The following is a 57,671-nucleotide window of genomic DNA, read 5'->3' as shown; positions in this document are numbered from 1 at the left end:
AATAATATTGCCGCCGCTCAGTCCGATCGGCGCAAAGCCCGCCAGGCGGATCGCGCAGATACCTGCTCCGCTGTCCTCAATTCCCACCACCCGGCTACGCGCTTCAAACGGAATACCCAGCCCTACCCGGCTGGTCTCCGCATACAGCCAGGGATGCGGCTTAGGCGAAAGCTCGCCCAGGGTGCCCGTCTCCCCCTGCCGCAGCGGAAAGCCGGCGGTGATGATCGCGTCGTAAAACTCCCGCGGATCGCCCAGGCCCAACGTGCGAAACGCAGAGAGAATCTCCGGGTAGGCCTTCTCATAGAGACCGGACGTCACCAGTCCGATCTTGACCCCCCTGCTCTTCAACGTCAGCAAAAAGTCTTTCAGCCCCGGCGTGGGGACAAAGGCATCGGCGCGCCCTCCACCGGCTAGGATCGCCTGCAGTTCGCGGTGCGTGTGCTCAAAGTAGAGTTGGCGGGCCTCTTCCACCGTCCGGCCAGGGCAGTACTTGTCAATCCCGTACTGCAGATGCTCAGATACACTATGGCCAGAGACATAAGGCAGATCGGCGTCCTCCAGTTCAAAGCGCGGGTTGCCGAGCAAACTGGCAAGAGTCATCTGGATGATCCAGATCCAGAAGCCTTCACTACGCACACTGGTGCCGTCCAGGTCCATCAGCACCGCCCGCAATGGTCGTTCGATCGACACCGGATGAACAGGGTAGTAGGCCGGGTAGCCCAGCGCCGAACGCACATAAGCCTGTGTCCTGTCGGCGAAGGCGATGAACTCCACCTTGCCGTCGCCCGTCCGCATAATAGCCTCAACACCATCCTTCCCTACCCGGAAAAAGCCATCGCTACACGCTTGCAGCGGCTCCAGGCCATCATCTGGCGAAAACTCCCCCAGGCCCGGGATCACAATACGCTCGCTCACGGAAAGTCGTTTCCTTCGTCACATCCTGACCAGGCGATTATATGGTCGCACGCCGGGGCCGGTACTGGATCGCCTCAGCCAGGTGCGGCACATCGATCACATCGCTACCGGCCAGATCGGCGATTGTCTGCCCCAGCTTAAGCACACGGTGATAGGCCCGCGCGCTGAGTTGCATCTGGCGCAGTGTCACTTTAATCAGCCCTTCCGCCTCCGGAGTCAGGCGGCAGAACCTGCGGATGTCTCCTGGCCCCATGTCGGCGTTGGCCCGCAGGTGAGGACTTCCGGCAAACCGTCGGCGCTGACGCTCCCGGGCCGCTTCTACCCGCGCCCGGATGCTACTCGACGTCTCCGCCTGCGCCCGGCTGGTCAACTTGTCGTAATCCACCCGGGGTACATCAACATGGATGTCGATGCGATCCAGCAGGGGGCCGGAGATCGTCTGCTGGTAACGGCGAATCTGCCCCGGCGAGCAGGTGCACTGGTGCGACGGATCGCCGTAGTAGCCGCACGGGCAGGGATTCATCGCCGCCACCAGCATGAAGTTGGCCGGGAAGGTCAGCGTACCATTAGCCCGACTGATCGTGACCTTGCGATCCTCCATTGGCTGGCGCATGACCTCCAGCGCCGACCGGCCAAACTCGCCGAACTCATCCAGAAAAAGCACGCCCTGATTGGCCAGCGTCACCTCGCCGGGGCGTGGCAAGCGTCCGCCGCCTACCAGCCCGGCCTGGCTGATGGTGTGGTGTGGGGCGCGGTACGGGCGCGCCCGCAACAGCGGCGAATCGCTCGGCAGCAGATCGGCGACCGAGTAGATGCGCGTAACTTCCAGCGCCTCATCCAGCGTCATCGCCGGCAGGATACCGGGCAGAGCGCGGGCCATGAGAGTTTTGCCTGAGCCGGGTGGGCCGGACATCAGCACATTATGGCTGCCCGCCGCCGCTACTTCCAGCGCCCGCTTGACATGTTCCTGCCCCCTGATCTCGGCGAAGTCCACCAGACCCCGCAACAACGCTGCTTCATCCACCGCCGGGATATCCTCGCGGCGAAAGGCGGGGATCACCTGCAGACCGTACAGATGCTCCAGCAGTTGTCCCAGCGTCCGCACCGGGATGACCTCAATATCCGGGATCAGGGCGGCCTCTGCAGCGTCTGCTTCCGGGACAAAAATCGTGCGCAGTCCCTGTTGCCGCGCCGCGTAGGTGCAGGAGATCACGCCTTTGACATGCCGCACCTCGCCATCCAGCGACAGCTCCCCGATGAACATCGCCATCTCCAGGACGTCAAGCGGAGCCTGGTCGGTTGCCGCCAGCGCGCCAACGGCGATCGGCAGATCGTAGGCCGGGCCATCCTTGGGGATATTCGCCGGCGCCAGATTGACGGTGTAGCGCTTAAGTGGAAAGCGCAGCCCACTGTTCTTGATGGCCGATCGCACCCGCTCCCGGCTCTCTTTGACGGCTGAGCCGGGCAGACCAACGATATTGAACTGCGGAGTACCGGCATTCGGAGAGAAATCAACCTCTACCGTCACCGGAATGCCATCCAGACCAACCACCCCACACGAGATGACTTTCGCCAGCATCCCAGACTCCCGGCCTGAACTGCCCCGCGATTCCTGCACGTCCCACCACGATACCTGAAGAACGTCTTCCGGCACTTCGCGAGGCGGCAGGGCCAGTCAACTGCCCTGGCCCTCACTGCCCCTTAGGCCTCCACTCGCTCCAGAACAGAAAGCCAGACCACCTACAGCGCAGGAGGCTGGTCAAGCGTTGCACCATTGCTGGCGATCACGTCCCGGTACCAGTAAGCCGAATCCTTGAGCGTCCGCTGCTGAGTCTGGTAGTCCACATAGACCAGGCCAAAGCGCTGTTTCATCCCCTCAGCCCACTCAAAGTTGTCCATGATCGACCAGTGGAAGTATCCGTGCAGGGCCACCCCATCCGCTGCTGCCTGGCGCAGCTGAAGCAGATAACGGCGGGTGAAGTCGATACGCTGGGGATCGTGCACCTTACCGTCCAGACTGATCCAGTCAGTGTTGGCCAACCCGTTTTCGGTGATCACGATTGGCAGCCTGTAGCGTTCCCACATAAAGCGCGGTCCCCAGTAAAGAGCCTCCGGCGTCACGGGCCAGTAAAAGGCCGTGATAGGGAACCCCATAGGCAGCGGCAGGACCTCAGGCGCACCGTCCGCACCCTGTCTCACGTATTCACCGTTGTAGACATTCATCCCGTAGAAGTCCAGCGGCTGATGAATGATCTGCATATCGTGCGGGCCGATGCTGGGCATGGCATCCCCGAAGAGTGTCAGAGCGTCAACCGGATACTCCCCGCGCAGCATCGGGTCTGACCACCAGTTGTGATGCCACAGATCGTGACGGCGAAAATCGAAAGTGTACTGCCGCGCCGCCTCAACATCGGCTTCTGCGGCGCTGGCCGGGATGCCAACCTTGCCGACGATCGCCGCCCCCACCTGTGCGCCCGGCACGGTGGCCCGGATGACCTGCGCCGCTTTACCGTGCGCCAGCAGCACGTGATGCGACATCCGCAAGATCTGGTCAAACGCCAGGGTGTCGCCCGGCGCATGACGGCCATCCATGTGCCCGATCACAACAAACACTGCTGGCTCGTTGAGCGTCATCCAGTAGCGGACCCGGTTGCCCAACCGCCTGGTTACCACAGAAGCGTACTCAGCGAACCAGTCAGGCGATTCACTGTTGAGCCAGCCGCCACGGCAATACAACGCATCCGGATAGTCCCAGTGAAAGAGCGTCACATATGGGGCGATCCCGGCACCTAGAAGCTCATCGATCAGGCGATCGTAGAAATCCAGCCCCGGCGCATTAATGCGACCCACCCCATCCGGCAGCACGCGCGGCCAGGAGATCGAGAGCCGATAGGCCTGCAAGCCAATCGCTTTCATCAGCGCGACATCTTCGCGGTAGCGATGATAGTGATCGCAGGCCACATCGCCGGTATGCCCGCCGAACACCTTTCCCCGGCGGTGGGAGAACCTGTCCCATACCGACGGCCCTTTGCCGTCTTCAAAAGCCGCCCCTTCAATCTGGTAGGAGGCTGCCGCCGCTCCCCAGACAAAACCCTCTGGAAATGCCATGATTGCACTCCGTCCTTATCACGAGTCTGCGCCGATCGCCGCCAGCAGCAGCGAACACTACACCAGCCTGTCCTGTGCGATCGAGCGCCTGCCGGTTCAGGAATATCACAGCCTGGCGCGATCGCAGACACATACGCCACTTAATCCAGCGGGATTTCCAGTTCGCGCGGCGCTGGCTGGCGTACATAAGCCATCGTTTCCGCCCGCGCCCTAATCCCTTTGAGTTGCTGGACCGACATCACGAATTCAAGCGGTTCCAGCAACCAGCAGAGCAACTGACCAACCGCGTCGTGCGTCCCGATCCGCAAGCGGAAGAGCAGCCGGGTGCTGCCATCAGACATCCGCTCAAGTAGATACAGCATGGTCACGTCTAGTGGCGCACCCAGCGGGCCAGGCAGGTCAAAACCGCCAACCAACAGCTCGCGGTTGACCTCAACTTCCAGCACCTGCAAACCCATGTCCAGCGCAAGGCCAGGCCGGGGAGGCTGCAGGTCCCGGCGCAGATACGTAGCGCTGGGGATGCCATTGTTCCCCAGCAGGTCAAAGCTGTACCAGCCCGTCCGTTCCCGCCCCATCTGGGCCAACCACGGCCACACTGCCTCTGGCGGGGCATCGATGTTGATCGCCCGCGTGACGATCAGGCCAGGCGACGCAATGCGATCATCACCCGGCAGCCGCCGCTGCGACTCGCCCAGTCGGGTGCCCCAGCGAATCATCTGAGGACGCAAGAACAACAGGTAAAACGTCCCCAGCGCAAAGCCATTCAGCAGCGCCAGGGGCGTGCGCCAGCAAGCATCTTTCCGCCTCATCATGGCTCTTTCCCTCCTTGTTGGGAGTCCTGCCGCCCCTAGACTGGCGGCCAGGGATAATTTGGCCCCCTGCCCGGCAGGACAAACCGCCGTGTCTGCAACAGATGGTGCAACCGCGCCAGCAATGCATCAACCTCACGGGCAGACAGCAAGCCCCCCAGCGTCTGGCGAAGCAATGTCGCCGGGTCGCTTAGCACGGTGTCCAGCGCCTTCAGACTGTCCACAATCGGCTCAGGCAGCGGTTGCCCGGCATAATCCCAGATCACGGTTCGCAACTTGAGCTGATAGTGAAATGACACGCCGTGATCGATTCCCCACAGATGCCCCTGTGAATCCAGCAGGCAATGCCCGCCCTTGCGATCCGCGTTGTTGATCAGGTAGTCAAAAACGGCCATGCGTTGCAGTTGTTCCCCGCATTCCGGCGGCAGGGGCGTAAAGTAGTTGATCTCCGGATCGTGATCAACAAAGAACTGGAGCGATCCCAGGCCGTAAGGCCCGCCGCGCAACACTGTAGGCGGCACAATGGCCCAGTCCAGCGCTTCCGAAACGACATAGGCCGCCACCTCGCGGTAGCACAACGTGCCATCTGGAAAATCCCACAGCGACCTTTCACCGCGCTGGGGTTTGTATACTGCCAGCAAAGCGCGACGCTCATCAGCAACCGTGACCAGATAGGCGTAGTTCGATCCCCACGGCAACACCCCGTGATCATCCTGAATGACACCCTGACTCAGCGTAGCCAGCGCATCCGTCATTGAAAGCGGCTGGGAGGGAATCTCAGGGACAGGCTCTGGCTCAGGTCTATCACTCATGGCTGGCCACAGGCAGCGAACTATCGATCACATCCAGTAATAATGAATGCGGCCATTCTTGGAAGGGTCCGGGCGCCCACGTTCTACCACGGTCTCGGCATACATTGCCAGGGCACGCATCAAGGAACGCCCAACCCAAAAGCGCACCACGCCAGGGCTGCGCCCGGCCTCTTCCTCTTCAGTGGAGATCAGCTCCTGGGTCACCAGGACAATCAGATCGCTAACCTCATCATAACCCAGTCCGATCTCCGCCACCCGGAATTCCGGTTGAATGGGATCGCGAAGTTCCAGGTCAAAGTCCGCCAGATCAATCTCGGTCGCGCCCGGTTGTGGGAAGCGTTCATCCAGTTCGCGGAGCAATTCCTTGATCGCTTCAGCCAGGGCGCTGACCTGCAACTTTTCCACGATCAAAGAAACCAGTCGATCTCCTTTGGCCCCCTGCAGGTAGAACACCCGCTTACCGCGTGGGCCCACTGTCCCCACAGTCAGGAAATCGACCGGTCGCAATTCCAGTTCAAAGCCCGCCATCAAGCGTGTCCTTTCAAGAATGCAGGCGCCATCCTTACAGGAAAGTCCGGCTATCTCACCACAGGATCATGCCGGTTGCCCGGAATCATTGCCCGGCTGTGACGCCGGGGGAACATGGCTGATGTCATTGATACCAGCGACCATTGGCCGACCAAAGCCAAGCTGTACCACCGAGATCGAAGCAGGAGCTACCACAATCCGCTGGAACATATCCAGGTGCATACCCAGGTAGTGTGCCAGGATCAGTCTGATGATGTCACAGTGTGAAACTACCGCAATCAAGCCCCTGGGGTGATGCTCCGCCAGCGCCTCTACCGCGTCCACAGCGCGCGCCTGTGCCCGGCGCATCGTTTCCCCGCCTGGAAATTGCGCGCGGGAAGGTACGTGCTGGATGAGTTGCCACATCTTACGCGATTCCAGATCGGCAATCTGCGCGTTCTGCCAGCGCCCGCAATCCAGCTCGCCCACCGCTTCCACAATCTGAACTACCAGATGGGGATGGTGAGCGGCAATAGCCTCAGCCGTTTCCAGGGTACGCTCCAGCGGGCTGGCGTAAATAGCCTGCAGCGGCCTGTCTTTCAACCGCTCGCCCAGCGCCCTGGCCTGGGCCTGGCCTTCAGCATTCAGGTGAACGCCGGGTGTCCAGGCAGCCAGCTTGCCCGTTTTTACCCAGTCATTCACCGCGTGGCGAATCAGCAGGATTGTCGTCATGATGCCGTCCTTCACCGGGTCGCACCGCCTGGATGATAACACAGAACCGCCGTTGCAGAACGGCGGATCAATCATAGCAACAAAGGCATCTCTAGGGTCAGGAATCGCCGGTTGTTCATCCCCTGTCCGGGGCCAGCCATAGCCGGCGGTAAGTCTCCCATTCCAGCGCGTCGGTAGACCAGTAGGCATAGAGTGCAAGCCCGCGGAAGCGACGCGCTGCTTCACCGCTCTGCACCAGTCCTTGCCGGATTCCCTCAATTGCCGCCGGGATACTTTCCGCAGCCGGATCGTGACCCGGTAGTTCAGCGTCATATGTGGGTATGCCGAACAACAATTGTGTCTCGATTCCCAGCGATTCCAGGGCAGAAAGGTACTGAGTCACCTGAAAGGCCATCCAGGTCTGATAGTCCTCTGGCGTGCTCAACCCGCTGTTATAGGCCATCACAACCAGTTCATCCACCAGAAAAGCAACGCGCTGCTTGTACTCCTGGCTCCAGTGCGCATCAGTGGTGGTATATGGGCCAACGGGGATGCCAGGAGCGCCGGTGTTCCAGTCGGGCGGCACGGCAATCGATAAAACCGCTTCATCGCCGATGGCCTGGCGAACCGCACGCAACAGGTCCAGGAAGTTCTCATCCCCATTCCAGACCGGCTCAACATTCAGGTGCACCGCATCGAAGGCGTATTCGCTCAGCGCCTGCGCGGCAAACGCTGCCACGGTGTCCTGCAGGTCCGTGTCATCAAGCCGGTATTCGGGCACTTCCGCCGGTATCCCGATCCAGGCGTCCAACCGCGCCTCCGGATAAAAGCGCCTGAACTGGTCAACAAACGCCCTGATAGTCGGAAAGGTTGTCGCGCTCCATGTCCCATCGGCCTGCAGCCAGGTTGTCCACACGTAGACAGTGCCAATCCCCTCAGCGCGCAACAACCCAGCCAGTTGCCGAACATCTTCATCTTTCTGAGCAGCCCGTCCCCAGTCGATGCCCAGCCAGATCGCATTACTTCCTGCTGGAGCCGCTGGCCGCAGCACCAGCAGGAAGAACAGCGCCGCCACTGCGGCGCTCCCGATAGCCAGCAGCAGGCCAGCCGCCAGCAGGCAACCAGGACGCTGCACGCGCTCCCCAGCGGGAGGACGTTCCGCCGGAGGCGGCATGCCCTGCCGGTAACGACCGGTGATGTGCCGGGAAGGCTCAGGCATGGCCGTTACCCGCCTGTCAGACGCGCCAGCAGACGCGGCCCCAGGATCAACACGCCGATAATTGCCGCCGAGACTGCCCCCATCAGGACAGCCGCCGCGGCGACATCCTTGCTGACCTTGGCCATCGGATGCATCTCGGCGCTGGCCAGATTCACCGCCGCCTCAATTGCCGCATTGATGAACTCCGCCATCCATTCCAGCGTGATGGTCAATACCAGGATCGCCCATTCCAGCGGCGTCAGGCCCAGCCACAGGCCCGCCAGGACCACCAGCACGCTCGCCGCAGCCTGAATCCGGGTGTTCCGCTGGTAGCGCAACATATGCAACCAGCCAGACAGAGCAAACTTGAAGCTGGCCCAGCGGCTGGGACTGACCATGTAGCTGTAGTCCTGCGGGTTAATCCGCAGGCCCGCTGTGACGTCAGCCATGCTGGGCGGCTCGTGGCTGGCTGCCAGCAGACCGGCAGATCTACCAGGGCTGTGGACCGGCGGAGCGCCGCGCTCAGGCTGTTCCATTATCCTCATCCTCCGCCGGGAAATCGTACAGGGGGGGCATAACGCTCGCCGGTACGCCCAGCATACGCAGGAACGCCTCCTGCCTGGCCCACATGTCAGCCTGATTCTGCGGCGTGTCATGATCATAGCCGAGCAGGTGCAGCATCCCATGCACCGCCAGCAGGACCAGCACATCAGCGATGTCGTGGCCGTCTTCCCGGGCCTGAGCAGCGGTATAGGGAAAAGCCACCACTATATCGCCCAGGTAAGGCCCCTCCTCGCCCGGCTGCTGCAACTCGGTAAGGTCCTCAACAGCGGGGAAAGACAGCACATCGGTTGGTGCGTCTACCCCACGAAAACGCCTGTTCAGCTTGCGCACGCTCTCATCATCGGTGACCAGGAGCGTGACCCCTGTCTGCGGGGGAACCTGATAGTGTTGCAGGGTCAGGGCGATGGCCTCCCGCAACCTGCAGGTTGGTGTTGCTTCTGCATACAGTGCATCCACCCTGACACAGATATCGTACTGATGCTCGATCATGGTTTCACTGTTCCGTTATCTTGCCGGTTATCGGCTCGCTGTGGGCCGGAATGGTCGGCATCCTGCCCCTCGACAACGCTTTGCCCTGGGGCAGCTTCCCACTCGCGCTCACCGGCACCATCCAGTGCGTTCTGGCTACTGGCCGCCGCTGGCGCCAGCGGCCCGCCAGCATAGGCAATCCGCGGATGGAATACACCTTGCAGCGATTCCACAAATACGCGCTGTATCTCGCTCAATTCGGACAGGCTCAGATCGCTGTCATCCAGCTGCCCTTCGGCCACCCGGAGATCAAACATGTAGCGTATGATATCAGCGATCTCCTGCTTGTTCTTGGGCCGCCGGGCGCGGATCGCGCTCTCACAGCTATCGGCCAGCATCAGGATCGCCGTTTCTCTGGAGCGTGGGCGCGGCCCTGGATAGGTAAAGCGGGAACGGTCAATGGCGTTTTCATTGCCGCCCGCCTGTTCCACAGCCAACTGGTAAAAGTACATAGGCCGTGTGGTGCCGTGATGCTCCCGGATAAAATCGCGCACCCGCGCTGGAAGGTCATATTCGCGGGCCAGGGCATCCCCTTCGGTCACATGGTCAATGATGATCCGCGCGCTGCGGTACGGATCGTTCAGCCCTTCATGCGGATTGATCCCATCGACCTGATTCTCAATAAAGAAATGTGGTGCTTTCATTTTGCCCACATCGTGGTAAAGTGCCCCAACCCGCGTCAGCATCGCGTTGGCCCCGATCCGCTCAGCGGCCAGTTCCGCCAGGTTGGCCACCTGCAGACTGTGCTGGTAGGTACCCGGCGCTTCCCGCAACAGGCGCTGCAACAACTTCTGACTGGGCTGGGTCAGTTCAAGCAGGCGCAAACTGGTCGGAATGTTGAAGACACTGCTGATCACATACAATCCCATCAGCGCCAGCACCCCGGAGAGCAGGCCGTTAGCCAGACCAGCCGTCACCAGCGTCAAAGCGCCCAGCGAGTCGCTCGGATAGCCATCAAAGAAGAACATTAACACAACAGCTGCATTCGTCAGTCCGATCAACAGGCCAGAGACAAAATAGCTGTTGAACCGCTCGGTGTTCGCTAGAGTCAGAACGCCGACCAGCCCACCGAGAAGAGTCATCGTCGCCAGCGCAAATGGGCTATTGACCATGAACCCGATCAACACCGCCAGGCTTACTGTCCCGGCGACAGCGACCGATGGGCCAGCCAACGCCGTGAGCATCAAGCCCATCGCCGCCGTGGGAACCAGATAGGGCTGCACAACCCGATCCGGGCCTGCCAGCCGCATCCCCAGCAGTGTCACCAGCAACAGGCCGGCCACCAGACTCAGCATGGTGCTGTCCGTCATCAGCGGGTCATGGAAACGGCTGAGATACAGGCCGAATACCAGCAGCACCATCAGGCTGGTCAACAGGACTCCCAGCAAATCCTGCAGGCGGCGGTCTGGAGAACGCTGTAGCAGGCCCAGCTGGGCTAGCGCCTCCAGGTCCGCCTCCGTGACCAGAGAACCGCCCCGCACCACGATCTGACCGCGCTCAAAGCTACGCACCTCCGGCGTTACCGCATCCGCAGCTACCTGCTTGGCCTGCCGCGTGCGCTCCTCATTGAAGAATGTGTTGGGCCGGATCAATCCCTCGACAATCGCCGAGATCAGCGCGGCTTCATCTTCCCGAAAGCGTACACTCACCAGATTCGGGATGTTCTGTTTGGTGCTACGCAGGGTATCATCCCGGATTTCGGTACGCATCACCCGTTCCAGCACGGTGATGATCTGTTCATCGATCGCATTCCAGCGCGCCGGGTCAAAGGCCAGAATAGCCGCTGCCATCTCATCCGTGAGCGCCAATGTCTCGATAGCCCGCAGGTCCGCCCGCAGCATCTCCGGCGTGGCAAATTCATCAGCGCGGATATCAGCGATGTAGTCAAGCACCTGCCGGGCCAGTTGCACCTGCTGCCGGGCAACACTTGGATCAGGGGGATCGTAGACATCGCGGACGCTATTCATAGCCACCTGGATGCGTTGCTGGGTGAGCACAGCACTTTCGTAGCTGATGCTGAATGGGGCCAGGATATCCTGCGGGGCAACCTGCCCTACCTGCAGGGCAAGGGCTTGCTGCCCGGCAAATAGCGCATCATAGCCCACGATCACCGTGGCCAGCCCGACCGTTACAATTGCCAGCAGCGCCCGGAATACCACCCCGGGTTTTGAAACGCCCTGACCATGCCCGGCGTCATCCGAGTATGGATAAAAGCGTCCCCAGATGGTTCTCATAGTCCCCTGACGATCTCAGGAGCCTACCAGCAGGTCGCGCACGATCTGATTGACCAGACTGCCCTCGGCCTGCCCTTTGAGGCGCGGCATGAGCACCCGCATGACGTTGCCTATATCCTTGGGCGAACTGGCCCCGACCTCGCGGATCGCTGCTCTGGCCAGGTCGGCGATCTCTTCCGTCGAAAGCTGCCGCGGCAGGTACGATTCGAGGATGGCCAGCTCTGCCTGTTCTTCGCTCGCAACATCGAGCCGGCCGGCCTGTTCCGCTTCGGTGATCGATTCGCGTCGCTTCTTGGCCTCGCGCATCAGAACTGCTGCCGCTTCTTCCGCGCTCAATTTCACCTGGCGATCGATCTCCTCCTGCTTGATGGCGTTCAGCGCCATGCGGATCACACTCAGTCGCCGCCGATCCTGGGCGCGCATGGCTTCCTTCAAATCAGCCTGTAACGAAACACGTGGATCGTCCATACTCTCTTGCCCCCTTAGTGGGTCATCATCAGATAATTCATAGCCGGTGTCTGCGCCAGCCCTATCCGGGCGGCCAGGACATCCTCCGACCACCCAGCACATGCAGATGCATGTGAAAAACTGACTGCCCGCCATCCCGGCCTGTGTTCATCACCAGCCGGTACCCCGATCCAGCAATACCCTTCCGCTCAGCCACCAGCCGGGCCACCAGGAACAACTCACCGATCAGCGGCGCTGTTGTCTCATCCAGAGCAGAGGGATCGCTGATATGCGCCCGTGGAATGACCAAGACGTGCACCGGCGCTACAGGATGGATATCCTCAAAAGCCAGGACAGTCTCGCTCTCGAAGAGGCGGGTAGCCGGAAGCCTGCCATCAGCAATCTGGCAGAAGGGACATTCGTGATGCACTAATGTTGACTCCATGATGGTCATGCACCAGCCGGCAGCTCCTCACAGCGAAATGGCACAGCGGGCGTTTCATACGGACCGCACACCAGCAGGTTGTCAAAGTGAATGCGGATTCCCGGTTCCCCAAAACTCCGTGCGCCCAGACCGATCCGCCCCTGGGCAAAAGAACCATCCACCAGCTGACTCACGACCGCATCAGCAGACCAGGAAACCTGACCGCCTTCTTCAGCAGCGGGCACCTGGCACTCACCGGGTGCCAGCGGGTTCCAGATAGTTAGACACAGCGGCACCTGCACATCGTTGATAAAGAACGTGAAGGTATCGCCCTGGCCGATCACCCGGATGTGGTTGATAGCCTGCCCCTGCCGGATAGCGTCGGAAGGCGCCCAATCGCTCAGCTCCTCGTCCACGCCATCCCGGCGGCGAATCACCTGATAATAGCCATCGCCACTGATCATGAAGGCATAGAAGTTGTTGTTGTCCTGATGGCGGAACAGAACCCCAAAGCCGGGGGCTTCAATATCCTCCGGCCCGGCTACCTGCCTGGCCTGCACCGTCAAATCGAAATCGCCGAACATCTCGTCCAGCACCGTGAACGCACCTGCCTGAGCAGCGTCCACCGCAATCTGGAGCGTGGCGTTACCCTCCTGGCTCACTACCTGCGCCGCCAGTTCGCCCTCATAGAGCTGCCAATCCTCATTGTAGGCATCGAAAGTTGTCACGTATAGCAATTGGCCCGCCCGTGGCACCGGGATCGCCCCCGTGCAGGCAGTCAGAATAACGCCCAGCGCCAGTATCAGACCCTTGCGCACCAGCCAACTCCTTTACCGCGTCGGCATCTTCGCCCTCCGGCTGCACCAACACCAGATCGCCGGAGCTGCCCAACGCCGGGGATTCTAGCACGTTGCCGGGCATCGCCCCACCCCGCATCACGGCGTTTGCACCACTGAAAACCGGATGTCACCGGCGTGCTGACCGTTTAACAGCAGTTCCACGCTGTATTCGCCCACCGGCCACCCAGCGTCAGCACGGCGCAGTTCGAAGCCTATCACGTAGACCGTTTCTTCCCCGCCCAGCGCTTGCTCCTGCTGCGTGATCGCCGCCCCCTTATACGACCACTTCGCTGCAACTACACTGTTGGGCGGTGCATCCTCAATGCGTACCGATAGGTAAAATGGTTCTCCGGGTGGGAACATACCTGTTGGCTCCACGGGGTTATAGCGCGCATCCAGAGCGCGGGCCATCGTGGCCTGCAAACGCGTTGCAGCGGGTGCGTCTGGCGGTGCTGCCAGCAGCAGCATCACCGCTATACCCAGGATCACCACAGCTACACACCCAATCCCGCCACGAATCCACAGCTGTTGTCGTGTCATGAGACTCAAGAACCTATCGTTGCCAGAACACGCCGGGCCAGACGATCCCAACCCTGCGGCTCAGGATGCCCGATCAGGCGTGCAAGCGTCTCTACCGCCAGAGCGTCCTGCCCTTGCAGCTGGTAGAGCAGGCCCTGATAGTACAGCGCCCGCGGGCAGTCCGGCTGCAAGCTCATCGCTGTCTGCAAAGCCGCCTCTCCTGTGGTCACCTGGCCCGCCTGAACCAGCGCCCAGCCGTAGGCCGCCTGAAGATCGGCATTCTCTGGCTGACGGGCTACAGCTTCCGCCAGCACTGTCAGCCCGTTGCCGGTCAGATTGTATGCCTCCTCAGCGTAAAAGAATGCCAGGTTGGTGAGGAATTGTGGCTGCCCGGCCCCCAGTTGCGCGGCCCGCGCCAGCCAGTATTCCGCTGAAGCCAGGTCCCCCAGCAGGCGATAGGCCGTCCCGAGTTCGGCGGCAATGGCCGGGTCATCAGGCGCCGTCCCCTGCGCCGCGGCCAGCGCTTCAAGCGATCGCTCATGATCGCCCTGCGCTCGCCAGGCCAGCCCCTGCAACAGCAAGACCACCGCATCACCGGGTGCGTAGGCAAGCGCCCTGGCAAAAGCATCCGTGGCGTTCTTCCCCTGCTGGGCGCGCGCCAGCCCCAGGTATGCCCAACCAACGGCGTAATCCGGCGTCATGGCGATAGCCGTGACGAAAGCCTGTTCCGCCTGAGGCCAGTGCCCCTGCGCTGCCAGCGCCATACCGATCCGGGCCACCTGATCAGCGGGTGTATCTGAAGCAGCCTCTGTAACAGCCGCCTGCAGAAAAGCAGCGCGCGCGCCCAGCGCGGAATCACCGAGGGTGTAACGCAAATGCTCATAGGCCTGCCGCGCATCATAGGGCAGGAGCAAGACCGCCAGACGGTAACGGGCGGAGGCGTCTTCCGGCGCCCAACGAATCACGGCTTCCAGCGCCTGGCGTGCCAGCATCCAGCGCTGACTCCGCCACGCACGATCGGCAACCTGACGCCACAGGGCAGGATCATCGCTTTCCGCCGCCGCTACGTACAGATGGGCTACTGCTGCAGCGTCGTTGCTGGCAGCAGCGTACGCCCCGGCCAGTGCCCCGTGCTGCCGGGCGTCCCAACCGTCAGACCTGCTGACCGTCAGGTCAAAGATGAAGGTAGCCGGGCTGCCGTCACGGGGGGCAGGCTGCATCGGTTGAGGCATCAGCACACTGCCAGTCAGCCCGGTCACCGCAAGCACCATTACCAGCGTCAACAGCATTGGGCGGATTCTCTGCCTGAACTTCCCTGACATGTCGCGCTATCACCCGGTCTTCAGGCTGTTGGTCATGCTCTCGGCCCCTTCCGGCTCGATCCAGGCATGGCTGTTCCTGGCTTCTGAGCATCCCTCCACGCGGTTCCCTGCCCTGCCGGGTTGCCGGCGCGATCGCCGGTTGCCCAGCATGCCGGCAGCGGTGCGCTCCAGCTCATCAACGGTCACCGGTTTGCGCAAACAGGCAGACTGTTCGGTAGGGATTCTGTGCTGGCTGTCAACCACGGTATCGGGTGCAGCGAGCAGGATCAGCGGCCAGCGCGGTGCAGACAAGCGCGAGCGAATCGCCTGCACCATCTTCCAGCCATCTGGCTGGAGATCGACATCCACGAGAACAAGGTCAAAGCACCGCGTGCTGACCGCCTGCAACGCCCGATCGGCCTGCGGTTCCTGCAACACCTGCAGGTGGAGCCGGTCCAGTGCCTCGGCGATCATCTTCGCCAGGTCGAGTTGAGCAACAACGGCAAGCGCCATTCGGGGCTGCCGATCCAGTTCCAGAGATTCGGCGTCTGGCAGTGGCTGCGGGCTTTCCTCCGGCGCGCTCCAATCACCTGACTCGGCGGCGAAGGTGCTGGCCTTTGCGGAACCAGCAGCGGACTCTCCCTGCACGCAACGGGGCGTACCATCGCTTCCCCAGCCAGACCAGACTATCACCGCTTGCCTCACAGCTTACGCACTGGCCGGGGCAGAATAGAACAGGATGACAATGGCAGCCAGCACGGCCTCATTATAGCATACCGGCCAAGGCTTCCTGCCTGACCTGGTACACACCGGAAAACAGGCTAATTCACGATTGACATCCTGAAGGGAATCGCTAAAATACAGGCATCTCAAGCCGAGGTAGCTCAGTTGGTAGAGCACTTGACTGAAAATCAAGGGGTCCCCAGTTCAAGTCTGGGCCTCGGCACAGAGGGCCGGTGCTACCGCAGCAGCCGGCCCTCGTGATTCCCCCTGCATTCCAACAAACGGGTTTGTTCCCCTGCCTGCCAGCAGGACTAAAGTCCCACCGTTTTTCTGCGCAACCTTTTCCTATTTTTTAAGTCGGTATTATCGGAAATAGTGACTATGCCATCACACTTGTCTTGGAGAACCTTACAGGAGGTCCACATGGTTTCCACTTTCTTCCGCCGTCTGGTACCTGTTCTGGGAGTGCTGCTGATCGCATTCCTCGGCGTACAGGGGGCTTATGCTCAGAATGACGAGCGTGCCAACAGCATCGAGATTCTGGGCACAGTAGAGGCAATGACCCTGTACACGATTACCGTCAACGGTTTGATTGTCGACACCAGTATAGCCGAGATTTCAACCCCTCTGGCGCTCAATCAGGCAGTCCATGTCGAGGGCATTCTCCTGCCTGATAGCATCATTCAGGCCCGTCAGGTACATGCCGCACCAGCAGGGCTTCTGCAGCCAGGCGAACTTGAGCTAGTTGGAACCCTCGAATCGCTGGCACAGAGTCAAGCCGTGATCAATGGCTTGGCGGTAAGCCTGGCTGGCGCTGAGATCAAGAATGGTATTACCGTCGGCAGACTGGTCAGGTTGCACGCTTTTATACAGGCAGGCCAGGGCTGGGTCGCCCGTGAAATTGAGCCTTATCTCCCTGCGAGTGAAGACAGTCCGACCTCCGGTAGCAGCGGCTCACAGTCACAGGAAGACAGTCCTGAGCTTCTGCAGGGCAGGCAGTTCAAGATCGTTGGCACCCTTGAAGACATCGGTGATGGTTTTGTGGTTGTCGGCGGTCAGACGATCGACATTCGTACTGCTGAAGTGGACGATATCCTCATGATCGGGACGCTCGTCAAACTTGAGTTGACCCTTCGCGATGGCCAGCTGATAGCCCGTGAAATCGAGCGGGCGCGCAGCCTCTTTAACGACAACGAGGGTAGCAGCCCGGACAACAGCAATGACAATAACAATGACAACAGCAGCAATCGCAACACGAACTCAAACACCAGCGCGTCAGGTAGTTGCGTCGTGACTCAGCCCGCCGGCTGGACAACCTACACCATCCGCCGTGGCGATACGCTCTCCGCAATTGCCAGAGGTGCTGGTAGCACAATAAGTGAGTTGGTTGCCGCCAACTGCATCACCAATACGCGTCTCATCCGGGTCGGTCAGCAGCTCTTTGTCCCCCGCCAGCCAACCGGGAACCTCACGAATGACAACAATGACAACCGGGATAACGACAACTGGAACGATAACAATGATGACAACAACAATGATGACAACACGAGTTCGAACGACAACCAGGGCGACGATCACAACAACAATCGCAATGAGAACGACAATGACGACCACTCCGACAACGCCGATGACGACTAAGCACAGTTAATGTCACTGGTGGGTGGAGGGGAATAGTTCCCTTCCACCCACCCTGTCCTGTTCCGCCGGAGATTTGGACCACGCACCCATGCTGCAGGCTCGATCGCTCCCTCAACGCTTAGCCGTGACCATGCAGGGTACCCTGTTCTTCCTGCTCTGCTTTGCTCTGTCTGCCGCCCTGCTGCTGGCTACACTGGGCTTCCCTGGCACGGATGATTACTACCACGCCCGGATTTCAGGGGAGATCATCACCCAACGCCGTCTGGCTCTGGATTTCGTCTGGCTGCCACAGACTATCCTCAGTCCCGACCGATTCGTGGATCACCACCTGCTCTATCATCTGTTTCTGGCGCCCTGGGTCGCGCTGGGCGGCATGACCGGCGCCAAAGTAGCTCAAGCCCTGATCGTGGCGGGAACGTTCACAGCCGGCTGGGCGCTGTTGCGTGACATCGGGACACGCCACGCGGCGCTATGGGCCTTTGCGTTGTTCGGGTTGTCGGTCCCTTTCCTGCACCGGCTGTTGATGATCCGCACGCAGGGCGCATCTCTGTTGCTGCTGATCCTGGGGCTGCACGTGATTTTCCGGCGGCGTTACCAATGGCTGCTGGTTATCGCCTTTGCCTACACCTGGCTGTACGACGGCTTCATCCTGCTCATGGCATTTGCCGCGTTAGCCGTCCTGGCCGATTGGGTTGCCGACCGCCACTGGGATGCCCGCCCGGTGGTCTATACCGTAGCCGGCATCGGGCTGGGACTTGTGATTAACCCCTATTTCCCGCGTAACATCGTCTTCATTGCAGAACATCTTGGCGCCAAAGTAGCCTTTGAAACGGGCATCCGTGTGGGCAACGAGTGGTATCCCTACCAGACCGCCACGTTACTGGAGAACTCGGCGGGGGCCTTGCTGGCGCTGGTTCTGGGGCTGTTGCGGCCAAGCTTCGGCGGGCGGCGCGACCGTGTGGAAACAACCCTGTTGTTCGTGGCCCTGTTAGCCCTGGCGATGCTCTTCCGTTCGCGGCGGTTCATCGAGTACTATCCGGCATTTGCCCTGTTGTTTGCAGCAGCCAGCTGGGGAAGGGGCAGCGTCGCTCTGCGCGACTGGCTGCCTGACCTGACGGTGGTTCTCCGCTTAGCAGGCGGCATAGCACTGGCTGGCGCAGCGCTGGCGATCAGCATGACTGTGGCTGCTGTGCACCGGTCACTGGAGGATGTCCGCGACCCGGCGACCCATGCGGGCGCGGCGGCGTGGCTGGCCGAGCACTCTTCACCCGGAGCGCTGATCTTCCAGACCGACTGGGATGATTTCACCCACCTTTTCTACCACAATACCCACAACACCTACTTGGTCGGTCTGGATCCAACCTACCTTGAGCGTGCCAATCGACAGCTCTGGGACTCCTGGGTGGCAATCACCCGTGGCCAGGTTGAGCAGCCATCTACCGCGATCCACCTGGAATTCGGCGCAGCTTATGTCGTCAGTGACACCGACCACCATGATTTTGCGGCTCGAGCCGAAACGGATCCGGGCCTGAGGCTGGTCTACCGAGATGCCTACAGCTATGTCTGGGAAGTACTTCCGGCAGGCATTGTCGGTAGCATGCAACCATGAGCATCGGGCCATGCTGTCAGTAGTGAATCCCGGTAGCGCCCACCCCCAAGGCAGATTACACTGGGGAAACGCCGAGTCATTCGCGGCGACAACCGCCCCGGATCAGAACGCCATGATCATGCTCGTGCTACCCGACCTTCCAACTGAAGACAGGCTCCTGGCGCTAGCATGCCATGGTGACAGAGATGCCATCACCGAAATCTACGATCGCTACTTCGAAGCGATCTTCCAGTTCATCAGAATGCGCGTTGAGGATGACACGCTGGCAGAGGATTTGTCTGCCGAGGTGTTTCTGAAGCTCATCGCCGCTCTGCAGGGCGGCAACGCTCCCCGGCACAGTCTGCGCGGGTGGCTATTTCGGGTTGCCCGCAATGTTCTGTATGACCACTACGGGCGTGAGAGGCAGCTGGCGATAACCGCGCTTGAGGAATGGATCCCGGCCCAGCCAGACAGCGATCCAGAAGCCCGCTTCTTCGCCAGCGCTGACAGCCAGCAAATTCACCGGGCACTGCAGGCGCTACCCACTGATCAGCAGGAAGTCCTGATCTTACGCTTCGGCCAGATGCTCAGTCTTGAGGATACTGCTGCTGTGATGGGCCGCAGCATCAGCGCCATCAAATCGCTGCAGTTCCGCGCCGCCAGCAATCTGCGCGCTGCGCTGATGGCCCAGGAACGGGATGACTAGCGTGAACGAAGCCGATTTTCTCAACGCCCTGGATGACTGCATCAGCCTGCTAAATGCGGGCTATACGCTGGAGGAATGCCTGCGTCGCCACCCACAGCATGCGGAGCAACTGCGCCCGCTGCTGGCTGCGGGCTTGCTGGTCAGGCAAAGCCGGGCTTCCACACAGGCGACTCTGGCCGCACGTGAGCGTGTACGTCCCCGGGTCGAGCGTGCACTGCGCCAGGTAGACCGGAAGCGTCCGACCTGGCAGCGCTATCCCGCCCTGGCCATGGTTGCCAGCCTGCTGCTGGTCTTCGCAATCATCCTCTCCAGCAGGATCACCACACTCCAGCCAGGTTTTCAGGAGACAACGCTCACATCTGTACCATCCAGCACCCCGCTGATTCCCACAGCAACCGTAACGCCCAATCCAACCCACACGCCCACGGTCCCGCCCTCGCCAACAGTAACAGCCTCGCCCAGCCCAACGCCATCTCCAACACCGACCGCCACAGTCACAGCCAGCCCAACCATCGCTGCCCACGCTACAACTGCGGTGTGCGCAACACTGCAGCCCGATGGCTGGATCAGCTATACGATCCAGCCCGGCGATACACTGTCAGGGCTGGCGACCCGGAGCGGCGCTACGGTGCAGCGTCTGATGGAGGTCAACTGCCTGTCTGATGCCCGGCTGATCATCACCGGACAGACGATCTCCCTCCCGGCACGGGTGCAGACCACCCTAACGGGAGTCGCCCCTGCCCCGACGCATATCGGGCCTGCCAGCCCGCCGGCAGGCAACAGTTCGGGACAAGAAACAAACAGCAACGATAACGAGGACAACCCTGACAACGACAATGACACTGATGATGACAATACGAACGACAACGACAGTGCGGATGACTGAACGCTAACTTCACCCGCTGTACTGGAAAGTGCCGTCGGGCGGGGTAAAACAAAAGACCGGCACCCTGCGCGGATGCCGGTCTTCAGCTTCAGTTCTTCTTGCCCTGTCCCGGCGGCACACCCCCCTGACCCGGCGGCGTCGATCCCCAGCCCGGCGGCAGTACACCCTCCAGACCAGGGGGCGCTTCTGGCGCATCACCGCTGGCATCCCCCACCGTCGTTAATTCTTCCACACCCTGCTCTGTGTACAGACTGGCGAATGTCACTGTCTGCCCATTCCTGACCAGACTCCGCCAGCGCGCCAACAAAGCGGTGATCTCGCCGGCGGTCAGCGCCGGGCTGATTTCCACCTCATGACGCAACAGGCTGATCGGCAGCGCCATCAGGTTCTCCTGCACATACGGCTCCGGCTCTGTTGGGGTACTGCTAGCCGCCAGATTGCTGGCCATCGGAATCCTGACCTGCGTACCGGCAAAGACCGGCTGGCGTCCCCCGTTTGCCTCCACAACTGCCCAGCCGTCCAGCACACCAACAGTCATCTGGCCACCTGGCTGGGCCTGGAAGTAAGCCGTCGCGTTCATCTGGATGCTGACCTCGTTGACTAGCAGTGTGACTTCGGCCACACCTTCCGGTGTCTGGATCAGCAGTCCACTCTGCGGGCTTTCCTGGCACACCGAGTCATCGACCCCGCTGCGGAAGTAGAACGCCTGCATCGGCCCGTAGTATGGCGACCAGGCTTCCATAACCTGCAGCGTCTCAATGTCACCATCCAGCGACAGAACCGGGGCATAGACCCAGCCAACCCGCCCCGTATCCGGGATCAGCACCCGCAGCCACGAATTATCGGCCAGCCGTCCTTTGGCCTCGATCACTGCGCCGGGGGCCAGCGTGGCAATCACACCGGCGTTGGTTGTTGGCCCCAGGCGCACGTTGACATACTGGCGGGTAGTGACCGTGGCCAGCAATGTCGGCACGGCCTCGACCGCGTTGGTAACTTCAACATCGCCAAACAGAACATAGGTAACTTCCTGCGGAGCCGTATATTGCAGGTAGGCTTGCAGATTGAGCAGGGCAACTCCCCACGTACCGATCTCCAGATCCATTGGACTGAGCCGGATGGCCTGCAGCGCGTGAACATCGGCGATATCGCCTTCCTGGTTGAAGTCCAGCGCCGTTACATCCGGTCGTGGCGTGGCGTCCACCAGCATATGCCCGTAGCAGGCGCGGTTGGTGCCCATCGCCTGGCACAGCATGTCCGCCATGGAAAGCGCGATCTGGACGATCTGGGGGCAGGAAGACTCCGGCGACTGTGAATACACCGGGCCGGGTAGCAGTAGAGGAACCAGCCAAATCAGGAGGAGAAATACACGTTTCGCATAAGGCATCGCTCATCTTCCCCAAAGAAACTCTCTATTGGTCTGACAGTAAACACGAACCTTGCTTTCATCTTTACTGTACCACGTTCCTACATAATCTGTAAACGCCTGCTGCAAACAAAATCGACAGGCAACGCAAGGAACAGCACACAGGGCCGCCCTCCGGTAACGTCGATGACCGGTCAGCAGCCCTGCCGGAACATCCAGCGGAATCGTCTGTTGGCCCTGCCCACGCCGGCAGAAAGCGGCGTTACGACTTGTAGAGACGGTTGCGCCGTCCTGTCGGCTGTAACAGCGCACTATCCTGTTCCCGCTGACGAGCCAGTGCGCTATCGGCGTAGGCCACCCACGCCCGCGGCGCATCCTCTTCAGCACCGCCATGACGGGTATACCGTGGTCGGATCTGGCACAACACAGGCGTATTAACCGCCGCCCCGGAGATGATTGCCTGCCCTTTAGTCAGCGACGGCAGTTCCGCCAGCAAGTCCCGACCAACGCTTTCCACACTCTCCCGTACACGGGCCTGGTCGATCGGATTGACGATCCGCAGCAGGATTTGCGTGTTACATTGGGAAAGGACGTCCGAATCCAGCTTGCCGGGCCGCTGGCTGATCAGCCCCACGCCGACGCCGAACTTGCGCCCCTCCGCCAGAATCTTCTTCAAGATGCCGGTCGTGACAATATCGACACCGGCGGGGGCGTAATTGTGCGCCTCTTCAATCAGGATGAAGACGGGATACGGCAGATAGTAGTCGCTGTCCGGCCCTACCTCGCTGTTCTTGGTGCGCATCCGCGCCGTGAAGATGCGCCGCAGCAGTGCAGCGACGATCACCTGTTGTTCCCGGCTGTCGATCTGGTTGAGTTGCATCACCGAGCAGCGCCCCGGTCGGAACAATTCCTCCAGCGAAGTCTGCTCCTGATCGTCAAAGATCTGGCCCTTGCCTGTCTTGATCGTGCTTTCCAGTCGCCACCGGAGCGCCTGGATAGTCCCTTTATCGAAGTTATCTTCAGCATCCTCATCGATGCGATCCAGCACCCCCAGCAACTCAGCACGAGTCCAGCGGTCTTCCGTATTGAAACGCTGACGACTCAAATTCTGTGCTTGCCGGTAGGCGCGGCCCAGCATGTAGTCCATACGATCAGTGACACTGGGCAACAAATAACGCAGATCACCCCGCTCCAGCGTCCCCACCCGGATCTTCACGTCGCCTGGCGCATAGATCCGCGCTTCCGGGCGGTAACTGTCCCGGCAAAGCTGTTTGGCGTTGGGCAGTTCGGCCAGCGTGTTGTACTCACCGTGTGGGTCGATAACCAGGATCGCGGCCCGGTTGTTGGCCCGGATCATCTCTTCGATCAGGACGCTGGCCGTGTAGCTCTTGCCCGCCCCGGTACTGGCGATGATCGCCAGGTGTGTACTGACCACAGCGCCAACATCGATCGCCACCGGCACATCGCCCCGCGGGCGGCTGAGTAACCAGCCAATCGTCGCCGCGCCGATCTCATCCGGTTTGCAGCGGCTGAGCACATCCGACAGATAAGTGTTTTCGGCCAGCGCGATCGGCGTCCCCACGCGGGGTGGCACGCGGGGATTGACGAAATCTTTTAACTGGCGGTCATAATAGCCAATCACCTCTGCCGTGATCTCAAAGAGTTCACTGCTCCGGCCCTGGTAACCCACCATCGCGGCAATCCGGTTAGGGTCCACCTGCGGATCGCCGGAAAACGCATTGGGGTACAGGCGCACTGGTCGGCGCTCTGTAATCCGGGAAAGCACCAGTTCTTCCTGGCCGCCACCCAGGGACACGGGGTAGGTGATGAACTCGCCAACTTTGAGTTTCTGCTCGTCATCCGGCGAGACAAACAGGAAGCTGTGGGGCGTCGGCCCCGGCCCTTTGGCCCGACCCAGTGGCTGGTTCATTGCATTCCTCCCAGCGGCCCGATTTGCGTCCGCCACAACAGGTCATCGCTCAACACCGCCAGTTCGGTTGCACACTCTGGCAACAGGCGCCCCAGCTTCCTCAACACAATCAGGCCAAGGTGCAGAGCCAGCGGATGATCCATGTGTGCCAGCAACGGCAGGTAGTCCAGATGCAACGAGCCATCATAGGCATGAAAGGCGCGGATTTCGTCGTCCGTCATCTGGATGACCTGCGCATCGCTGTTGGCCGCCAGCAATGGCACACCCTGAAACACGTCCCCATTTGCTTTGACCCGCCCAATAGCGGTGATGCCTACCAGCACTGCCCGCTCATTCAGGTAATCCGGCGTGAACATGGCCAGCTCAGTTTCCGGTGACAGCCGCGGCCCCAGGCGTCCAAAGTCAGGGTTGAGCAGCACGGTGTCATAAATCAGGCCCACCAGTGCGCCGGCCTTCCCGGCCTCCAGTTCAATCCGGACGAAGGTGCCCAGCGCGTAGTTCTCCACACCCGGCGCGGGGTCAAACTCGTTGCGCCCGTAGACCTGACAGATGTAATCGGTATGCGAGTTCGACTTGACAATCTTCCCCAACGATACGCTCACTATCACCCTCCCTCACACCCGGCGTCCGCGCTTGCTGACCAGTTTGCGGCTAAAGCGCACGCTGATCCCGCGCTCGCTGGCAAACGCCTGGAACAACCGGTAAAAACGCTCGCGATCCTGCATGCTCAGGACGGCTACGGCGTCTGCCGTCTCCAGTGGATAAGGATATCCTACCCCCACGATACATTCGGCACGGACGACATCCAGTACCCATTCGTGCCGCCCCTGCTCAAAGACCCAGGCCGGCATTTCCACCCGCGCCGGCGGGTAATCCCGTGTGGTTTTGAGATACGTGAATAGCACCCGCTCGTAATACCCGCTGTCAACCACCTCATCATCCCGGCTACAGACATACCACCGCGTGCGGTCGCCCCACTGCATCCGCCGCCGGACCGCGGTGGCGTCTCCCACCCGCCCGCCGCGGTAACCGGCAGCATGGTGCAGCAGCGTGGTCAGGTCAGCAGCCAGGCTGGAGTCGATGTAGCCGATCACCGGCACGCCCGTCCTCTCAGAACACTGCAGCAGATCGACTACCTGCGCGATATAGTCGCGCTGCCGCGATTCACGCATGGTATGCACAAATGACAGAATCAGCGAGCCATCCAGAAAGGCCAGCGCCGGACCGCCCTTTCGGGCTTCCATGAACTCCTTCAGGCGCCGAACCTCGCCGACAAAGCGCCGCCACTCAACTTCGTGCTCGGCGTATCCGGCCTCAACCGCCTGCAATAACTCGGCGGGCGTCAGCACCTCCACCTGCACATCCTTGGTATAGGTGCCAGCGACATCATGCGGATTTTCGAACCAACCCACCTGAACCAGCCCGACCGGCATAGACATATCGCGGTTCGGGAAGATCTGCGAACCATCGACTGCGAATGTCGTGATCCCGACCAGCGTATTCAGGGCCCACTCACGCGCCTGGCGGTGATCCGGCCAGCGGGTCTCAAAGGGGATGATCAACGGCCGGGTGTCCTGCTCCTCGGTCGGACGCGCACCGGGCCGGTCAATTCCGGCAATGCGTGCCTCGACCTCCTGCCGCGACAGGCGGCCCATCACCAGCAGAGCCTCCTGTAGCAAGGCCAGATCTTCGCGCATGTCGCGTTCAGAAGCCTCGAATGCGCCACCCTTGCGGGCCAGAGCCTCGGCTACCCGGCTGGCATACAATGGTGTCATAGCACCCTCACCTGGCTAAGGCCATCTTCCTTGGCCACCTGAATCACGTGGTAACCGGCCTGTTCAAACGTATCGTCATGGCTGATCACAAAGAGCTGCTGTAACACCCTCAGGCTGGCCAGGTTCTCGGCCAGTTGTTCGCGCCGAATATCGTCCAGATTGGTCGTCGGTTCATCAAAAAAGGCGAACTTCACGTTGGCCAGATGCATCAGCAGCGCCAGTCGTACGGCCATCGCCGCCACCATCTGCTCTCCACCGGAAAGCAACTCAAAGTCACGCTGCTGCCCTCTCTGGTTGACCGTGATCCCGAATGCCTCATCCCAGTTCAACACCATGCTGTGATCGCCCAGGATATCGCCGAAAATCTGGTTGGCCTGTTCGCTGATTAGGCGCACCAGCTGCCGGACGATCTCGGGGCCTGCCTTGCGGATGCTCTCCCGCAGAAACTCCAAGACATCATGCCGAGTATTCAGTCGTTTCAGTTCCGCCTCCAGCGCCAGTAACTGCGCCTGAGACTCCTGTAGCACGCCAAGCCGCTCCTGATGAGCCTGCAGGGTGCGCTTCCACTCCTCCAGCCGGGTTTCCACCGCGACTCGTTCGCCCTCCAGCTCCCGCTCCCGCTGGCGCAACTCTTCATGAGCCTGAGCGTCATAGGCAGCCGCGACAGCATCGCGCTCCTGCACTACTGCCGCATGGTCTGCCTGCCAGGCAGCGCGTTGTCCCTCCAGGTTATGCAACTGCGCCCGGCGGATCTCCAGTTGTCCGGCAACAGCGACGTGCGCCAGGTACTCCCGATAGCCAGCCTCGTGACGCGCCTTCTCCTCAGCCACTGCCGCCAGCCGGGCGTCAAGATCAGCGAACTCGCGTAGTTGCCCCTCAACTTCCGCCAGCTGTGTTTCAAGGCGCTCCAGTTCCCCTGTTTGCGCGTTTAGAGCCTCCTCGATTTCCTTGCGGGTAGCAGCAATGTCCTGAACACGCTCATAGCGGCGGCGCGGATCGCCGAGCGCCTGCCACTGAGCCTCCAGTTCCGGGAGCCGAGCTACGCTCTGCTGCAGGTTAGCCACCACCGCGGCTTCGACTTCCAGCGCCCGTTCAAACGTGTGCAGGTCCGCCTGACAACGACCATAGGAGTCTGAAGCCTCCGCAGCGACATCATCATGGTCACGCTGGGCCTGCTGAACCCGCTGCTCCACAAGAGTCAGGCTGGCTGCGCTGGGCAGGTGATCCAGTTCTGCCTGCAAGCCTGCGCGCTCCACCTCGATCCCGGCGAGCTGACCGCTCACCCGATCAAGTTCGGCTTCTAGGGCGGCAAGCTCTCTGACCAGCCGTTCTTGTTCCTGCTGATAGTGATCTGCCGCCTGCGCCTGGGCATGCGCATCCATCGGTCGCCGGCAAACCGGGCAAATAGCCCCGGCTTCATCCAGCAGCGCCGCATATTCCTGCAGCTGAGCCTGATCGCTGTGCAGCCGTTCCAGCCGGACCTCCAGCGACCGCCTCCGGTCAGCCAGATCATCCAGCATCCGCCGGGCAGCGTCGAGTTGTTCCTGCACCACCCGGCTCCGCGCCACCTGATCGACCACGGCCTGCTGCTCCTGTATTTCACGATCCAGGGCAGCCTGCGCCGCGGCGAGGCGATCTGCGGCGCGCTCCAGCTGGGTCACCGCAGCACGGGCCTGTTCAGCGGCAAGATCCACGTTCTCTGCTTCAGCCTCAACAGACTCAGTGATCGGCTTCACCAGGTTCAGGCCAGCGGCCACCAGAAACGCCTGACTGCTGGCCATGCGCCTGCGCAGGTCAGCCAGAACCCCCTGCAGATGGTCAAGCTGTGCCTTACTTTGCTGAAGGGTAGCCTGGTCAGTCCGCGCCTTTGTCAGCGCCGCTTCCAAAACCTCCTGCTCGCGGACCAGCGGCTCAAGCGTGGCCATTTCCTCTTCAGCTCGAACAGCCCCTTCCAGATCGCGGCGCAGCCGATCCAGTGCGGTGGCCAGCAGGCCATGCTGTTTGTCCAGTTCGTGCTGGCGTTCCTGAACGCGGTGGTACTCCTGCTGCTTGGCCTGCAGGGCGGCCAGGTCCCGTTCAGCAGCCTCATACCCATCATAAGCTGCCTTGGTCCTGCCAACGATATCCTGGGCCGCCTCGGCTTCTCGCACGGCATTGCCTGCTGAGGTCAACTTCTCATCCAAAACCCGCAGTTCAGCGGCAGCTGCTTCGACCCGCCGCGTCAGGTCATCCAGGCGATCGCGCTGCCGATCGGCTGCCTGTCGCTGCTCACTGACGGCTGTCAGTTGCTGGCGGATATCAGCATGCTGTACTTCAGCAGCCGTCAGTTCCTGGGTAATCCGGTCGATTGCGGCGGTCACATTCGGCAGGTCAGCCAGCTTGCCCTGCAGATGAGCCTGCCGGGTCTGATTGCCAGCGATCTGGTCGCGAATATAGTGTCCTGTCTCGCTCAGGTTCTTGTAAGCGATCTCATAGGCATCCATCCGCAACAGCCGGTTGAACTTCTCCTTCCGAGCGGCTGCTGTCTCGCGGAAGATGGCCGTCATGGTTCCCTGCGGCACGCCAACAGCGTCCACAAAGAAGGTGGTCAGATCGGCGTCATCTTCGGCCTGCAGATGATCGCGGATGAACTTCAGTGTATCATCCCGGCCTTCGCAGACTTTCGCCTTGATTTGCGGATCGTAAACATACGTCTGGCTGCTACCGCCTACCGCACGCACCACCACATATTCGCGCTCATCAAGACTGCTGAAAAAGCCGACCTCTATTCGTCCGGTACGCGCCCCTTCCCGGACAAAGCTCCCCAGGTTATAGGGCTTGCGATCAAAGAGCGCCAGGCCAATCGCTTCCAGGATTGTGGACTTGCCCGCCCCATTTTCCCCCTGAATCAGGTTAACTCCCTCCTTGAAGGGGATGGTCTGGCCATCCGGCCCATAGCTCTTGATGTTGGTCAGTTGCACACTAGTGATCCACATCGCTGCCTTCTTCCATCCAGTGGAGCTGGGCGTCAAGAAGCGTGTAGATAGCCGCCGGATCCACTTTCCGTAGAGCCATCTCTTTCACTTCCTGCAACAGGGCTGTCATCTCATCCTCATGCCCTCTGAAACGCGGATCTCCCCGAACCAGCGCAGCAAACACCCTGCGCTCCAATTGCTCCCGTGTCAGGGTAGAGTCCGTCTCCACCGCCAAACCGAGCAGTGTCGTCTGGTCATCGACCCGTCCATGCAGGGGTTCGAACTCGTCCAGCACCACTTGCCGGGTTTTCTCAAGGTCAAGCTGGGAGCGATCAAAGGCCAGGTTCCCGCGCAGGATCAGGCGGACAACCGGCTTCCGGCGCTCAGGATCCGGGATCGCCTGCAGATCGGCTTCATGCTTACGTCTGGCCTCCTGAACTACTGCCTGAACCAGGCTATACAGCGCTTCCGGTGTGGTACAGAGATCAACATCAACCGTAATTGACAGGAACAATCGCCGCACATTGACGAGATGTTCGGCGCGGTGACTGCCCTCTTCTGAAACCTCAACCAGGTAAGCACCGCGCCTGTACTCCGCTTCGTCAAAGCCACATGTTTCCAGCGAACCGGGGTTGTATATCCAGTCGTCCACGGCATAGGGCTTATGCAGGTGACCGAGCGCCACGTACTGCACCACATCCTTAAGCGGGTTGATCTGGCTGAATTTGAGCCCGCCGGCCATATGCGGCATCTGACCTTCCACACCGGCATGAGTCACCAGCACGGTAAACGTGATCCCATCCGCTGGCAGAGCAGGCAACTTCTGAGCGATCTCGCCCAGCACGTGTCCTGCTGACGATCCAAGCCAGGGCACGCCTACAAACCGGATATGGCCGATATCCAGATACGCGCCCTGCTTCTCCTGACCATCCCAGGGCAGCAGCACAACGCCTGAACGGTCGAACTGCGGAGCCAGCAGATGAACAAGGCCGCGCTCGCCAAGATAATCCAGCCAGGACATCTGGGCCATGTAGCGCGCGCTATCGTGGTTGCCATGCACCACAATCACCGGCACACCGGCATCGTGCAAACGCTGCAGGCCATCCTCAGCCTGCAGCAATGTCAGCGGCTCAACTGCCGACTTGTGGAACAGGTCGCCGGCGATGACCAGCGCATCCACGCCTTTATCCAGCGCCAGCGTCACCATGTCTGCAAAGGCACGGCCAAAATCGTTGTACCGTTCCTTGAGGTTGTACTGCTGATTGCCCAGGTGAACATCCGCGATATGGAGAAACCGCACGAGACCTTCTCCTCCGACACCTATGCCGCTGTCTACCGCAAGAATAATAGAGAATCGCCGCTCACACAAGTGTTCTAATCCACTGTCACCCGGTGGGATCAACCTCTTGCAGGCAGACTACAGGCGACGCCCACCCGGTACGTTGACGGCAAGCCAGACGAGACGTAATATTCGGGCGGCTGGCCAACACGCCGGTCAGGCGGAAGGGTTATTACAGGCAGAGACGATTCCTATCCTGAGGATTTCACCATGTCGCTGGAAGACTCCCGCGTTCCCGAACCTGCGCAGAGACTGCCGATCAGCAGGTCGATCGGCACAATTCCCTGGAAGCGCGTAGGAGCGGTCGTGCTCGCGCTGGCGATCACGGTTGTGATTGCGCTGCTGGCCAACCATATCGAGGAATTGCGTGCGCTGGGCTATCTGGGCGCGTTTTTGATCATGCTGGCCGGCAATGCGACGGTGATCCTGCCCGTACCGGGACTCGTGTATGTCATTGCCATGAGCAGCACACTCAACCCCTGGCTGCTGGGGCTGGCCGCCGGACCGGGCGCTGCACTTGGTGAGCTGACAGGTTACCTGGCCGGCTATGGCGGTGTGACCCCCCTGGAGCACACCAGAGTCTACCAGCGTTTTGACCATTGGATGGATCGTTTTGGGCCGCTGGTGATTTTCGTGCTGGCCATCATCCCCAATCCTGTCTTTGATATGGCCGGTCTGCTGGCCGGGGCCTCCCATATGCCCTGGTGGCAGTTCTTGCTGGCTGCCATCCTGGGTAAGACCATCCAGTCGATTGTCCTGGCCTGGGCCGGGGCGCTTTCCATCGAATGGATCACCAGGATTTTCGCCTGAGCACCTGAAAGCAGGATACGGTGAGTAAGAAAGCACTACTTGACGATCTCCGCGCAGCGCGGGCCGAATTCCTCGCTGCCATTGAAGGGCTATCAGAGGACGAGATGCTGCGACCCGGGGTGGAAGGTATCTGGTCGGTCAAGGATATCATCGCCCACCTGATCGCCTGGGAAGCCGAACTGGTTACCGCTCTGAATCGCAAGCTCTCCCCCGCTTACCGCAATGCGCCGCCCATTGTCCTGATCGAGGACATCGATGAGTGGAACATGGAGCAATACCACCAGCACGCCAACCGTCCGCTGGACATCCTGCTGCCAGATTTTCACGGCGTGCACAAGCATCTGCTCCTGGCTATTGAAGGGCTTGATGAACAGTTACTGGAAGACCCGTTGCGCTTCGAATGGATGGAAGGCGAGCCGCTGGCTTACCTGATCCAGGAGACAGCCACCTGGCACGAGCAGGAACACGCCGAGAGCATCCGTGCCTGGCGCCGTCAGCTTCAACAGGAGGCCACGCCCTGAGGCATGACTTGCCGGGCCAGCCGGAACTGCCAGCAAGCCAGAAATCTATGGCCCAGGGTGCAGCGGAGAACAAGTCGGCAAGGTAACATGGCGGTAGATTCCTCTCGTAGATCGCCCTATCTCCTCGATTCGGCATGGTTACCCATCGCCCATCCGCTATAATAGGGGACACTTACGTGCGGCTCGCGTGTCGCCAAAGGAGTGAACTTCCGTGTCAATCATGACCCAGACGGATATCGCCAGCCTCAGCATCAATACCATTCGGATGCTCGCGGTTGACGCTATCCAGAAGGCCAACAGCGGGCATCCCGGCCTGCCCATGGGTGCGGCGCCAATGGCCTATGTGCTGTGGACTCAATTTCTGAAGCACAACCCCACCAACCCGGAATGGCCTGATCGTGACCGGTTTGTCCTGTCTGCCGGCCATGGCAGCATGTTGCTTTATAGCCTGCTTTATCTGACTGGCTACGGCGTTTCCCTGGAAGACCTCAAACAGTTCCGCCAATGGGGCAGCGCCACCCCTGGCCATCCAGAATATGGTGAAACGCCTGGCGTGGAGACAACAACCGGCCCGCTCGGTCAGGGCTTTGCCACAGCGGTGGGTATGGCCGTAGCGGAGGCGCATCTTGCCGCCGTCTTCAACCGCCCCGGTTATCCCATCATTGATCACTACACCTATGTCCTGGCCTCGGATGGCGACCTCATGGAAGGCATCAGCCATGAGGCGGCTTCGCTGGCCGGGCATCTTGGCCTCCACAAGCTCATCTGCCTGTACGACGACAACCATATCACCCTGGCCGGCCCTACCAGCGATACCTTCAGCGAAGACATTCCGGCGCGCTTCAGGGCTTACGGCTGGCATGTGCTTCAGGTTGACGACGGCAATGATGTTGATGCGCTGGCGGGTGCCCTGCGCGCAGCCCATCAGGTGACCGATCGGCCAATCCTGATCGATGTTCGCACGACCATCGGCTATGGCAGCCCCAACAAGGCCAATTCCCATGAGGCCCATGGTTCCCCCCTGGGGGCAGACGAGGTGCGGCTGACCAAGGAGAACCTGGGCTGGCCAGCCGAGCCGACCTTCTACGTGCCGCCCGAAGTCCTCGACCATATGCGTAAGGCCAAGGATCGTGGCCGTGAAAGTCAGCAGGCTTGGAGCGAACTGCTGGCAGCCTACGAAGACGCCTATCCGGACCTCTACGCGGAACTGGCGCGGGCCTGGGCCGGCGAGCTACCGGCAGACTGGGACGCCGACCTGCCCACCTTCTCCCCGGAAAGCGGGGCCATGGCTACCCGCAAGGCTGGCGGCAAAGTCCTGAACGCTATCGCTCGCCGCGTGAAGACCATGATTGGCGGCGATGCCGACCTGGCGCCCAGCACCAATACCCTGATCAGCGGCACCGGCAACTTCAGCCGGCACGACTACAGCGCCCGCAACGTGCGCTTTGGCGTCCGTGAGCATGCCATGGGCGCGATGGTCAACGGTATGGCGCTGCACGGCGGTATCTGCCGACCTTATTCAGCCACCTTCATGGTTTTCAGCGATTATATGCGCCCTGCCGTGCGTCTGGGCGCGCTGATGGACCTGCCGACACTGTACATTTTCACCCACGACAGCGTGGGCGTCGGCGAAGATGGCCCCACGCACCAGCCAGTCGAGCATCTGGCTGCACTGCGGGCCATCCCGAACCTGACCGTGATCCGCCCGGCAGACGCCAATGAGACCGTTGGCGCCTACCGCGCCATCATGGAAAGCCGCGGCCCGGTTGCCCTGGTGCTGACCCGCCAGGACCTGCCGGTACTCGATCCAGCGACGGTTGGTGATGTGCGCAAAGGCGCCTATATTCTGTTCGACAGCGCGCCCAGACCCGAGGTCATCCTGATCGGCACGGGCAGCGAAGTGCAGTTTGCGCTAGCCGCGGGCCAACAGCTGGCCGCGGAGGGGATTGCAGTGCGCGTGGTCAGCATGCCCAGCCAGGAGTTGTTCGCCCGCCAGCCGCTGGAATACCGCCAGTCCGTGCTGCCGCCGGATGTCCGCAAACGGGTGAGCATCGAAGCAGGCGTGGGGATGGGCTGGCACCGCTGGGTTGGCGACGAAGGTGTCATTATCAGCGTGGAGCGTTTTGGGGCCTCGGCGCCCATGAAGGTGATCTATCAGCACTTCGGCCTGACCACTGAGGCTGTGGTGGAGGCCGCCAAACGGCTGCTGCAGCGCTAACGCCATGGTGACCTGATGAACTCGGTGGATCTGGAGCAACAGGAAGCCGCCGATATCCTCTTCTTTGAGGCTGAAGGGCGAGGGGGATTCCTGGACAGCCTGGAGTCCAGACGCATCTTTGATGAACTGCACTGGCAACGGCTGTGGCAGGCCGTTGCCAGTCTGGCTCATTACACCAATGGTGTGCTGGATATCTGGGCGGAATACGACCTCTCCCGGATCATTGACGCCATCCAGAAACACAGCCTCGCCCTGGTAGGACGCCAGTACAGCAGCCTGGATGATTTTGAAAGACATGTCCTGGATGCGGCTCTATTCCTGCAGAACATCTTCAGCAGTATCTGACGACCTGGAGAACGTCCCATCGCTGTCCAAGTTCCCGCCCCAACCTGCATCTGGGCCATCTCTGACCTGCATCTAAGTCTGGCCAGGCCGCGTGACCAGACTCGCTATGGGCCTGTCTGGAAGGATCACGTGGCGCGACTCCGCACCGCCTGGAAGGAATGCGTCGCTCCGGGCGATGTGGTACTGATCCCCGGCGACCTGAGCTGGGCGCATTCGCCGCTACAGGTGCTCCCGGATGTCCAGTGGCTTGCTTCCCTGCCAGGACGTAAAGTCCTTGTGCGCGGTAATCATGACTTCTGGTGGAAGAAGCTGGAACAGGTTCGCCGCCAAGTCTTGCCAGCGGATATGCTGGCCGTCCAGGGTTCCTGTGTGCTTCTGGACGGCGTGATCGTTTGCGGCACGATGGGCCACATCGCGCCCAATGATCCCTACTATCAGCCACACAAGCTCAAAAGCTATCGCCGGGAGCTGCACTGGCTGCGTCAGGCATTGCAGACGGCGCAGGAGCTACGAACGAATGGCGAGCCGATTATCCTGATGTTGCACTACCCGCCATATACTTCCAGCGGTCAGGCTAGCGGCTTTACAGAGGTGATCCGCCACTTTCAGCCTGATGCCTGTGTTTACGGTCACCTGCATCTCCCCGGCGAATGGGCAACAGCCGTCATCGGCGAACGGGAGGGCACCCGTTATCACCTGGTGGCCGCGGACTACGTGAACATGACCCCGCAGCGTGTCTGGCCGCCTGAATAACAGCCCTCCCGGTCTTACAGGTTTGTCAAATCCAGGCGCATTTCGTAGGCTTGCTCTACCGGCCGGAAACCCAGCGCGCTCAACCGCTCGTAGGTCCGGCTGTGCAGCGGCTCTTCCAACAGCGCCAGGGGCAGATGAGGGTCGAACGCAGCGCAGGCCGCCTTTAACAGTGCATGCACATCCTCAGGCTCAGCATCCGGCCGCAAGCCGAGATGCACGATCTCAGTTTGCCGGAAGTAAACCGAACGGCGGGCCAGCAGCAACCCTTGCCGATTCTCAAAAGCGCGGGCATCCGCCATCACCAGCAAGGAAGGTAGATCGCGCTCCCAGGTCGGTCGCGTAGACTTACCGCCGCCAAACCAGTTCACCACTGCCGCCTCAATATCGCCCAGCCGTTCCTGCGCCTCGTCGGTTCCGCCAGTCTCCACATGCCCGCGTAGTGTCGCCACCTCGCGCACATGCTGGAAGCCGGCCTGCCGGTAAATCCGCATCGCCGCTTCGTTGGTGACGTTCACCAGCAGCGACACCTCCTGCAATCCCGCCAGATACGCCTGTTCAACCAGCGCGGCAAACAGCCTGTGCCCGTATCCCTGGCGACGAAAACGCGGCGCCACGCCAAAATCGAGCACAAAGCCCCGCTTCCCCCGGCGGCACAGTACCCCGATTCCGACAAACTGCCCATCAGGCAGGTAGGCCATCAGCGAATGGGCAAGGTCAGCGGCATTCACCCGGCAATGCTCTGCATAGACAGCCGGGGTATCGAATTCTGTCTCCCAGACAGTGCAAATGGCCCCCGCGATGGTCGTCATCGACTCGCGCAGAGCAGTGGAGATAATGAGATCGGTATAGTCGCCCCGCATAAGCTGGCTCGCCTCCGGGAACACTGTGGCCGTGCACGGCATGAGTGTACTCAAACCTCCCCGGATGTGGTATATCTCCGCGCATCGACCAAGCTGCTGGGCGCAGAGCCGCAAGGTCTGCTAGAATAGGCGGCAACGCTCCTGTAGCGGGAGAGAGCAGAGCATGTCCGACCTGCATGATCACGAGGCCATCCCCCCGGAGGACGCTGCGGTAATCCCGTCCCTGCCGGAATCACCAGCAGACCAGCCACCAGTCGATAGCTCAACATCCGAACTGGTGACGACGACAGCCGACGAGAGCCAGCTTGCCGGGCGCGAAATTCCTGAACTGGTGCGCCGGCCAGCTCACAGGCCAGCGGAGCGCCCGCCACGCGGGTTGCACACCACCCTGGCCGGGATTCTGCTCATCGCGCTTGGGGTGATTCTGGTATGGCCGGTTCTCACCGGGGGTTACATCCTCGTACCTAACGTGATCGCGGTGATTGCAATCACTGGCTGGGCGCTCAGCCTGCTGGCATACTGGCACCATACCGGCCGCCAAGCGCGTGGAGCACTGTTTCTGGCGCTGATGTTACTGTTCTGGGTAGGGACAACCGCCATAGCCTACGCTCAGGGCGCGCTGGATAGCCGCCTGTGGCCGCTGTATGTTGCCGTCCTCGGCCTGGCTATCTTGCTCACCTACGTTGGGGATCGGCAACGCGAATCCCGCCTGGCGACGCCCGGCATTATCTTGTTGCTCGCCGGCCTGATCGGATTGCTGATCACTTACGACATCATCCCCCCGGCCATCCTGGCGACGATCAGTGGGGCTTGGCCGTGGGTGGTTGTTGTGCTGATTCTGGCACTGTTGCCGCTTGCTTTCCAGCGCGCACCACGTCGTCGCTCATGAAGTACACCGCGGAGGGTAGCCGTTCAACAGCCGCGTTTGTCGTTGGCCTGTAGGCCATTGCGCTCGCACCTGATCGCGGTGCCAACCACATTTAGGGAGGAGCAATTCATGGAATACCGGCAGTTAGGTCGCACCGACATGCGTGTATCGGTCATCAGTTTCGGCGCCTGGGCGATTGGCGCCGACTGGGGCCGCGTCAGTGAAGAGGATGCCCTGGGTGCGCTGAACACCGCGATTGACCTGGGAGTCAACTTCATCGACACCGCTGATGTCTATGGTGATGGACGCAGCGAGCGCCTGATCGCCCAGGTGCTGAAGGGCCGTCGGGAGCGCGTCTTTGTCGCTACCAAAGCCGGCCGCCGTCTCAACCCCCATATCCCGGAAGGCTACAATTACGCCAATCTGTCGGCGTTTGTGGAGCGCAGCCTCAAGAATCTTGACACCGAAACGCTCGATCTGGTTCAACTCCATTGTCCGCCAACGCCGGTGTACACCCAGGATTCCACCTTTGAGGCCCTGGAACGTCTGGTGCAGGAGGGCAAGATCCGCTACTACGGCATCAGTGTGGAAAAGGTGAGCGAGGCGCTCACCGCCATCGAACGCTACCCGAACATCCAGAGTGTCCAGATTATCTTCAATATGTTCCGCCTCAAACCAGCTGAGGAGTTCTTCCCCGTGGCCAGGCAGAAACAGGTGGGCATCCTGGCTCGCGTCCCGCTGGCCAGCGGCCTGCTGACCGGCAAGATGACGCCTCAAACGCAGTTCAGCGCGGATGATCATCGCCACTACAACCGCTATGGAGAAGCCTTTGATGTAGGCGAGACCTTCTCCGGCGTGCCCTACGAAGTCGGCCTGCAGGCGGTTGAGGAGTTGAAAGCCGCTCTGCCGCCGGGTTATACCATGATTCAGGCTGCGCTGCGCTGGATCACGATGTTCGATGCGGTGACCTGCGCTATCCCTGGCATCAAGCGGCCCGACCAGGCCCGCCAGAACATTGCTGCGGCAGACCTGGCTCCCCTGTCGAAACCCTACATGGAGAAAGTCGCCGAGGTCTACAATCGCTATATCCGCCAGCACGTCCATCACCGCTGGTAGTGCAGACTCCGGGTTAACCTGCACAAAGCTGCCCGCGAATTTGTTGACAGCACCGGGTAATCCGGCTATGCTCTAGCCAAATCAGGTTGCACAGGAGTTGTCAGCGTGCCTGAGTCCGTTCGCTTCGCCGTTGAAAACCACTTCTCCTACCGCTCCGGCGGCTATTTTGGCTTCTACTTTTACGCGAAGCGACATAACGGACGCAGGCGTTAGCGGCTGACGACGCATCACATCGGGTTGAGGGAAGCGCAGGGCTAACGCCCCTGCGCTTTTTTGTTATCAGGGAGCTGCTGGAAGGAGAGGCATCATGGTCGATCTTCCCCCCAGAGTATGCCGGGGCGTTCGCGGCGCTACCGTGGCCGACGCCGATACCCCGGAGGACATCCACCGCGTCACACGGGAATTACTCAGGGCGCTGATCGCCGCCAATGCCATTGAAGAGGCCGATGTCGCCAGCGCGATCTTCACCGCCACACCGGACCTGACCAGCGCCTACCCGGCCACGGCGGCGCGCCAGATCGGCTGGCAGGACACTGCCCTGCTCAGCGCCGTCGAGATCGCGCCACCGGGCAGCCTACCCCGCTGTATCCGCATCCTTATCCACTGGAACACCCACCTCCCCCAGCACGAAATCCGGCATATCTACCTGCGCGGTGCAGAAATCCTGCGACCAGACCGCGCTCTGAACCTTACGCCCGCGCCTGACAATAGTGATAGCCCTACCGGGGCCAAGGAGAAATGAATGATGATTGTTGTGATGAAGGCTGGCGCCTCAACCAAAGAGATTTCTGCGGTAATCGCCAAGATCAAGAAACTTGGCTACGAAGCTCACCTCAGCAGCGGTCAGGAGCGTACCATCATCGGCATTGTCGGGGATGGTAGCGTCCGGCAGTACCGCGAACAATTCGAACTGATGGATGGCGTGGAGCGCACAATGCCGGTCAGCCATCCGTACAAGCTGGCCAGCCGGGAGTTCCATCCGGATAACACCCTGGTCGCCCTCAACGATCACCAGGTGGGCGACACGCGAATCGTGGTGATCGCCGGCCCCTGTTCAGTGGAGAGCCGCGCGCAGATTCTGGAAACCGCCCACGCCGTCAAAGAAGCTGGCGCGACTGCCCTGCGCGGCGGCGCGTTCAAACCGCGCACGTCGCCCTACGCCTTCCAGGGTCTGGGCGAAGAGGGGCTGAAGTACCTGGCTGAGGCGCGGGAGGAAACCGGCCTGCCGGTCGTGACGGAAGTCATGGACCCGGAAAGCGTCCCGCTGGTCTGCGACTACGCCGACGTCCTCCAGATCGGCGCGCGTAACATGCAGAACTACTCGCTATTGCACGCTGTTGGCAAGGCGCAACATACGGTATTGCTCAAGCGCGGCATGAGCAACACGATCGAGGAGTTGCTGATGTCCGCTGAATACATCCTCAGCCACGGTAACACCCGCCTGATGTTGTGCGAGCGCGGCATCCGTACCTTTGAGCGTTACACCCGCAATACCTTCGATCTCAACGCCATCCCCGTCCTTAAGGAACGCACCCACCTGCCCGTGATCGCCGATCCCAGCCACGCCACCGGTTACTGGCAGTACGTGGCCCCCGCAGCCCGCGCGGCCATCGCCGCTGGTGCGGATGGCATCATTGTCGAGGTACATCCCAGGCCGGAAGAAGCTGTCTCCGATGGTATGCAGTCGCTGACTCCGGAACGCTTCGCTAAGATGATGCAGGAATTGCGCCGGGTGGCTGAAGCGGTAGATCGGACACTATGAGCATGACTCTGCAAGACCAGACTGTGGCTGTTGTCGGGCTGGGGCTGATGGGCGGGTCGGCAGCACTGGCGCTGAGGGACAAGGTCCAGCGGTTGGTGGGCGTCGATCCGGATGCGGCAACGCTGGACTACGCCCTTCAACACCGCATCATTGACACCGCAACGCCGGATCTACGGGAAGGCGTCAGCGAGGCGCAGACCGTCATTCTGGCTGCCCCGGTGCAGGTTATCCTGGATCTGTTGCAAAACCGCATTGGCAGCTACCTGCGAGCCAACACGCTGTTGATCGATCTGGGCAGCACCAAAGCCCGCATCTGTGAGGCGATGAGCAACCTGCCGATAAGTGTCCTGGCGATGGGCGGTCATCCAATGTGCGGCAAAGAGCGCAGCGGCATCCAGGAAGCCGACGCAACGCTCTACCGGGGGCGCCCATTCGTCCTGTGCGCGCCGCGGCGTGTCACCCCCGCTGCACGCCTGCGCGCCCTGGAGCTGGTCGATGCGCTGGCGGCAGTGCCGGTTGAGATGGACCCTGACCGCCATGATCATCTGGTCGCCGGGATCAGCCATCTGCCCTACCTGCTGAGCACGGCGCTGGTGCGCACTGTTGACGGAGAAGCCCAGGCCGATCCGATGATCTGGCAACTGGCCGCCAGTGGCTTCCGTGACACCTCCCGGCTGGCTGCCAGCGATATCCGTATGATGAGCGACATCATCAGCACCAATACGACCGCCATCGCCCGCCTGCTGGCGCTGTTCCGTGTCCAGCTGGCCATACTGGAGGTTGCCCTGATTTCCCACGATAGCCAGGAACTTGCCGCCCTGCTGCAGAGCGCTCATGATGCGCGCGTGCGCTGGGCCAGTGAATTCGGTTTGGAGCAGCACCTGCCGACCAGAGAAAAGCACCCATGACCGACCCTGTCACCCTGACCATCCGCCCCGCCGGTGCATTGCGGGGCCAGACCACCATCCCCGGCGATAAGAGCATCAGCCACCGGGCCGTTATGTTCGCCGCCCTGGCGCATGGCGACAGCACCATCCGCGGCTGGCTCCCGGCGGGCGATACGCTGGCCACCCTCGGCGCAATCCGTGCCCTGGGGGTGCCGGTAGAGCGCCCCGATCCGACCACCTTGCTTGTGCAGGGCGGCACGCTCCGCCCGCCACGTGAACCCCTGTATCTGGATAACGCTGGCACCGGCTTGCGCCTGCTGGCCGGTATCCTGGCCGGGCAACCGTTTTCCAGCACCCTGGACGGCTCGGCGCAACTCCGGCGCCGTCCGATGCGCCGCCTGACGGAGCCATTGCGGCTGATGGGCGCGCGAGTTACCGATACGGATGGCCTGCCACCGCTGCATTTCGAGCCGGCCCATCTGCGCGGCATCCACTATGCCATGCCCATCGCCAGCGGGCAGGTCAAGAGTGCCCTGCTGCTCGCCGGGCTGTTCGCTGACGGCCCCACAACCGTCATCCAGCCCGGCCCGGCTCGTGATCATACCGAGCGATTGCTCCTGTCAATGGGTGCAGATCTGACGCTGAACGGCAATACCGTCACCCTGCAACCTGGAAACCCTTTGCAGCCCCTCAACCTGACCGTGCCAGGCGACTTTTCCTCAGCGGCATTCCTGCTGATCGCGGCCACCATTGTGCCGGACAGTTATGTCACCCTGGAAAATATCGATCTCAATCCAACCCGCACCGGCTTGCTGGATGTCCTTATAGCGATGGGGGCGCGTATCTCGGTTGTCGAGACCGGCACAGCTGGTGGCGATCCGGTCGGCACGCTCAGCGTTGCAGCGGCGCCGCTCAACGCCTGTGAGATCGCCGGAGAAACGGTCGTCAGGATGATCGACGAATTCCCGATCCTGATGATCGCTGCCCTGTGCGCCGAAGGTGAAACTACTGTGCGGGATGCCCGCGAATTGCGAGTCAAGGAGACCGACCGCATCGCCGTGATGGCCGCCGAGTTGCGCAAAATGGGCGCTGTGATCGCCGAGCACGAAGACGGCTTCACCATCCGCGGCCCGCAGCAACTGCAGGGGGCTGTTGTGGATGGCCATGATGATCACCGGATTGCCATGAGCCTGACCGTGGCGGGACTGATCGCTGCCGGGACGACCGTCGTGAACGACGCCGCCTGCGCCGCGGACTCGTTTCCGGGCTTTGCCGCCACCCTGGCGCGGCTGGGAGCACACGTGCAATGACCGCCAGAGCTACTCACCGGGTTGGCCTGATCGGGTGGCCGGTGGCACACAGCGTCAGCCCGGCCATGTTCAACGCGGCCTTCGCTGCGCTGGGCCTCAACTGGCACTATGACGCCTATCCCATTCCCCCTGCTGATCTCGCTGCTGGATTCCGGGCGCTACAGGCGGCTGGCCTCCGCGGGATGAATGTCACCGTGCCCCACAAACGCGCCGTGATCGATCTGCTGGATGGCATCCGTCCAGAAGCACAACTGATCGGCGCAGTCAACACCATCACCGCTGTAGTGGAAGGCAGCGTCACCCACTGGGAAGGGACGAACACCGACGCCGCTGGCCTCCACGAGGACCTCTTCACTCTGGTCGGCCTGCCTGAACCGGGAGCCAGCGCCCTGATTCTGGGGGCGGGCGGCGCTGCCCGTGCGGCGACAGTCGTACTGGCCCGGCAGGGATATGCGCTCACGATTGCCTCCCGCACGCCGGAACGTGGTGAGCAACTGGTCAGCGAAGCCAGGCGCAACCTGCCAGCGCAAACGGAGGCCCATGCCATCCCCTGGGAGGTGCTCAGGCGCATCGACCTGAGCCAGGTCCGCCTGATCGTCAACTGCACGCCGGTCGGCATGTGGCCGCACGACGATGAAACGCCCTGGCCTGCTGATCTGGCGATCCCACCGGGGGCGGTGGTGTATGATATGGTCTACCGCCCAGCGCAAACCCGTCTGATGCGTCAGGCGTTGGATCGCGGCGCAATGGCGTACAACGGCCTCGGGATGCTTGTTCGCCAGGGCGCAGCAGCCTTCACCCTCTGGACAGGGCGGGAGGCCCCGGTCGACATCATGCTACACGCAGCAAGGCAGGCTCTTGGATGAACACGACACGATTGCGCTTTCTCACCGCGGGCGAATCGCACGGCCCGCTGCTCACCGCCATTCTGGAAGGGATGCCCGCCGGGCTACCGCTCGACCCGGAGGAGATCAACCGCGACCTGGCCCGCCGTCAGCAGGGCTACGGTAGCGGCGGACGGATGCAGATCGAGCGCGATCAGGTGCGTCTGACTGCTGGTGTGATGGCCGGGCAAACCACCGGCGCACCGATCGCTCTGGTCATCGGCAACCGGGACTGGAAGCACTGGGCCGGGCGGGACATCACTCCCCTGACCACTCCCCGCCCCGGCCACGCTGACCTGACCGGAGCTATCAAGTATGGCTACCGCGACCTGCGCCTGGCGCTGGAGCGGGCCAGTGCCCGCGAGACAGCGGCGCGGGTGGCAGTCGGAGCCATCTGCAAAAAGCTGCTGTCCGCTTTTGGGATTGTGGTCGGCGGCTATGTCACCCGCATTGGCCCTGTAGAAGCGAGCCTGCCCCCGGAGATGGACTATCTTGCCCGTTTCGCCAGGGCTGAAGCCAGCGAGGTTCGCTGCCCGGACGACGACACCGACGCCGCCATGCATGAAGCGATCCGCCAGGCCAAAATCGCCAAGGACACGCTCGGTGGCATCTTCGAGATTGTGGCGCTGGGCCTGCCGCCCGGTCTGGGTAGCCATGTGCACTGGGATCGCCGGCTGACGGGCCGGCTACTGGCCGCCCTGGGCAGCATCCCATCGATCAAAGGGGCTGAGATCGGGCACGCGTTTGCCAACACTGCCCTGCCCGGTACACAGGTTCACGACGAGATCGTGGCAGAAGACGGCCTGCTGCGCCGCAAGTCCAATCGCGCCGGCGGCCTGGAAGGAGGCATCACTACTGGCGAGCCGCTGATCCTGCGCGCTGCCATGAAGCCGATCAGCACCACCCTCACGCCACTGGCAACGGTCGACCTGGCAACCGGCGAGGCGAGCCAGACGGTCTATGAACGCTCGGATTTCTGCGCTGTACCGCGCGCCGTGGTCATCGGCGAAGCGATGGTCGCCTTTGTGCTGGCTGATGCCCTGCTGGAAAAACTCGGCGGCGATCATCTGGAAGAATTAGTGGCTCGTTTTGCTGCCCTGCGCCAGGGGTTGCTCAGTGAGTTGACTATGCGAAACGAACCCTGGCAGTTTGGCTACGACTGGCCGTCTGATCTGGAGTTGTAGCATGACCATCCGCTACACCGATTCCTTGAGCGGAATCACCCCTGTCCAACTGCGTGGCTTCTTTGTTGGCTGGCCGAACCCGCCTTCTCCGGAGACACACCTCAGGATTCTACAGGGGAGCGCGTTTATCTGGCTGGCGGTGGATGACACCAGCGGGCGCGTCGTCGGCTTCGTCAACGCCATCAGCGACGGGCTGCACGCCGCGTTCATCCCCAACCTGGAAGTGCTGCCAGAATACCAGGGGCGCGGCATCGGCACCGGCCTGATGCAGCGGATGATCGCCACATGCCGTCATCTGTACGCGTTGGACCTGGTCTGCGACGCCGCGCTGCAGCCTTTTTACGAGCGCCTGGGGATGCGTGCCGTCACCGGCATAGCCCTCCGCCATTACGATCGGCAGGCCGGAGGGTGAACCGGGCGATGAATCTCGTTCTGACTGGCTTTATGGGTACCGGTAAGACGACCGTTGGCCGGCTGGTGGCCGAACAGCTGGGCCGGCCATTTGTGGACATGGACGCGCTGATCGAGCAGCGTGCCGGGCAGAGCATCCCGGCCATCTTCGCCGCCAGGGGCGAGGCCGCCTTCCGCCACATGGAGCGCGAACTGTGCCATGAACTGGCTGCCCTGGATGGGCTGGTGATCGCCACCGGCGGCGGGGCGCTGATCGACCCGATCAACCGGGCGCTGATGACTGGCAGCGGTATCGTGATCTGCCTGGAGGCATCCCCTGAAGTTTTGCTGGCACGGCTACAGACGCAACAGGATCGCCCCCTGCTTGACGGCTCAGCCCTGCTGGAGCGAATCCACGCCCTGCTGGAAGCCCGCCGGGTAGCGTATGCCGCCCTGCCGTACCATCTGGATACCAGCGCCCTGACGCCCTGGCAAACCATGGAGGAAATCCTGGCCTTATGGCAGAAACTGACTGCATCCACGTAGGCACACCGGTTGGCGGTTATGACATTCTCTTCGCGGCGGGAGGGTTGCAGCGGCTGGACCAGCTCCTGACTGCCCGCGGTTTGACCGGGCGCACCATCGTCGGGACCAACACCACCCTGGCCCCGCTGTATGGCCGCGCCCTGGCCGGGCAACTACCGAACGCGGTCACCGTCACATTGCCGGATGGCGAACAGCATAAAACGCTGGAGACATGCCGGGTGGTCTACAGCGGTCTGGCGCAGCTTGGCCTGGATCGACATGGACTGATCATCGCGCTGGGCGGTGGCGTCATCGGCGATTTGATGGGTTTTGTGGCCGCCACCTATATGCGCGGCGTGCGGCTGGTGCAGGTTCCCACCACTCTGCTGGCCATGGTCGATTCCAGCGTGGGTGGCAAGACCGGTGTTGACCTGCCCGAAGGGAAGAACCTGGTGGGCGCATTCAAACAGCCCGAACTGGTTGTGATCGATCCGGACGTGTTGCGTACCCTGCCGGATACCGAATGGCGTTGCGGCCTGGCAGAAGTCATCAAGCATGGTCTGCTGGCTGACCCGACCCTGCTCGACTCCACTCTGTTGCAGCGCCAACGGGCAGCGGAGTTCATCCCGCGCGCGGTGCGGGTCAAAGTTGATGTCGTCCAGCAGGACCCCTTCGAACAGAACATCCGCGCCCACCTGAACCTGGGCCATACCTTTGCTCACGCCCTGGAACAGGTCAGCGGCTACACCTGGAAGCACGGCGAGGCTGTGGCCGTTGGTCTGGTTGCGGCCGCCCGTCTCTCGGCCCGCCTGGGCCTGTGTTCTCCTGATCTACCCGCCCAGGTTGAGCGGCTGCTGGGCGAGCTTGGCCTGCCAGTGCGCTTCGGCCCGTACGATCCCACGAATCTGTGGCAGGCCATGGCCGTCGACAAAAAATGGCAGGATGGCCGCAATCGTTTCGTGCTGCTGCAGGGCATCGGAGCGCCGGTAGTTAGAGAAAACGTGCCACCTGAAGAGGTAATGGCCGTCTTGAAGGAGCTGGGTGATCAGGCATGAGTCCCGAAATTCTGATTCTTCACGGCCCGAACTTGAATCTGCTTGGGCAGCGCGAACCGGAAGTCTATGGCTCGCTGACGCTTGACGACATCAACGAGCGCATCCAGGATCATGCCCGCGAACGCGGTGTACAGGTGCGCATCCAGCAGTCTAACCACGAGGGTGTGCTTATTGACGCGCTGCACATCGCCCGCAACTGGGCAGCAGGGGTGATCTTCAACCCCGGTGCGTACACGCATACCTCCGTCGCCCTGCGCGACGCTATCAGCGCCATCGATTTGCCAGTAGTGGAAGTCCACCTGAGCAATATCTACGCCCGCGAGCCGTTCCGCCAGCATTCGCTGACAGCGCCAGCCTGTCTGGGTCAGATCAGCGGTTTCGGCTGGCGGAGCTACACGCTTGGCCTTGACGCCTTGCTGGGCTACCTGGGGCTGTTGGACTGACGCGGCATCGTTGGTGCAGCCAGCCTTTCACGTCCGGGCTGACCAGGGCACTTCACCCTGGCCCGCCTGCAGGTTGACCCAGCGTGCCAGGGTGAATAGAAAATCAGAGAGGCGATTCAGGTACGCGATCGTGACTGGATTGATGGCCTCGACATCAGCCAGCGCCACAGCCACCCGCTCGGCCCGGCGGCATACCGTCCGCGCCACATGCAGCGCCGCCGATCCCGGCGTTCCCCCCGGCAGAATGAAGCTGGTTAACGGTGGCAGGTCTTCATCCATGCTGTCGATAGCCTGTTCCAGCGCCTCAACCGCCGCCTGTTCGATGCGCATCACCCAGGCCGAGCGGGTATCCAGCGGCGTCGCCAGATCTGATCCCAGGCGAAACAGATCATTCTGGACGGTCTCCAGCCAGCGCCGGGCCTGTTCCGGTAACGGCCCGGCCCGTACCACCCCCAGCCAGGAGTTCAGTTCATCCACCGTGCCGTATGCTTCCACCCGCACATGATGCTTGCGCACACGCCCGCCACCGAATAACCCCGTATCCCCACTGTCGCCTGTACGTGTGTAGATCTTCACTGTCTGGTCATCCTGTCCAGTTAAGCTGTTCAACATCTCGGCATAGAGTATAGCAGACCAGATCAAACCAGACGAGGGTAGCGTGCCGCCTGTCAGCCCTGCTGGCCCCGCACCAGGTAGTACATTCTGGCACTTGCCTTGAGCGTTGAAGACACCCCATAATGATAGGCAGTGTTCATCCTCTGGTACCCGAACGGTGTCAGCCAGGATCCGGTTTCAGCGTCACGCTATAGAGCCGGATGCACCTGCCTGCAGGGGGATAATCATGGGTTCAAAGCGGCTGTTGCGCGTCCTGACGATCGTTTATGTCCTGGCCATCATCCTCAATTCATCCAGCCTTCTACTGCCTTCTCTGCCCGCTGTCGAAGCCATTGCAGCACCACCATCCGCGCCTGTCACTGCCAGCCGTCCGAACGGGCAAACAACGACGCCGGGGTTTTGCGGAACCGATGGCTTTGATCCGGATGGCAGCATCGGCGTCGGCCTGACCACCGTCACCACGTACTCCAGCATCTTCGGCGAAAACACGGTCGCCCCCGGCAGTAGCAATGGCAACCCCAATGGCGAGGTGCTGCGCCTGATCCCGGGCGAGACTATCCGCTTCAACCTGGTCATCAGTAACGATCGCGCCAGCGGGGATCTGACGGGTGTGTGGGGTGAGATCGTCATGACTCACGGTCCGCGCCTGCAGCCTGTCTGGGACGTGACTCCCTTTGACGGCGTGCTCTCCCCTGGGGAACGCATCACCGGCCACATCGACTATGTGGCCCAGCCAACCGACCCGACACTGGTCAATTACACCTTCTATGGCTGGGGATACGCTGGCACCGCTGGCCGCTGCGATATCGACCGGGCCTCCGATCCCGGCATTAACACTGAGTTCCGCGTGGAAGGCCCCAGTATCACCCTTAGCCTGACAGCTCCAGAGGCGATCGAGGTCGGCGCGCCAGTGACCTGGACTCTCACCCTACAGAACAACCGTCCCCTGACGACGACCATCGACTCGATCAGCGATCTGTTGCTGGAGGGCAGCGCCTTCGGGGCGTGCACCCCGGCGCCCAGCCCGCCTACCCTGGAGCAGATTCTACAGGCGCAGGCGGGCACTAACACGCTGCCAGCCTCTGCCGGGTCTTCGCTCAGCATGACCTTCTCCTGTAACATGTTGCCTGCCTACCCGGACCCGGTGGTCAATGAGGTCACCGTCCTGGCCACCGCCGCTGGCATCCAACTCCCGTTTCGCGTGACCGGCACGCCGGTAGCCCGCGCTGTGCCTTCCATCCGTGTCAGTAAACTGGCCGATGTCGATCAGGCGGCCATCGGCGATACCATCACCTACACCGTGCGGGTGGAAAATGACGGCGACACCCCCCTCAACAGCGTGACAGTCGTCGATTCGCTGACCGGCCTGCTGGTCAACGTACCCAAGACGCTGGCTCCCGGCGCGTCCTACCAGGAGAATGTGGCCTACATTGTTCAGGAGAACGACCCCGATCCGCTGGTTAACATCCTGACCGGGATCGGCGTCTCCCCACAGGGTGCAACTGTGAGCAGTAACTGGACGGAAAGCGTCGACAAGCGCAACCCGGCCTTGCAACTTACAGTCAGCGCTGCACCGGCGGCAATCGCTGTTGGCGAAGTGCTGACCTACACCTTCCAGGTCACCAACACCAGCACGGAAGGGCTGGTCAATGTCCTGGTGGAGTTCCCCCTCTGCGCGGAACCCGGCGCAGGCACGGGGTGTTCCGGCACGCGAGTGTTGCTCGGCACACCTCCCGCGCCCAGCACCAGCCTGCTCGCCGGCGCGACGGTTAGCGGTACGTTCACCTACACCATCCAGGGCACCGAGCCTGACCCATTCGGTTTCACGCCACTCACGACAGCCAGGGCTTCTGCCATCACCAACAGCGGCTCGACCATTGCTGACACCGCTTCAGTGCTGGTCGACATTCTGGATAACCAGATCCGGATCGAGGCCAGCGCCGACCGCGAAACCGCCCTGCGCGGCGATACGATCACCTACACCTTCACCGTCAGCAACCTGACCAGCACCCCCCTGCAAGTGCTTTCCATCACCGACACATTGCTCGGCGCTATCGGCAACATCCCCGCTGGAGGCCTGCTGCTCGACCCGGCAACGCCATACACCTTCACCGAGCAATACACGATCAGCGGCAGCGATCCCAGCCCGTTGGTCAACGTTGCCACGGTCACGGCTGAAGGCGGAATCACCGATTCCACCTCCGAAGTCGTCGAAATCAGCAACGCGCAGTTGTTCATCACGGTGACTTCCGATCCGCCCAGTGAACAACTGCCGGGGCTCCCGGTTAGCTACAGCGTTTTCGTCTCCAACAACGGCCGCATCACCCTGACAGACATTACCGGTTTCTACCAGGTTGTCGGGCTGGCTCAGCCGGAGCAGCAGTTTTCGCTTCAGTTCCCCGGCCAGAGCGCTCCTTCGCTGGCTCCTGGCGACCTGGCCCCGTTTGAACTGGCCACCGGCGGCTTCAGCCGTCCTGTCCAGAGCGACGACCCCGACCCGTTGACCGTGCTGGTGCGCATCCAGGGTACCGACGACAAAGGCACGCGGCGCAGCTTCTTCGCCACCAGGACGATCGACGTTCTTCCGGCGCAGTTGCGCGTGCATAAGGAAGCCAACGTCACCCGTGCCGCAGTAGGGGATACCGTCACCTACGAATTCTTCGTGACCAACATCCAGGAGAATGAGATCACCAACGTCAGCGCTGTTGATTCGCTGTGCGCCGCGGATCTGAGCGGCTGCAGCGGCAGCACGGTCCTGCTGGCGCCCTACGATCCCGTCACAGAGACCACTACCGGCCCCTTTGTGTCGGTTATCCCAAGCCTGCAACCTGGCGAGATGGCCTACGGTACCTTTAACTACACGGTCCTCACTGCTGACCTGAGCCGGCAGGATCGTATCCTCAAGAACCGAGTGACTGTTTCCGGCACGCTGCAGCCCACACTGCACCCTGTCGGCGATGCTGACGAGTGGGACATCCAGCTGGTCAATCCGCTGGTCATCGACAAGGTGGCCGATCGCATCATCGCCACTGATGGGCAATGTGTCACCTACACCTTCACCGTCAGCAACATCAGCAACCTGAGCACCATCACGAATATCACCGTCAGCGATACAGCGCTGGGGGATCTGAGCGCCGCCTTCCCGCCATTCTCCCTGCCCCCCGGCAACGTGGTGACGCTCAGCCAGACCACGCCAGCCTGCACCGGCGCCACCCAGCACCGCGTCACCGCCGATGACCTCCCGGCAATCGCCAATACGGTCACCGCCCGCGGCGTCGTCAACGGTCAGATTGTGACCGCCCAGGACACCTGGCGGGTAGAAGTGACCTCGCCGATCCTGGTTCAAAAGACCAATATCGAACCGTTCTTTGGCTTTGCCGTAGTTGGCGATGTCATCCGCTACCGTGTCACACTGACCAACGTCTCTGACGTGCCCTATTCGTTCATCAGCGCCAGGGATACTTCAAACAGCGCCTATGAAACCGAACGTACGCTCAGCACCGCGACGCTGATCGCCAACAGCGCCGATCCCGCCAACCCGGCGTTGACCCCCGGCGAGAGCACTTCGATCGAGTACACCTATGAAGTCGGGCCACGTGACCCGGACGAACTGGTCAACACCTTCCAGGTGGTGATGACCAATGGCGTCGACACCCTGACGTTCTCCGATACCCACAGCGTGGACATCTACAGCCCGTTCCTGATCCTCAAGATTCCCAACCGCTCTTTCGCTGTGGTCGGCGAGACCATCCACTATGACTATTTGGTGTACAACGTCAGCCAGATAGCTATGAACCAGGTCACGGTCGTCGATGACCGCCTTGGCCCGATCGCCAACCGCCGTATCGACAACCCGGCGGTCAACCCTGGCACACCCTACGATACCACACCCAAGACGTTGCCCGCCGCACGGGACTATCCCTGCCTGTTCCCGATCTGCGACGCCTCCTACCTGGAAAGCAACCCGGCGGCGAACAATTACACCGTCCGCCCCACTGACCTGACCTCGGACAAACTGGTCAACACCGTCACCGTACGCGGGACAACAACAACCGACTCCCGCGAACCGGGCGTGACGATCCTCTCCACCCAGTCGGCAGAGGTACAGATCCGGAATCCCTTGCAGGTCGTCAAGATCGGTCCGCCGCAGGCCAGCCGCGGCGATTCGGTCACCTATGCGGTCACAGTGACCAACACCAGTCCCCTGGCATCATCCAATGTGATCACCAATATCAGTGTGATCGATGCGCAAACGGGCGAGGTGGCCATGACCTTCCCCGACCCGCTCAACCGCCCGCGGACGCTCAACCCCGGCGAGTCAGCGGCAGGTACGGTCAACCTGATCATTCCACAGACGGCCTCAGACCCGTTCGTCAACACCGTCAATGCCACCGGTGAGCTGATCATCGACACCAATCGCTACAACCTCAGTACGCTGGGTACCGCGTCAATCGATCTAGACGATCCCATTCTCGAGGTCGTCCTGCTGGGCAGCACCGACACGGCAGAACGCAACACCCTGGTCACCTGGAGCGCCCGGCTATCTAACAACGGCACAAGCGACCTGACCAACCTGACCTACAGCGACGCCACCGGCATCAATTTCGCGACTGACTCGGATTGCCCGACTACGCTACCGGTTGGCGCGGTTGATATTGTCTGCACCTGGCAGGACCTCATCACCGATCTTGACCCTGACCCCTTCATTAACACGCTGCGCGTGGAAGGCGAAACACTGGGCGGCACCGATGTGGCAGCGGAGGCGGAGTTCATCGTTGATGTGATCGACCCGCGCTTCCGCGTCAGCAAGGTGGCCGTGCCAAACGTGGCCTTCGTGGGCGACACCATTCGCTACACTATCACCGTAACCAACGCCAGCGACTCCACCATGACCGGCGTGACCGCCTATGACTCGCTGACCGGCCCTGTCCCGCTGCAATTCCCTGGCGGAATCCCCGGTGTACTGAACAACAACGAATCAGCCACGGCCACCATCTCCTACACGCTCTCCCAGGCCGATCCCAGCCCGCTGATCAACCTGGTCACTGCCAGTGGCACAACCGTCGCCGGTAATAATCTCCTGACCGACAGCACCTACACCACCGTGCTGATCACCGCATCGCAATTGCTGGTACAGAAACAGGCCTCACCGGCCACCGTCCAGCTGGGCGAGCGCATCACCTATAACATCGCCATCACCAACATCGGCCAGATTCCCATCCGCAATATCCAGGTCGTCGATTCCGCCGTCGGGCTGAACACGGCCACCAACCCGAACGTCTGCGGCGGGCCGGTCACCTATGGCGGTCGATCCTACACGGTCAACTGCACGGTCAGGACGCCATTGACCATCGCCCCGATCGACGCCCTTGATCCCTTCGAGGTCGCCTTCCTGACTTACGAAGTTGAAGTCACGGCTGATCTCCCCGATCCGTTCGTCAACGAAGCTGTCGCCACCGGTGTCGACGGCCAGGGAAACCCCATCGAGGGCGCCGATACCATCGCAGTGAACATCCTGACCCCCGGCATCCAGCTCACCAAGACCGCCGACCGCGCCGGGGCGGCAGTTGGCGATACCGTGCTCTATACAGTGGAACTGGTTAACCTTGGCGACACTGACCTGACCAACGTGCAGGTCATCGACAACGAACTGGGGACCCCCATTCAGATGAGCGTGGAAGGTGGGCCGCTCAGGACCACCATTCCCGCTCTGCCCCCAAATCAGCGGGCCATTGGTGTCATTGCCTATACCGTCACCACCAGCACCCCTAACCCGTTTGTTAATACTGTCACCGTGATCAACGACCAGGGCATCACCGACGGCGCGGCGGCGACAATCGACATCCGCGACCTGGGAATTGCCGTCACCAAGACGCCGCGCACAACTTCCGTGGTGATCGGCGACACTGTCACCTACGACATTGAGGTGACCAACACCAGCGGTCAGCCTCTGAGCGCCATCTCCGTCATCGACCACCTCTCCAGATTGCCGATCCCGCTCCGCGATCCGGCCACCGGAGCCATCATCGACACGCTTGAGCCAGACGGCAGAGCTGTGGGCGCCTTTGACTACACCATCCCGCCGGGCGCACCGGATCCGCTGGTCAATCGTGTAACCGCCACAGGGCGCGCCAGCTCCGGCGTCACAATCTCATCCAGCGGACTGGCCCTGGTGGACATCCGCGAAGCCGACCTGAGTCTGACCAAGACCGCCTCTACCGGCATCGCCCTCATCGGGGAAACTGTCACCTATGGCTTCCTGGTCCGCAACGAAGGCACCTCCACCCTGACAAATGTCGCGCTCAGCGATCCATTATGCGTCACTGCCGACAGCGGCTGCACTGGCGGCCAGGTGGACCTGACCTTCCCCGGCGATCCGGGCGTGTTGGAAGCGGGGCAGGAAGCCACCGGCATCCTGACCCGTGCGGTTCGGGCCAGCGATCCCGATCCGCTGATCAACATCGCGCTGGCAACAGCTCGGACAGCCAACGGCACAACCATCCAGGATACCGATAGTGTCTCTGTCCAGATTGCCTCCTCCGACCTTGTAGTGAGCAAGACCGTTGCCGGGATTGGCGGCTGTGCCGCACCGGTCGTCAGGCCGTTTGCCCGGGTTGGCGATATCGTCGCCTACCGGGTGCGCATTGAGAATCTGGGCGCCACCCCCATCACCAACATCAGCGTGGTCGACACTACGGGTGGCCAGGATATCACCGCTCGTCTGCTACCTGGCGTAACGCCGCCTCTCACCCCAACCCTGGGCGGGTTTGGCTCCGCCGAAACCTGCATCGAGATTCCAGTCACGGCAACCACTCCCGATCCGCTGATCAACACTGTCGTGGCCACCGGTCTGCTGGGCGGTGTCACCTTCCTGACCGACACAGCTTCCGCCAGCATCCCCATTGCCAGCGGCGATCTGTTCGTGACCAATGTAGCCGATCGGCCTAGCGCCGCCATCGGCGAGACAATCACCTACATGGTCACGGTGCGCAATACCGGCCTGCGCACACTCAACAACGTCCGTGCGACCAGCCCTGAGGCCGGCGGCGCGATCGCCCTGGACACCGACACGCTGAACCCCGGCCAGAGCACCACCGGCACATACACGCACACGATCACCGGCCTGGACAGCGATCCCTTTGTGAGCACGGTAACGGTCACGGCTATCGCGCCTGGCCCGCTCACACTGACGGATACCGCTTCGGCGAGCGTGGACATCGTGTCGCCGGGTATCCGCCTGACCAAGTCTGCTACCCCGACGGTGGCAACCATCGGCACCGAGATCGCCTATACGCTGACCGTGACTAACACCGGTGCGGAGAACATCACCAGCTTCACCGTGATCGATCCGCTCCTCGGCGGGGATATCACCGGCTGCTTTGATCCGGGCGTCGCCCTGCCGGACCCGGCGCCGATCTGCACGCCGCCCGGCGCTTCCCCACTACCACTCGCACCGGGCGCCAGCGCCAGCGCGACCATCCGCCGTATCCTGACCTCTGGAGACGGCGATCCGGCCACTAACACAGCCGCGGTGACTGCTGCTGTCTTCAACCCGGCAGACCCGGCCAACCCGATCATGGTCGCTGATACCGCCCGTGCCCAGGTGATCGTCGCCGGCAGCGGCCTCAATGTGATCAAGACGGCAGATCGCGCTGCCGCGTTTGACGGTGACCTGGTGACGTACACCCTTGACATCACCAATACCAGCACCACACCGGTCACTGGCCTGACAGTGACCGATACCCTGGTTTCGTCCATCACCCTGCCCAAGTACACCCTGGCAATCGGCGAGCGCATTACCACGACCTACACTCACCGGGTGAATGCGGTGCTCGATCCCGACCCCCTGGTCAATACGGTTCAGGTTGTTGGGCGTGATGGCTTCGGCATCACTGTAAGTGACACATCCTCGGCCACGGTTGCCATCCTGAACAACACCGCCATCCGGGTTACGGTCAGCGCTGACCGAACGACTGTCCTGGCCGGTCAGACCGTGAATTACCTGGCCACTGTGACCAATATCGGCGGGGAGACGCTCTCTGGTGTCTCGGCGCTGGCCACCCTGCCTGATGGCAGCGCCCTCGATCTTACCGGCCAGTTCGCTATGACGACCCTGGCCCCCGGCGGCAGCGTCGTCGCAACTTTCAGCTACAATGTCCTGCTCTCTGACTCTTCGCCTCTGGTGGCCTCGGTCATCGCCCAGGGCACTGGCCCGACAGTCGGCACGGTTTCCGATACCGGCTCTATCGCCGTCACCATCACCCTCTCATCGATGAGCATCAGCGCCACGCCGCTCAATTGCTCGACACCGTGCATCGGGATCGCCGGGGATTCGATTATGTTCGTCGCCAACCTCCGTAACGATGGGGCGACCACGCTGACCAATGTATCCCTGACGACCAACGTCCCGATCCAGACCACCGATCCCACCAGCGGCTTGATTCTGACGCCGGGCCAGCGTGTCACGATCGAGTTCGTTTACATCGTGCCGCTGAACGCGCCCGACCCCGTGAACCTGACCCTGCAGGCCCAGGGCCTCGACCCCATCGGCACGACGATCAGCCGGAGCTACACGTACCTGCTGGATACCGCCGCCCCCCGGATCGACGTGAGTCTGAGCGCAAACAGGGAAGGCGCGGCCCCCGGCGAGGTCGTCACCTACACTGCGGAGATTCGCAATTCCGGGTCCGAGCCGCTATCTGACCTGGCGCTAGTCGATGGCCTCGTCGGCGCATTGACTAGCCGCCTGCCGGTGCGTTCGCTGGCGCCCGGCCAGCGTACATCGGTCTCCTACACCTACACAGTCGGCACAAACACGCCCGACCCACTGGTGAGCACGGTAACAGCTAGCGGCATGACTTCGTTCAACCGTTCGGTTGCCGACAATGACACCTACGTGCTCAACGTGCTGCGCCCGCAGCTCTACATCCGGGCCGTAGCCAGCAAGACGGTAGCGACACTTGGCGAGCGTGTGGACTACACCGTGAGCGTCCTGAACGTTGGCGACGGTCCGATCAATAATCTGCGCGGTTCGTTTGTGGTGGATAGGTCCTTCACTGCGGGCGGGCAGCCTCGCCCGGCGGCTCAGGGCGGTGCGATAGTTCTTGGCACAACAACACTCCCGCCGGGAGTCGCCACTTCCGGTTTCTTCAGCTACATTCCCACCACCGGCGACCCCAATCCGCTGACCATCCGCGTCATTGTATCTGGTGAGGGCTTCGTCGGGACCGCCACGCTGCCGGTCAGCGCGGAAACCACGGTCACTATCGCCCTGATCACCACCGATCCTTCCGGCAACCCCTACATCATCGGGACGCCAGTCCCCGGTGTAGCTGATCCACAGGTGAACAAGGATGTCCTGCAGCCATTCGCTGCGCCGGGCGGACAGGTCACCTGGACGCTCACCGTACGCAATCCGGGCACAGAACCGCTGGCCGGGGTGATCCTCACCGACACGCTCGACATTAAGATGCAGGTGGAGAGCGTGACAATCAGCAATGGCACAATCGAGCGCGAGGGTAACACGGTCGTCGCGGTCACCAACACCCTGAACTTCAACGATGCGGCCACACTGACCATTGTTGCCCGCGTCAATGAAGGGGTGATCGCTGGCGCCATCCTGCAGAACGTGGGATGTGCAACGTCCGTAGGCGGCAGCGCCTCGATCTGCGATACCGCCGCCGTACGTATCGTCCCGGATGCCGCGCTGCTGCCCGCCACCGGCCAGGCCACAGCCTTAGAAAACAGCGACACAGCCATCTTTATCGCCATCGCCACCGTCATTGCGCTGCTGGCGCTGGGGTTGCTCGGCATGGCCCTGGGCGATCCGGAGCACCGGGGTCAACTGCTGACTCTGGCCGCCATCGGCGTGATTGTGCTGCTGGCGATCGTCATCGTTGTCGCCCTGATCGGGGGAGCTGGCGGCAGCGGAGGCCCGCAGGTGGAGGCTTCCGCCACATCAGCCGAAGTTGTCGAAGGCATCCCACAGCGCCCCACGCTGCCGCCTGCGTTCACCCCGCCGCCCACGCCAACGCCCCTGCCGCCAACGGCCATCCCGATCCCGGCGGCGCAGAACACCCTGCCCTCGCCGCCGGAACCAACGGTTGTCCCACCCTTCCGCCCACAGTCGGAGCGCGAGTTGTTCATCCCCAAGCTGGGGCTGAGCAGCGCCGTGCCCATCGTGAACATTCCCCTGCGTAACCGAACCTGGGATGTACGCGACCTGGGCCAGAACATCGGCTTCCTGCAGGGCACGACCTGGGTTGATGAGGCGGCTGGCGAATTCGGCGGGAATACTGTCCTGGCCGGCCACATCCAGATTACGCAGGGCGTGCCGGGGCCGTTCCGCGACCTCGACCTGCTGGAAGTGGGCGACTCAATCTTCCTGGTCGATCGCCACACTATCTACGAATTCCAGGTCAGCGCCATCGATGTCGTTGCGGCAAACGATGTCGAGGTGACCTACCCGACCGCGCAGCAAACGCTGACGCTGATCACCTGCACCACATGGAATGCATTCCGGGGGGTCTTTGCGGAACGGTTGGTTGTTCGGGCGCAGCCGGTACGGACGATGACGTACTGAGCAGGCCGAAACGGTACAACAGGGGGTAGCGTGCGCTGCCCCCTGTAATTGTCTTACTGCCCGGTTTCAAAAGACCCGGGTTGTTCGGCTGGCCGCAACGCCACCCGGATCACGCCGATCATGGACACAAGCACCGCCAATGCCAGCGCAAAGGGCAGCCATGGCCTGACGGCATAAAGATGACCGGCCGCCCAGGGGCCAACAAATGCCCCGACGCCAAAGGCTGTCTCCACCAGCCCGAACGCTGTTCCACGCTGGTGCGGCGGCGTATGCTCGCTGACCACGCCCAGCGATAGCGTCCGCGCGGTCAGGTAGATGCCCATCAAAAAATAGGCGCCAATCATCGCCGGGAGCTGCCAGACACCGCCCGGCGCTGCCAACAGCACGCCAAAGGCTACCGCCATCACGCCTGCGCCAACCGCCAGCGCCTGTCGCGAATGCCGCCTGCCCAGTACAAATGCCCACACAACGCCCCCGGTAGCGGTTGCTGCTCCCAGGCTGCCGATCAGACCGACCGGCAAGCCGCGCACCTGCTCCAGATAGCTGGGCGCCAGCAGATACCCCAACGACATTGCCAGAAACAGCACCAGCAGCACCGCGTAGATCCGCACCTGCGCGGCGCTCATTCGCCACCAGGCGCTGCCGGAAGCCTGCCCCGCACGGGCGGCGTCATGCACATGATCCCAGGGCAGTTCCGGCGTGCGCATCACGGTCAGCGTGGAGAA

General features: G+C 61.7%; 48 protein-coding genes and 1 tRNA gene (1 of these 49 running past the window's edge). 23 read left to right on the top strand and 26 right to left on the bottom strand.

Going from position 1 to position 57,671, the window contains the following annotated elements:
- The 17 genes from HPY64_00245 to HPY64_00165 form a co-directional block, all read right to left on the bottom strand.
- A protein-coding gene (locus tag HPY64_00245; GenBank protein NPV65553.1) for an HAD family phosphatase crosses the window boundary here: on the bottom strand, window positions 1–795 show its 5' portion. Its footprint begins 72 nt before the window's first position; 795 of the gene's 867 nt are visible here — the first part of the coding sequence; the start codon lies at window positions 793–795; its stop codon lies beyond the left edge, outside the window.
- A gap of 157 nt (window positions 796–952) precedes the next feature.
- Window positions 953–2,494, bottom strand: a complete 1,542-nt coding sequence (locus HPY64_00240; protein NPV65552.1) for a YifB family Mg chelatase-like AAA ATPase — start codon at window positions 2,492–2,494, stop codon at window positions 953–955.
- A gap of 161 nt (window positions 2,495–2,655) precedes the next feature.
- Entirely contained in the window at window positions 2,656–4,023 is a 1,368-nt protein-coding gene (locus tag HPY64_00235; GenBank protein ID NPV65551.1) for a beta-glucosidase, read from the bottom strand.
- A 140-nt stretch (window positions 4,024–4,163) separates the two neighbouring features.
- Window positions 4,164–4,835, bottom strand: coding sequence for an SRPBCC family protein (locus HPY64_00230; protein ID NPV65550.1), 672 nt, complete (start codon window positions 4,833–4,835; stop codon window positions 4,164–4,166).
- A 35-nt stretch (window positions 4,836–4,870) separates the two neighbouring features.
- The gene (locus tag HPY64_00225; protein ID NPV65549.1) at window positions 4,871–5,644 is read right to left on the bottom strand and encodes an SCO1664 family protein; all 774 of its coding nucleotides are present in this window, start codon (window positions 5,642–5,644) and stop codon (window positions 4,871–4,873) included.
- Between the two features lie 27 nt (window positions 5,645–5,671).
- Window positions 5,672–6,172, bottom strand: coding sequence for a DUF3090 family protein (locus HPY64_00220; protein NPV65548.1), 501 nt, complete (start codon window positions 6,170–6,172; stop codon window positions 5,672–5,674).
- A gap of 66 nt (window positions 6,173–6,238) precedes the next feature.
- Window positions 6,239–6,883 carry an MSMEG_4193 family putative phosphomutase gene (locus HPY64_00215; GenBank protein ID NPV65547.1) on the bottom strand — a complete coding sequence of 215 codons (645 nt, stop codon included), beginning with the start codon at window positions 6,881–6,883 and terminating at the stop codon, window positions 6,239–6,241.
- 115 nt (window positions 6,884–6,998) lie between these two features.
- Window positions 6,999–8,081 (bottom strand): hypothetical protein, encoded by a 1,083-nt coding sequence (locus HPY64_00210; GenBank protein NPV65546.1) that lies wholly within the window; start codon window positions 8,079–8,081, stop codon window positions 6,999–7,001.
- 5 nt (window positions 8,082–8,086) lie between these two features.
- On the bottom strand, window positions 8,087–8,458 hold the full coding sequence (locus tag HPY64_00205) for a diacylglycerol kinase family protein (protein ID NPV65545.1): 372 nt from the start codon (window positions 8,456–8,458) through the stop codon (window positions 8,087–8,089).
- Window positions 8,459–8,582: 124 nt separating this feature from the next.
- Window positions 8,583–9,113: an rRNA maturation RNase YbeY gene (gene ybeY / locus HPY64_00200; protein NPV65544.1), complete on the bottom strand. Its 531-nt coding sequence runs from the start codon at window positions 9,111–9,113 to the stop codon at window positions 8,583–8,585.
- Window positions 9,110–11,386 carry an HDIG domain-containing protein gene (locus HPY64_00195; GenBank protein NPV65543.1) on the bottom strand — a complete coding sequence of 759 codons (2,277 nt, stop codon included), beginning with the start codon at window positions 11,384–11,386 and terminating at the stop codon, window positions 9,110–9,112. Before HPY64_00195 ends, ybeY begins: the two co-directional genes overlap by 4 nt.
- 15 nt (window positions 11,387–11,401) lie before the next feature.
- Window positions 11,402–11,854: a GatB/YqeY domain-containing protein gene (locus HPY64_00190; GenBank protein NPV65542.1), complete on the bottom strand. Its 453-nt coding sequence runs from the start codon at window positions 11,852–11,854 to the stop codon at window positions 11,402–11,404.
- Between the two features lie 61 nt (window positions 11,855–11,915).
- Window positions 11,916–12,278, bottom strand: coding sequence for a histidine triad nucleotide-binding protein (locus HPY64_00185; protein ID NPV65541.1), 363 nt, complete (start codon window positions 12,276–12,278; stop codon window positions 11,916–11,918).
- 5 nt (window positions 12,279–12,283) lie between these two features.
- Window positions 12,284–13,075 carry a hypothetical protein gene (locus HPY64_00180; protein NPV65540.1) on the bottom strand — a complete coding sequence of 264 codons (792 nt, stop codon included), beginning with the start codon at window positions 13,073–13,075 and terminating at the stop codon, window positions 12,284–12,286.
- A 117-nt stretch (window positions 13,076–13,192) separates the two neighbouring features.
- Window positions 13,193–13,636: a hypothetical protein gene (locus tag HPY64_00175; protein ID NPV65539.1), complete on the bottom strand. Its 444-nt coding sequence runs from the start codon at window positions 13,634–13,636 to the stop codon at window positions 13,193–13,195.
- Window positions 13,637–13,641: 5 nt separating this feature from the next.
- Window positions 13,642–14,904 (bottom strand): tetratricopeptide repeat protein, encoded by a 1,263-nt coding sequence (locus HPY64_00170; GenBank protein NPV65538.1) that lies wholly within the window; start codon window positions 14,902–14,904, stop codon window positions 13,642–13,644.
- Between the two features lie 42 nt (window positions 14,905–14,946).
- Complete coding sequence (locus HPY64_00165) at window positions 14,947–15,609, bottom strand: hypothetical protein (protein ID NPV65537.1); 663 nt, start codon at window positions 15,607–15,609, stop codon at window positions 14,947–14,949.
- 180 nt (window positions 15,610–15,789) lie between these two features.
- Between HPY64_00165 and HPY64_00160 the strand changes: the two genes are divergently transcribed.
- From HPY64_00160 to HPY64_00140, 5 genes are all read left to right on the top strand, one after another.
- A tRNA-Phe gene (locus HPY64_00160) sits at window positions 15,790–15,862 on the top strand.
- Between the two features lie 200 nt (window positions 15,863–16,062).
- Window positions 16,063–17,277: a LysM peptidoglycan-binding domain-containing protein gene (locus tag HPY64_00155; protein NPV65536.1), complete on the top strand. Its 1,215-nt coding sequence runs from the start codon at window positions 16,063–16,065 to the stop codon at window positions 17,275–17,277.
- Between the two features lie 124 nt (window positions 17,278–17,401).
- Window positions 17,402–18,886 carry a hypothetical protein gene (locus HPY64_00150; protein ID NPV65535.1) on the top strand — a complete coding sequence of 495 codons (1,485 nt, stop codon included), beginning with the start codon at window positions 17,402–17,404 and terminating at the stop codon, window positions 18,884–18,886.
- A 10-nt stretch (window positions 18,887–18,896) separates the two neighbouring features.
- On the top strand, window positions 18,897–19,571 hold the full coding sequence (locus tag HPY64_00145; GenBank protein ID NPV65534.1) for a sigma-70 family RNA polymerase sigma factor: 675 nt from the start codon (window positions 18,897–18,899) through the stop codon (window positions 19,569–19,571).
- Window positions 19,564–20,457, top strand: a complete 894-nt coding sequence (locus HPY64_00140; protein NPV65533.1) for a LysM peptidoglycan-binding domain-containing protein — start codon at window positions 19,564–19,566, stop codon at window positions 20,455–20,457. The genes HPY64_00145 and HPY64_00140 overlap by 8 nt, the downstream gene beginning before the upstream one ends.
- Before the next feature lie 88 nt (window positions 20,458–20,545).
- Here HPY64_00140 and HPY64_00135 read toward each other — a convergent pair whose 3' ends face one another.
- The 6 genes from HPY64_00135 to HPY64_00110 all read right to left on the bottom strand — a co-directional run bounded on the left by HPY64_00135 (window position 20,546) and on the right by HPY64_00110 (window position 29,779).
- Window positions 20,546–21,841 (bottom strand): SH3 domain-containing protein, encoded by a 1,296-nt coding sequence (locus tag HPY64_00135; GenBank protein NPV65532.1) that lies wholly within the window; start codon window positions 21,839–21,841, stop codon window positions 20,546–20,548.
- A 241-nt stretch (window positions 21,842–22,082) separates the two neighbouring features.
- Window positions 22,083–23,750, bottom strand: a complete 1,668-nt coding sequence (locus HPY64_00130; protein NPV65531.1) for an ATP-binding protein — start codon at window positions 23,748–23,750, stop codon at window positions 22,083–22,085.
- A complete protein-coding gene (locus HPY64_00125; GenBank protein ID NPV65530.1) occupies window positions 23,747–24,352 on the bottom strand; it encodes a hypothetical protein in 606 nt (201 codons plus the stop codon). The genes HPY64_00130 and HPY64_00125 overlap by 4 nt, the downstream gene beginning before the upstream one ends.
- A 12-nt stretch (window positions 24,353–24,364) precedes the next feature.
- Window positions 24,365–25,525, bottom strand: coding sequence for a DNA double-strand break repair nuclease NurA (locus tag HPY64_00120; GenBank protein NPV65529.1), 1,161 nt, complete (start codon window positions 25,523–25,525; stop codon window positions 24,365–24,367).
- Window positions 25,522–28,500, bottom strand: coding sequence for an SMC family ATPase (locus tag HPY64_00115; GenBank protein ID NPV65528.1), 2,979 nt, complete (start codon window positions 28,498–28,500; stop codon window positions 25,522–25,524). The genes HPY64_00120 and HPY64_00115 overlap by 4 nt, the downstream gene beginning before the upstream one ends.
- Window positions 28,487–29,779 (bottom strand): exonuclease SbcCD subunit D, encoded by a 1,293-nt coding sequence (locus HPY64_00110; GenBank protein ID NPV65527.1) that lies wholly within the window; start codon window positions 29,777–29,779, stop codon window positions 28,487–28,489. The genes HPY64_00115 and HPY64_00110 overlap by 14 nt, the downstream gene beginning before the upstream one ends.
- Window positions 29,780–30,028: 249 nt before the next feature.
- Between HPY64_00110 and HPY64_00105 the strand changes: the two genes are divergently transcribed.
- The 5 genes from HPY64_00105 to HPY64_00085 all read left to right on the top strand — a co-directional run bounded on the left by HPY64_00105 (window position 30,029) and on the right by HPY64_00085 (window position 34,465).
- Window positions 30,029–30,628, top strand: coding sequence for a VTT domain-containing protein (locus HPY64_00105; protein NPV65526.1), 600 nt, complete (start codon window positions 30,029–30,031; stop codon window positions 30,626–30,628).
- Between the two features lie 20 nt (window positions 30,629–30,648).
- Window positions 30,649–31,149, top strand: a complete 501-nt coding sequence (locus HPY64_00100) for a ClbS/DfsB family four-helix bundle protein (GenBank protein NPV65525.1) — start codon at window positions 30,649–30,651, stop codon at window positions 31,147–31,149.
- A gap of 220 nt (window positions 31,150–31,369) precedes the next feature.
- Window positions 31,370–33,367 carry a transketolase gene (gene tkt / locus HPY64_00095; protein ID NPV65524.1) on the top strand — a complete coding sequence of 666 codons (1,998 nt, stop codon included), beginning with the start codon at window positions 31,370–31,372 and terminating at the stop codon, window positions 33,365–33,367.
- Between the two features lie 15 nt (window positions 33,368–33,382).
- Entirely contained in the window at window positions 33,383–33,712 is a 330-nt protein-coding gene (locus tag HPY64_00090) for a hypothetical protein (protein ID NPV65523.1), read from the top strand.
- A gap of 18 nt (window positions 33,713–33,730) precedes the next feature.
- A complete protein-coding gene (locus HPY64_00085; protein ID NPV65522.1) occupies window positions 33,731–34,465 on the top strand; it encodes a hypothetical protein in 735 nt (244 codons plus the stop codon).
- 14 nt (window positions 34,466–34,479) lie between these two features.
- On the opposite strand, the gene HPY64_00080 is transcribed toward HPY64_00085, so the two are convergent.
- A complete protein-coding gene (locus HPY64_00080; GenBank protein ID NPV65521.1) occupies window positions 34,480–35,367 on the bottom strand; it encodes a GNAT family N-acetyltransferase in 888 nt (295 codons plus the stop codon).
- 121 nt (window positions 35,368–35,488) lie between these two features.
- Here HPY64_00080 and HPY64_00075 point away from each other — a divergent pair, with 121 nt between their 5' ends.
- The 12 genes from HPY64_00075 to aroQ all read left to right on the top strand — a co-directional run bounded on the left by HPY64_00075 (window position 35,489) and on the right by aroQ (window position 45,749).
- Window positions 35,489–36,214 (top strand): hypothetical protein, encoded by a 726-nt coding sequence (locus HPY64_00075; GenBank protein ID NPV65520.1) that lies wholly within the window; start codon window positions 35,489–35,491, stop codon window positions 36,212–36,214.
- A gap of 108 nt (window positions 36,215–36,322) precedes the next feature.
- Entirely contained in the window at window positions 36,323–37,309 is a 987-nt protein-coding gene (locus HPY64_00070; protein NPV65519.1) for an aldo/keto reductase, read from the top strand.
- A 307-nt stretch (window positions 37,310–37,616) separates the two neighbouring features.
- A complete protein-coding gene (gene aroH, locus HPY64_00065) occupies window positions 37,617–38,051 on the top strand; it encodes a chorismate mutase (GenBank protein NPV65518.1) in 435 nt (144 codons plus the stop codon).
- A gap of 3 nt (window positions 38,052–38,054) precedes the next feature.
- A complete protein-coding gene (aroF, locus tag HPY64_00060; protein ID NPV65517.1) occupies window positions 38,055–39,071 on the top strand; it encodes a 3-deoxy-7-phosphoheptulonate synthase in 1,017 nt (338 codons plus the stop codon).
- Window positions 39,068–39,979: a prephenate dehydrogenase/arogenate dehydrogenase family protein gene (locus HPY64_00055; protein NPV65516.1), complete on the top strand. Its 912-nt coding sequence runs from the start codon at window positions 39,068–39,070 to the stop codon at window positions 39,977–39,979. The genes aroF and HPY64_00055 overlap by 4 nt, the downstream gene beginning before the upstream one ends.
- Window positions 39,976–41,268 (top strand): 3-phosphoshikimate 1-carboxyvinyltransferase, encoded by a 1,293-nt coding sequence (gene aroA, locus HPY64_00050; protein NPV65515.1) that lies wholly within the window; start codon window positions 39,976–39,978, stop codon window positions 41,266–41,268. Before HPY64_00055 ends, aroA begins: the two co-directional genes overlap by 4 nt.
- Window positions 41,265–42,134, top strand: a complete 870-nt coding sequence (gene aroE / locus HPY64_00045; GenBank protein NPV65514.1) for a shikimate dehydrogenase — start codon at window positions 41,265–41,267, stop codon at window positions 42,132–42,134. Before aroA ends, aroE begins: the two co-directional genes overlap by 4 nt.
- Entirely contained in the window at window positions 42,131–43,336 is a 1,206-nt protein-coding gene (gene aroC, locus HPY64_00040) for a chorismate synthase (GenBank protein NPV65513.1), read from the top strand. Before aroE ends, aroC begins: the two co-directional genes overlap by 4 nt.
- A gap of 1 nt (window position 43,337) precedes the next feature.
- Window positions 43,338–43,748 (top strand): GNAT family N-acetyltransferase, encoded by a 411-nt coding sequence (locus HPY64_00035; protein ID NPV65512.1) that lies wholly within the window; start codon window positions 43,338–43,340, stop codon window positions 43,746–43,748.
- Window positions 43,749–43,756: 8 nt separating this feature from the next.
- A complete protein-coding gene (locus HPY64_00030; protein ID NPV65511.1) occupies window positions 43,757–44,272 on the top strand; it encodes a shikimate kinase in 516 nt (171 codons plus the stop codon).
- Entirely contained in the window at window positions 44,245–45,306 is a 1,062-nt protein-coding gene (gene aroB, locus HPY64_00025) for a 3-dehydroquinate synthase (GenBank protein NPV65510.1), read from the top strand. The genes HPY64_00030 and aroB overlap by 28 nt, the downstream gene beginning before the upstream one ends.
- Window positions 45,303–45,749, top strand: coding sequence for a type II 3-dehydroquinate dehydratase (aroQ, locus tag HPY64_00020; GenBank protein NPV65509.1), 447 nt, complete (start codon window positions 45,303–45,305; stop codon window positions 45,747–45,749). The genes aroB and aroQ overlap by 4 nt, the downstream gene beginning before the upstream one ends.
- Window positions 45,750–45,776: 27 nt before the next feature.
- On the opposite strand, the gene HPY64_00015 is transcribed toward aroQ, so the two are convergent.
- Complete coding sequence (locus tag HPY64_00015) at window positions 45,777–46,325, bottom strand: cob(I)yrinic acid a,c-diamide adenosyltransferase (protein NPV65508.1); 549 nt, start codon at window positions 46,323–46,325, stop codon at window positions 45,777–45,779.
- Between the two features lie 265 nt (window positions 46,326–46,590).
- Here HPY64_00015 and HPY64_00010 point away from each other — a divergent pair, with 265 nt between their 5' ends.
- Window positions 46,591–56,946, top strand: coding sequence for a DUF11 domain-containing protein (locus tag HPY64_00010; GenBank protein NPV65507.1), 10,356 nt, complete (start codon window positions 46,591–46,593; stop codon window positions 56,944–56,946).
- Window positions 56,947–56,999: 53 nt separating this feature from the next.
- Here HPY64_00010 and HPY64_00005 read toward each other — a convergent pair.
- Window positions 57,000–57,671 (bottom strand): MFS transporter (locus HPY64_00005; GenBank protein ID NPV65506.1); only part of this gene is annotated, 672 nt, incomplete at its 5' end.

Source organism: Anaerolineae bacterium (assembly GCA_013178165.1).
Lineage (GTDB): Bacteria > Chloroflexota > Anaerolineae > Aggregatilineales > Ch27 > Ch27.
Note: the sequence above shows the minus strand (reverse complement) of the source record. Positions and strands in the feature narration are given on the sequence as shown.

What these genes read in the sequence shown, in the direction of transcription:
- HPY64_00215 (NPV65547.1), bottom strand. Translation starts at nt 6,883, where the DNA reads ATGACGACAATCCTGCTGATTCGCCACGCGGTGAATGACTGGGTAAAA.
- aroB (NPV65510.1), top strand. Translation starts at nt 44,245, where the DNA reads ATGGCAGAAACTGACTGCATCCACGTAGGCACACCGGTTGGCGGTTAT.
- HPY64_00170 (NPV65538.1), bottom strand. Translation starts at nt 14,904, where the DNA reads ATGCTGTTGACGCTGGTAATGGTGCTTGCGGTGACCGGGCTGACTGGC.
- HPY64_00195 (NPV65543.1), bottom strand. Translation starts at nt 11,386, where the DNA reads ATGAGAACCATCTGGGGACGCTTTTATCCATACTCGGATGACGCCGGG.
- HPY64_00030 (NPV65511.1), top strand. Translation starts at nt 43,757, where the DNA reads ATGAATCTCGTTCTGACTGGCTTTATGGGTACCGGTAAGACGACCGTT.
- aroE (NPV65514.1), top strand. Translation starts at nt 41,265, where the DNA reads ATGACCGCCAGAGCTACTCACCGGGTTGGCCTGATCGGGTGGCCGGTG.
- aroF (NPV65517.1), top strand. Translation starts at nt 38,055, where the DNA reads ATGATTGTTGTGATGAAGGCTGGCGCCTCAACCAAAGAGATTTCTGCG.
- HPY64_00010 (NPV65507.1), top strand. Translation starts at nt 46,591, where the DNA reads ATGGGTTCAAAGCGGCTGTTGCGCGTCCTGACGATCGTTTATGTCCTG.
- HPY64_00145 (NPV65534.1), top strand. Translation starts at nt 18,897, where the DNA reads ATGCTGTCAGTAGTGAATCCCGGTAGCGCCCACCCCCAAGGCAGATTA.
- HPY64_00070 (NPV65519.1), top strand. Translation starts at nt 36,323, where the DNA reads ATGGAATACCGGCAGTTAGGTCGCACCGACATGCGTGTATCGGTCATC.
- HPY64_00055 (NPV65516.1), top strand. Translation starts at nt 39,068, where the DNA reads ATGAGCATGACTCTGCAAGACCAGACTGTGGCTGTTGTCGGGCTGGGG.
- HPY64_00135 (NPV65532.1), bottom strand. Translation starts at nt 21,841, where the DNA reads ATGCCTTATGCGAAACGTGTATTTCTCCTCCTGATTTGGCTGGTTCCT.
- HPY64_00240 (NPV65552.1), bottom strand. Translation starts at nt 2,494, where the DNA reads ATGCTGGCGAAAGTCATCTCGTGTGGGGTGGTTGGTCTGGATGGCATT.
- HPY64_00205 (NPV65545.1), bottom strand. Translation starts at nt 8,458, where the DNA reads ATGGTCAGTCCCAGCCGCTGGGCCAGCTTCAAGTTTGCTCTGTCTGGC.
- HPY64_00080 (NPV65521.1), bottom strand. Translation starts at nt 35,367, where the DNA reads ATGCCGTGCACGGCCACAGTGTTCCCGGAGGCGAGCCAGCTTATGCGG.
- HPY64_00075 (NPV65520.1), top strand. Translation starts at nt 35,489, where the DNA reads ATGTCCGACCTGCATGATCACGAGGCCATCCCCCCGGAGGACGCTGCG.
- HPY64_00175 (NPV65539.1), bottom strand. Translation starts at nt 13,636, where the DNA reads ATGACACGACAACAGCTGTGGATTCGTGGCGGGATTGGGTGTGTAGCT.
- aroA (NPV65515.1), top strand. Translation starts at nt 39,976, where the DNA reads ATGACCGACCCTGTCACCCTGACCATCCGCCCCGCCGGTGCATTGCGG.
- HPY64_00155 (NPV65536.1), top strand. Translation starts at nt 16,063, where the DNA reads ATGGTTTCCACTTTCTTCCGCCGTCTGGTACCTGTTCTGGGAGTGCTG.
- HPY64_00235 (NPV65551.1), bottom strand. Translation starts at nt 4,023, where the DNA reads ATGGCATTTCCAGAGGGTTTTGTCTGGGGAGCGGCGGCAGCCTCCTAC.
- HPY64_00210 (NPV65546.1), bottom strand. Translation starts at nt 8,081, where the DNA reads ATGCCTGAGCCTTCCCGGCACATCACCGGTCGTTACCGGCAGGGCATG.
- HPY64_00230 (NPV65550.1), bottom strand. Translation starts at nt 4,835, where the DNA reads ATGATGAGGCGGAAAGATGCTTGCTGGCGCACGCCCCTGGCGCTGCTG.
- HPY64_00105 (NPV65526.1), top strand. Translation starts at nt 30,029, where the DNA reads ATGTCGCTGGAAGACTCCCGCGTTCCCGAACCTGCGCAGAGACTGCCG.
- HPY64_00140 (NPV65533.1), top strand. Translation starts at nt 19,564, where the DNA reads ATGACTAGCGTGAACGAAGCCGATTTTCTCAACGCCCTGGATGACTGC.
- ybeY (NPV65544.1), bottom strand. Translation starts at nt 9,113, where the DNA reads ATGATCGAGCATCAGTACGATATCTGTGTCAGGGTGGATGCACTGTAT.
- aroQ (NPV65509.1), top strand. Translation starts at nt 45,303, where the DNA reads ATGAGTCCCGAAATTCTGATTCTTCACGGCCCGAACTTGAATCTGCTT.
- HPY64_00185 (NPV65541.1), bottom strand. Translation starts at nt 12,278, where the DNA reads ATGGAGTCAACATTAGTGCATCACGAATGTCCCTTCTGCCAGATTGCT.
- HPY64_00225 (NPV65549.1), bottom strand. Translation starts at nt 5,644, where the DNA reads ATGAGTGATAGACCTGAGCCAGAGCCTGTCCCTGAGATTCCCTCCCAG.
- HPY64_00115 (NPV65528.1), bottom strand. Translation starts at nt 28,500, where the DNA reads ATGTGGATCACTAGTGTGCAACTGACCAACATCAAGAGCTATGGGCCG.
- aroC (NPV65513.1), top strand. Translation starts at nt 42,131, where the DNA reads ATGAACACGACACGATTGCGCTTTCTCACCGCGGGCGAATCGCACGGC.
- tkt (NPV65524.1), top strand. Translation starts at nt 31,370, where the DNA reads ATGACCCAGACGGATATCGCCAGCCTCAGCATCAATACCATTCGGATG.
- HPY64_00130 (NPV65531.1), bottom strand. Translation starts at nt 23,750, where the DNA reads ATGAACCAGCCACTGGGTCGGGCCAAAGGGCCGGGGCCGACGCCCCAC.
- aroH (NPV65518.1), top strand. Translation starts at nt 37,617, where the DNA reads ATGGTCGATCTTCCCCCCAGAGTATGCCGGGGCGTTCGCGGCGCTACC.
- HPY64_00090 (NPV65523.1), top strand. Translation starts at nt 33,383, where the DNA reads ATGAACTCGGTGGATCTGGAGCAACAGGAAGCCGCCGATATCCTCTTC.
- HPY64_00035 (NPV65512.1), top strand. Translation starts at nt 43,338, where the DNA reads ATGACCATCCGCTACACCGATTCCTTGAGCGGAATCACCCCTGTCCAA.
- HPY64_00220 (NPV65548.1), bottom strand. Translation starts at nt 6,172, where the DNA reads ATGGCGGGCTTTGAACTGGAATTGCGACCGGTCGATTTCCTGACTGTG.
- HPY64_00190 (NPV65542.1), bottom strand. Translation starts at nt 11,854, where the DNA reads ATGGACGATCCACGTGTTTCGTTACAGGCTGATTTGAAGGAAGCCATG.
- HPY64_00120 (NPV65529.1), bottom strand. Translation starts at nt 25,525, where the DNA reads ATGACACCATTGTATGCCAGCCGGGTAGCCGAGGCTCTGGCCCGCAAG.